The 57,671-nt window shown below is 68.0% G+C and carries 51 protein-coding genes, 2 pseudogenes and 1 riboswitch (1 of these 54 running past the window's edge); of the genes and pseudogenes, 23 read left to right on the top strand and 30 right to left on the bottom strand.

Annotated elements, in window-relative coordinates:
• On the bottom strand, positions 1-46 hold the start of the coding sequence (locus NQ706_RS11405) for a helix-turn-helix transcriptional regulator (RefSeq protein ID WP_200874208.1). 275 nt of this gene lie to the left of the window's left edge; the window shows 46 of its 321 coding nt (coding positions 1-46); it begins with the start codon at positions 44-46; its stop codon lies off the left edge, out of view.
• A gap of 140 nt (positions 47-186) precedes the next feature.
• On the opposite strand from NQ706_RS11405, the gene arsB reads away from it, so the two are divergent.
• Positions 187-1,269, top strand: a complete 1,083-nt coding sequence (gene arsB, locus NQ706_RS11400) for an ACR3 family arsenite efflux transporter (protein WP_038568069.1) — start codon at positions 187-189, stop codon at positions 1,267-1,269.
• Positions 1,256-1,732, top strand: coding sequence for a low molecular weight phosphatase family protein (locus NQ706_RS11395; RefSeq protein ID WP_038568067.1), 477 nt, complete (start codon positions 1,256-1,258; stop codon positions 1,730-1,732). The genes arsB and NQ706_RS11395 overlap by 14 nt, the downstream gene beginning before the upstream one ends.
• A gap of 195 nt (positions 1,733-1,927) precedes the next feature.
• On the opposite strand, the gene NQ706_RS11390 is transcribed toward NQ706_RS11395, so the two are convergent.
• Positions 1,928-2,992: an alcohol dehydrogenase catalytic domain-containing protein gene (locus NQ706_RS11390; protein ID WP_038570859.1), complete on the bottom strand. Its 1,065-nt coding sequence runs from the start codon at positions 2,990-2,992 to the stop codon at positions 1,928-1,930.
• 70 nt (positions 2,993-3,062) lie between these two features.
• Positions 3,063-3,632, bottom strand: coding sequence for a DUF421 domain-containing protein (locus NQ706_RS11385; RefSeq protein WP_051805859.1), 570 nt, complete (start codon positions 3,630-3,632; stop codon positions 3,063-3,065).
• A 376-nt stretch (positions 3,633-4,008) separates the two neighbouring features.
• Here NQ706_RS11385 and NQ706_RS11380 point away from each other — a divergent pair, with 376 nt between their 5' ends.
• Complete coding sequence (locus NQ706_RS11380; RefSeq protein ID WP_051805857.1) at positions 4,009-5,241, top strand: S1C family serine protease; 1,233 nt, start codon at positions 4,009-4,011, stop codon at positions 5,239-5,241.
• Positions 5,242-5,369: 128 nt separating this feature from the next.
• Here the strand turns inward: NQ706_RS11380 and NQ706_RS11375 are convergent, their stop codons facing one another.
• Together NQ706_RS11375 and NQ706_RS11370 are read right to left on the bottom strand one after the other, a co-directional pair.
• Positions 5,370-6,734 (bottom strand): FAD-dependent oxidoreductase, encoded by a 1,365-nt coding sequence (locus tag NQ706_RS11375; RefSeq protein WP_038568064.1) that lies wholly within the window; start codon positions 6,732-6,734, stop codon positions 5,370-5,372.
• A 243-nt stretch (positions 6,735-6,977) separates the two neighbouring features.
• Positions 6,978-8,516, bottom strand: a complete 1,539-nt coding sequence (locus NQ706_RS11370; RefSeq protein WP_038568061.1) for a sugar porter family MFS transporter — start codon at positions 8,514-8,516, stop codon at positions 6,978-6,980.
• 180 nt (positions 8,517-8,696) lie between these two features.
• On the opposite strand from NQ706_RS11370, the gene NQ706_RS11365 reads away from it, so the two are divergent.
• The 3 genes from NQ706_RS11365 (at position 8,697) to NQ706_RS11355 (ending at position 11,719) form a co-directional block, all read left to right on the top strand.
• Positions 8,697-8,984, top strand: coding sequence for an acylphosphatase (locus NQ706_RS11365; protein WP_038568058.1), 288 nt, complete (start codon positions 8,697-8,699; stop codon positions 8,982-8,984).
• Between the two features lie 4 nt (positions 8,985-8,988).
• Positions 8,989-10,122 carry a methyltransferase domain-containing protein gene (locus tag NQ706_RS11360; RefSeq protein WP_038568055.1) on the top strand — a complete coding sequence of 378 codons (1,134 nt, stop codon included), beginning with the start codon at positions 8,989-8,991 and terminating at the stop codon, positions 10,120-10,122.
• 172 nt (positions 10,123-10,294) lie between these two features.
• Complete coding sequence (locus NQ706_RS11355; protein ID WP_038568052.1) at positions 10,295-11,719, top strand: cation:dicarboxylate symporter family transporter; 1,425 nt, start codon at positions 10,295-10,297, stop codon at positions 11,717-11,719.
• Between the two features lie 152 nt (positions 11,720-11,871).
• Here NQ706_RS11355 and NQ706_RS11350 read toward each other — a convergent pair whose 3' ends face one another.
• Positions 11,872-12,291, bottom strand: coding sequence for an organic hydroperoxide resistance protein (locus NQ706_RS11350; RefSeq protein ID WP_038568051.1), 420 nt, complete (start codon positions 12,289-12,291; stop codon positions 11,872-11,874).
• A 211-nt stretch (positions 12,292-12,502) separates the two neighbouring features.
• Here NQ706_RS11350 and NQ706_RS11345 point away from each other — a divergent pair, with 211 nt between their 5' ends.
• The 3 genes from NQ706_RS11345 (at position 12,503) to NQ706_RS11335 (ending at position 15,728) form a co-directional block, all read left to right on the top strand.
• Complete coding sequence (locus tag NQ706_RS11345; RefSeq protein ID WP_038568048.1) at positions 12,503-13,966, top strand: amino acid permease; 1,464 nt, start codon at positions 12,503-12,505, stop codon at positions 13,964-13,966.
• Between the two features lie 168 nt (positions 13,967-14,134).
• Positions 14,135-14,542, top strand: a complete 408-nt coding sequence (locus NQ706_RS11340) for a hypothetical protein (protein ID WP_038568045.1) — start codon at positions 14,135-14,137, stop codon at positions 14,540-14,542.
• 76 nt (positions 14,543-14,618) lie between these two features.
• Positions 14,619-15,728 carry a malate/lactate/ureidoglycolate dehydrogenase gene (locus tag NQ706_RS11335; RefSeq protein ID WP_038568042.1) on the top strand — a complete coding sequence of 370 codons (1,110 nt, stop codon included), beginning with the start codon at positions 14,619-14,621 and terminating at the stop codon, positions 15,726-15,728.
• A gap of 23 nt (positions 15,729-15,751) precedes the next feature.
• On the opposite strand, the gene NQ706_RS11330 is transcribed toward NQ706_RS11335, so the two are convergent.
• A complete protein-coding gene (locus NQ706_RS11330; RefSeq protein ID WP_239302945.1) occupies positions 15,752-17,071 on the bottom strand; it encodes a serine protease in 1,320 nt (439 codons plus the stop codon).
• Positions 17,072-17,226: 155 nt separating this feature from the next.
• Between NQ706_RS11330 and NQ706_RS11325 the strand changes: the two genes are divergently transcribed.
• From NQ706_RS11325 to NQ706_RS11315, 3 genes are all read left to right on the top strand, one after another.
• Positions 17,227-18,618, top strand: a complete 1,392-nt coding sequence (locus NQ706_RS11325) for a cystathionine beta-synthase (protein WP_038568027.1) — start codon at positions 17,227-17,229, stop codon at positions 18,616-18,618.
• Between the two features lie 134 nt (positions 18,619-18,752).
• Positions 18,753-18,884 carry a hypothetical protein gene (locus NQ706_RS11320; RefSeq protein ID WP_268746205.1) on the top strand — a complete coding sequence of 44 codons (132 nt, stop codon included), beginning with the start codon at positions 18,753-18,755 and terminating at the stop codon, positions 18,882-18,884.
• Between the two features lie 166 nt (positions 18,885-19,050).
• Positions 19,051-19,545 carry a DMT family transporter gene (locus NQ706_RS11315; protein WP_235181914.1) on the top strand — a complete coding sequence of 165 codons (495 nt, stop codon included), beginning with the start codon at positions 19,051-19,053 and terminating at the stop codon, positions 19,543-19,545.
• Between the two features lie 36 nt (positions 19,546-19,581).
• Here NQ706_RS11315 and fdhD read toward each other — a convergent pair whose 3' ends face one another.
• Positions 19,582-20,355, bottom strand: coding sequence for a formate dehydrogenase accessory sulfurtransferase FdhD (fdhD, locus tag NQ706_RS11310; RefSeq protein ID WP_006944387.1), 774 nt, complete (start codon positions 20,353-20,355; stop codon positions 19,582-19,584).
• A gap of 31 nt (positions 20,356-20,386) precedes the next feature.
• On the opposite strand from fdhD, the gene NQ706_RS11305 reads away from it, so the two are divergent.
• On the top strand, positions 20,387-21,199 hold the full coding sequence (locus NQ706_RS11305; RefSeq protein WP_038570850.1) for a fructosamine kinase family protein: 813 nt from the start codon (positions 20,387-20,389) through the stop codon (positions 21,197-21,199).
• Between the two features lie 179 nt (positions 21,200-21,378).
• Here NQ706_RS11305 and NQ706_RS11300 read toward each other — a convergent pair whose 3' ends face one another.
• From NQ706_RS11300 to NQ706_RS11280, 5 genes are all read right to left on the bottom strand, one after another.
• The gene (locus NQ706_RS11300) at positions 21,379-21,939 is read right to left on the bottom strand and encodes a nucleosidase (protein ID WP_038568024.1); all 561 of its coding nucleotides are present in this window, start codon (positions 21,937-21,939) and stop codon (positions 21,379-21,381) included.
• Positions 21,939-22,409 carry a YbjQ family protein gene (locus NQ706_RS11295; protein WP_006944389.1) on the bottom strand — a complete coding sequence of 157 codons (471 nt, stop codon included), beginning with the start codon at positions 22,407-22,409 and terminating at the stop codon, positions 21,939-21,941. The genes NQ706_RS11300 and NQ706_RS11295 overlap by 1 nt, the downstream gene beginning before the upstream one ends.
• Before the next feature lie 95 nt (positions 22,410-22,504).
• Positions 22,505-23,128, bottom strand: a complete 624-nt coding sequence (locus NQ706_RS11290) for an L-threonylcarbamoyladenylate synthase (protein WP_006944340.1) — start codon at positions 23,126-23,128, stop codon at positions 22,505-22,507.
• A 3-nt stretch (positions 23,129-23,131) separates the two neighbouring features.
• Complete coding sequence (locus NQ706_RS11285) at positions 23,132-23,599, bottom strand: SRPBCC domain-containing protein (RefSeq protein ID WP_006944369.1); 468 nt, start codon at positions 23,597-23,599, stop codon at positions 23,132-23,134.
• A 178-nt stretch (positions 23,600-23,777) separates the two neighbouring features.
• A complete protein-coding gene (locus tag NQ706_RS11280; protein ID WP_006944390.1) occupies positions 23,778-24,206 on the bottom strand; it encodes an OsmC family protein in 429 nt (142 codons plus the stop codon).
• Between the two features lie 29 nt (positions 24,207-24,235).
• Here NQ706_RS11280 and NQ706_RS11275 point away from each other — a divergent pair, with 29 nt between their 5' ends.
• The 4 genes from NQ706_RS11275 to NQ706_RS11260 all read left to right on the top strand — a co-directional run bounded on the left by NQ706_RS11275 (position 24,236) and on the right by NQ706_RS11260 (position 31,048).
• The gene (locus tag NQ706_RS11275) at positions 24,236-24,871 is read left to right on the top strand and encodes a histidine phosphatase family protein (protein ID WP_115296254.1); all 636 of its coding nucleotides are present in this window, start codon (positions 24,236-24,238) and stop codon (positions 24,869-24,871) included.
• A gap of 110 nt (positions 24,872-24,981) precedes the next feature.
• Entirely contained in the window at positions 24,982-26,175 is a 1,194-nt protein-coding gene (locus tag NQ706_RS11270) for an exonuclease SbcCD subunit D (RefSeq protein WP_006944349.1), read from the top strand.
• Positions 26,172-29,768, top strand: coding sequence for an AAA family ATPase (locus NQ706_RS11265; RefSeq protein WP_081873647.1), 3,597 nt, complete (start codon positions 26,172-26,174; stop codon positions 29,766-29,768). The genes NQ706_RS11270 and NQ706_RS11265 overlap by 4 nt, the downstream gene beginning before the upstream one ends.
• 26 nt (positions 29,769-29,794) lie before the next feature.
• Positions 29,795-31,048: a pyridoxal phosphate-dependent aminotransferase gene (locus NQ706_RS11260; RefSeq protein WP_038570839.1), complete on the top strand. Its 1,254-nt coding sequence runs from the start codon at positions 29,795-29,797 to the stop codon at positions 31,046-31,048.
• An 86-nt stretch (positions 31,049-31,134) separates the two neighbouring features.
• Here NQ706_RS11260 and gcvP read toward each other — a convergent pair whose 3' ends face one another.
• The 10 genes from gcvP to NQ706_RS11210 form a co-directional block, all read right to left on the bottom strand.
• A complete protein-coding gene (gene gcvP, locus NQ706_RS11255) occupies positions 31,135-34,002 on the bottom strand; it encodes an aminomethyl-transferring glycine dehydrogenase (RefSeq protein WP_038568018.1) in 2,868 nt (955 codons plus the stop codon).
• A gap of 86 nt (positions 34,003-34,088) precedes the next feature.
• Positions 34,089-34,185: riboswitch (glycine riboswitch) on the bottom strand.
• Positions 34,186-34,252: 67 nt separating this feature from the next.
• Positions 34,253-34,771, bottom strand: coding sequence for a MerR family transcriptional regulator (locus NQ706_RS11250; RefSeq protein ID WP_276525040.1), 519 nt, complete (start codon positions 34,769-34,771; stop codon positions 34,253-34,255).
• Positions 34,772-35,057: 286 nt separating this feature from the next.
• A complete protein-coding gene (locus NQ706_RS11245; RefSeq protein WP_051805855.1) occupies positions 35,058-35,561 on the bottom strand; it encodes a bifunctional nuclease family protein in 504 nt (167 codons plus the stop codon).
• 41 nt (positions 35,562-35,602) lie between these two features.
• Entirely contained in the window at positions 35,603-36,280 is a 678-nt protein-coding gene (locus tag NQ706_RS11240) for a MerR family transcriptional regulator (protein WP_038568016.1), read from the bottom strand.
• 11 nt (positions 36,281-36,291) lie between these two features.
• Complete coding sequence (locus NQ706_RS11235) at positions 36,292-36,738, bottom strand: FHA domain-containing protein (RefSeq protein WP_038568013.1); 447 nt, start codon at positions 36,736-36,738, stop codon at positions 36,292-36,294.
• Positions 36,739-36,880: 142 nt separating this feature from the next.
• Complete coding sequence (gene gcvH / locus NQ706_RS11230) at positions 36,881-37,270, bottom strand: glycine cleavage system protein GcvH (RefSeq protein WP_006943367.1); 390 nt, start codon at positions 37,268-37,270, stop codon at positions 36,881-36,883.
• A gap of 46 nt (positions 37,271-37,316) precedes the next feature.
• Complete coding sequence (locus tag NQ706_RS11225) at positions 37,317-38,153, bottom strand: DUF881 domain-containing protein (protein ID WP_051805853.1); 837 nt, start codon at positions 38,151-38,153, stop codon at positions 37,317-37,319.
• Positions 38,150-38,482 carry a small basic family protein gene (locus NQ706_RS11220; protein WP_006943348.1) on the bottom strand — a complete coding sequence of 111 codons (333 nt, stop codon included), beginning with the start codon at positions 38,480-38,482 and terminating at the stop codon, positions 38,150-38,152. The genes NQ706_RS11225 and NQ706_RS11220 overlap by 4 nt, the downstream gene beginning before the upstream one ends.
• Before the next feature lie 24 nt (positions 38,483-38,506).
• Complete coding sequence (locus NQ706_RS11215; protein ID WP_038568011.1) at positions 38,507-39,400, bottom strand: DUF881 domain-containing protein; 894 nt, start codon at positions 39,398-39,400, stop codon at positions 38,507-38,509.
• Entirely contained in the window at positions 39,397-39,990 is a 594-nt protein-coding gene (locus NQ706_RS11210) for a CDP-alcohol phosphatidyltransferase family protein (RefSeq protein WP_038568009.1), read from the bottom strand. Before NQ706_RS11210 ends, NQ706_RS11215 begins: the two co-directional genes overlap by 4 nt.
• A gap of 168 nt (positions 39,991-40,158) precedes the next feature.
• Here NQ706_RS11210 and NQ706_RS11205 point away from each other — a divergent pair, with 168 nt between their 5' ends.
• Entirely contained in the window at positions 40,159-41,193 is a 1,035-nt protein-coding gene (locus NQ706_RS11205; RefSeq protein WP_038568007.1) for a hypothetical protein, read from the top strand.
• 26 nt (positions 41,194-41,219) lie between these two features.
• Here the strand turns inward: NQ706_RS11205 and NQ706_RS11200 are convergent, their stop codons facing one another.
• Entirely contained in the window at positions 41,220-42,674 is a 1,455-nt protein-coding gene (locus tag NQ706_RS11200) for a sialate:H+ symport family MFS transporter (protein WP_038568003.1), read from the bottom strand.
• 117 nt (positions 42,675-42,791) lie between these two features.
• Here NQ706_RS11200 and NQ706_RS11195 point away from each other — a divergent pair, with 117 nt between their 5' ends.
• The gene (locus NQ706_RS11195; protein WP_038568001.1) at positions 42,792-43,301 is read left to right on the top strand and encodes a DinB family protein; all 510 of its coding nucleotides are present in this window, start codon (positions 42,792-42,794) and stop codon (positions 43,299-43,301) included.
• Positions 43,302-43,680: 379 nt separating this feature from the next.
• The gene (locus NQ706_RS11190) at positions 43,681-44,175 is read left to right on the top strand and encodes a very short patch repair endonuclease (RefSeq protein ID WP_081873646.1); all 495 of its coding nucleotides are present in this window, start codon (positions 43,681-43,683) and stop codon (positions 44,173-44,175) included.
• A gap of 116 nt (positions 44,176-44,291) precedes the next feature.
• Here the strand turns inward: NQ706_RS11190 and NQ706_RS11185 are convergent, their stop codons facing one another.
• The 6 genes and pseudogenes from NQ706_RS11185 to NQ706_RS11160 all read right to left on the bottom strand — a co-directional run bounded on the left by NQ706_RS11185 (position 44,292) and on the right by NQ706_RS11160 (position 55,905).
• Positions 44,292-45,302, bottom strand: coding sequence for an IS481 family transposase (locus tag NQ706_RS11185; RefSeq protein ID WP_038567998.1), 1,011 nt, complete (start codon positions 45,300-45,302; stop codon positions 44,292-44,294).
• Between the two features lie 182 nt (positions 45,303-45,484).
• Positions 45,485-46,383 (bottom strand): annotated as a pseudogene (locus NQ706_RS11180) (bacteriophage abortive infection AbiH family protein).
• 156 nt (positions 46,384-46,539) lie between these two features.
• The gene (locus NQ706_RS11175) at positions 46,540-47,511 is read right to left on the bottom strand and encodes a PD-(D/E)XK nuclease family protein (protein ID WP_081873645.1); all 972 of its coding nucleotides are present in this window, start codon (positions 47,509-47,511) and stop codon (positions 46,540-46,542) included.
• Positions 47,511-52,940, bottom strand: coding sequence for a DEAD/DEAH box helicase (locus NQ706_RS11170; protein ID WP_038567990.1), 5,430 nt, complete (start codon positions 52,938-52,940; stop codon positions 47,511-47,513). The genes NQ706_RS11175 and NQ706_RS11170 overlap by 1 nt, the downstream gene beginning before the upstream one ends.
• The gene (locus tag NQ706_RS11165; protein WP_038567987.1) at positions 52,937-53,887 is read right to left on the bottom strand and encodes a hypothetical protein; all 951 of its coding nucleotides are present in this window, start codon (positions 53,885-53,887) and stop codon (positions 52,937-52,939) included. The genes NQ706_RS11170 and NQ706_RS11165 overlap by 4 nt, the downstream gene beginning before the upstream one ends.
• A complete protein-coding gene (locus NQ706_RS11160; RefSeq protein WP_150112746.1) occupies positions 53,884-55,905 on the bottom strand; it encodes a hypothetical protein in 2,022 nt (673 codons plus the stop codon). The genes NQ706_RS11165 and NQ706_RS11160 overlap by 4 nt, the downstream gene beginning before the upstream one ends.
• Positions 55,906-56,131: 226 nt before the next feature.
• Here NQ706_RS11160 and NQ706_RS11155 point away from each other — a divergent pair.
• The 3 genes and pseudogenes from NQ706_RS11155 (at position 56,132) to NQ706_RS11145 (ending at position 57,606) form a co-directional block, all read left to right on the top strand.
• Positions 56,132-57,051, top strand: a pseudogene (locus tag NQ706_RS11155) (NaeI family type II restriction endonuclease).
• Entirely contained in the window at positions 56,988-57,419 is a 432-nt protein-coding gene (locus NQ706_RS11150) for a hypothetical protein (protein ID WP_167539807.1), read from the top strand. Before NQ706_RS11155 ends, NQ706_RS11150 begins: the two are co-directional and overlap by 64 nt.
• 7 nt (positions 57,420-57,426) lie before the next feature.
• The gene (locus tag NQ706_RS11145) at positions 57,427-57,606 is read left to right on the top strand and encodes an HNH endonuclease (protein ID WP_167539838.1); all 180 of its coding nucleotides are present in this window, start codon (positions 57,427-57,429) and stop codon (positions 57,604-57,606) included.
• Positions 57,607-57,671 lie beyond the last annotated feature (65 nt).

The raw sequence follows: 57,671 nt of genomic DNA, 5'->3' as shown, positions 1-57,671 counted from the left end.
CCTTGAACACGGCAGCAGCGCGCGCAACATCTTTGTCGTTCGCCACGACTCGAGGCGCACCATCCCGCGACGTCGCCTCACCTCGCCGCTCACACCCGTCGATCGTCACTCAACTATTTTGACACATGTCGAATCACGCCTCACGATGGCACCGTATTCACCGATGACGAAACAAGGCGGCCGACCGTGAACTCCCCTGCATCGCCCCGCGCAAGACTGTCGACGCTCGACCGCTTCCTGCCCGTGTGGATCATCGCCGCCATGGTGACAGGCCTCCTGTTGGGACGCCTCGTGCCCGGCCTCGACGACGCCTTGTCAGCCGTCGAGATCCAGGGGGTCTCGCTGCCCATCGCCATCGGGTTGCTCATCATGATGTACCCGGTGCTCGCCAAGGTGCGTTACGACAAGCTCGACGCCGTCACGTCCGACCGGCGGCTACTCGGCGCCTCGCTCGCACTCAACTGGATCGTCGGGCCGTTGCTCATGTTCGCCCTCGCGTGGATCTTCCTGCCGGATCTGCCGACCTACCGCACCGGCCTCATCATCGTCGGCCTCGCGCGCTGCATCGCCATGGTCATCATCTGGAACGACCTCGCCTGCGGCGACCGCGACGCGGCTGCGGTGCTCGTCGCGCTCAACGCGCTGTTCCAGATCGTCGCGTTCGCCGCGCTCGGCTGGTTCTACCTCAGCGTCCTGCCCGGCTGGCTCGGCCTCGACCAATCACATCTCGACGTCTCCCCCTGGCACATCGCCGCGTCGGTTCTCGTCTTCCTCGGCCTCCCGCTGCTCGCGGGTTACCTCAGTCGCCGCATCGGCGAGAGGCGTTGGGGCCGTAAGGCGTACGAGTCGCGTTTTCTGCCCCGCATCGGGCCGTGGGCGCTCTACGGCCTGCTGTTCACCATCGTCGTCCTGTTTGCGTTGCAGGGCGCACAGATCACGTCGCACCCCCTCGACGTCGCCCGCATCGCGCTGCCCCTGCTCGCCTACTTCGCGCTCATGTGGGGCGGCGGCTACCTGCTCGGCCGGGCCCTGGGCATGGGCTACGAACGGACGACGACTCTCGCCTTCACCGCTGCCGGCAACAACTTCGAGCTCGCCATCGCCGTCGCCATCGCGACGTTCGGCGTCACCTCCGGCCAGGCACTCGCCGGGGTCGTCGGCCCGCTCATCGAGGTCCCCGTTCTCGTCGCTCTGGTCTACGTCAGCCTGGCTCTGCGCGATCGCTTCCCCCAACCCATGCTCGAGGCCGGCCACGATGCCCCGCGCTGACCGTCCCACCTCCTCGCCCGACGGCGCAGCTGGCGCGGATCGTCGACCGCGTGTCCTCTTCGTCTGCGTCAAGAACGCTGGCAAGTCGCAGATGGCGGCCGCGCTCACGCGCCATTTCGCTCGCGAGCGCCTCGATGTCCACTCCGCCGGCACTCAGCCCGGCAGGGCCGTGAACGCGGAGTCGGCGACCGCCGTCGCCACCCTCGGCGCAACCTTCGACGGCGAACATCCCAAGGCCATCGACCCCGCCGTGCTGCGCACTGCCGACCGCGTCATCATCGTCGGCTCTGCTGCACGGCTCGAACCGATCGACGGCATGCTCGCAACGATCGAGACGTGGCACACCGATGAGCCGTCGACGCGTGGCATCGAGGGCAGCGAGCGCATGCAGCTCATCCGCGACGACATCGCCGAGCGCTGTCGCACGCTCGTCGGCGAGATGCTCCACCGAACTCAGGGGTGAACAGAACTACCTCCCTCAGGCGCAAGATGGCCTTGTCGACGCCCCGCCCGTTGATGCGTCGCACCTCGCGCCCTCGGGCCCGCCATGACGCTGGGCGACGACGCACAGGACGGACGCTTCTTTGTCAGTGTTGTCGTCGTCTGGAGTGGTTACTGCCGGCAGCACGCGTACCGCGCTCGCCGCGAGCTGGGTGCGTCAGCGACGCGGGTCGATCATCGTCACGCCGGAGAGCGGCGAGGCGTCGAACGTCGGCAGCATCGCCGCGCCGTCGTCGAGGCTGACGGTGCGGGCGATGAGTCGCCCGGGATCTAGTCGGCCGTCGGCGACGAGCGCCAGCATCGCAGGATAGTCGGCGGCGGCCATGCCATGGCTGCCGAACACGTCGAGCTCCCAACCGATGACGCGGGCCATCGGCACGCGCGGATGCCCGTCCACCGGCGGCAACAACCCCACCTGCACGTGCTGCCCACGACGCCGCAACGCATGAATCGCGTCAGAACACGTCGATTCGCTGCCCACCGCGTCGACGGCGACGTGCGCTCCGCCACCCGTGATCTCGTGGACGCGGGCCGCCACGTCGACAGGCTCGTTGGTCTGAGCGACCCCGGCGCCCCTGGCCAGGACGACGGCGTCCGCGCCCTCGCGCGTCGCGAGCGCCAGCGCGTCGGCGTTGCGGTCCACGGCGACGACACGCGCCCCGAGCGACTTCGCGATCAGGACGGCGCTGAGTCCGACTCCCCCGGCGCCGACGACGCACACCCAGTCACCCGGCTGCACATCAGCACGAGCCGTCAGAGCTCGAAAGGCCGTCGCGAACCGGCACCCGAGGCTCGCGGCGGCCGCGAAGCTCACAGCGTCGGGGATGGCGACGAGGTTCGTGTCCGCGCGTCGCGCGACGACGTACTGCGCGAACGATCCCCAGTGCGTGAACCCCGGCTGATCCTGGGTCGGACAGACCTGCGCGTCACCGGTGCGACACCACTCGCAGGCGCCGCAGCCCTCGACGAACGGCATCGTCACCCGCTGCCCGACCCGCCAGTTCACGACGTCCGAACCGACCTCAGTGATAACCCCGGCGAACTCGTGACCGGGCACGTGCGGCAGCTCGACGTCATCAGGACCGGCCCACGCGTGCCAGTCGCTGCGGCACAACCCCGTCGCGCGCACCTCGACGAGGACGGCGTCGTCAGGCAGGGTGGGCACCTCGACCTCCTCGACGCCGACGGCCCCCGCGATCTCTTGCATTACCGCTGCGCGCATCGTCATCCCGCCACTGTGGCAGATCGCGAGAACACGTGCTCTACGGAAGCCACCCGATCTCGAGGGGTGTTCAGCGGCCGCCGGTCGTATCGACGTCACCGAACCCCGGCGGCAACCCGGCGATCCCGACCAGCAACTTCGGGTCGATGCTCTCGCCGCGCCGGACGACCGTCAGCGTGCCGCGCGGTTCTAGGACGGCGAGGGCGACGTCGTCGAGGTGCCGCACTCCCCCGGCTCGCAACCGTTCGTGCAACCGCTCGGCGGTGAGGCCGACGTGGCGCAGGGCGTCCGGGCGTGCCCGCCCGTCGATCATGACGGCCCACGCCCGGGCGCGACCCACGGCGCGGTGGCTGCGCATCGACATCACCGCGTGCAGCCGTCCGAAACCGAACTCCAGGACGAACAGGGTGGCCATCGCGACGAGCGCACCGCACAACGTCGGCGAGTTGCCCAGCATCGCGCGGGCGCACAGCGCCCCGAGGACGGTGAACACGGCGACGGACATCGTCGAACCGGCCGCCAGGTACCGCACACCCCAAAAATGTAGGATCGCGACGAAGACGGCGTACAGCACCACTGTCGCGACCACGACGCCGACGATGCCACTGGCGCTGATGCCGATGTGCGGCCAGATGTTCACACCGCCCCCTTTCGCTCCTGTCCCCCGGCGACCAGTGTCTCCTACCCCCTCACACCGTTCCGAGCCGGCCCCGGCGCGCGCATGTGCACGAGTTCTGAGCATCTGCACGAGGAATGTCGCGCACATTCCTCGTACAGATGCTCGAAAGTCGTGCAACGTCGCGGCCGTGCGCTGCGCGCCCCCCACCACCTGCCGCGCGGACGTCAGCCGACACAGCGACTCCACAGGTCGGCGACAGCGGACCCCACGGTGCGTCACCTTCACTGGGTCTCAACACGTCGACGCACCGCCGTCGCCGTCGCCCTCGCGCCAACACATCGCGACGCCAGGGACGCACACCATCGCAAGCCCGAGCACTCGCCCCAAGGAGCATCCCATGCGCAGCCCCGCCCTCGTCGCCCTCACCGCAGCATGCTCGGCCGCCATCGCCGCCCCCTTGGCGATCGGCGTGCACGACGGTTCCCTCAGCGCGTTCGACGCCGGCTCCGTCACCCGTCAGCTGCGCAGTCAGCTCGACGCCGCCAGCGGTCGCAGCACCACCGATTCGGGTAGCTCATCCACTGACACGGATCAGGGCGGCGCCTCGATGCCGCAAACCGCACCGGACGGCTCGAGCACGTCGCCGTCGAACGGCGGCGCGCAAGCCAGTGGCGCGTCATCCAGCGGAACGACGACGCGCGCCACCGCCGCTCAGAGCAAGGGCGTCGTCATGATCGACGTGGCCACCCCGAGCGGTGAGGCTGCGGGCTCCGGCATGGTGCTCACGGCCGATGGCACCGTCCTGACGAACTACCACGTCGTCTCCGGCTCGACGCAGATCCGCGTCACCGTCCCGAACGGCGGGTCATACACGGCAAGCGTCGTCGGGCACGACGAATCCCACGACGTCGCCCTGCTCAAGCTCAGCGGTGCGAAGAACCTCGATACCGTCACTCTGGACACCGACGGAGTCAGGACGGCCGAAGAGGTTCTCGCCGTCGGCCAAGGCGGCGGCGAGGGCGTGCTCTACGCCGCCTCCGGCATCGTGACGGCGACGGGGCGCTCGATCACCGCCTCCGAGCAGGGGTCATTGTCGTCCGGTGAGAACCTGACGAACCTCGTGCAGACGAACGCGCCCATCGTCGGCGGCTACTCCGGCGGGCCTCTGTTCGACGCCGCGGGCAAGGTCGTCGGAATCGATACCGCCGCATCCGCGACGAACTCGCTCACCGGCTATCAGCGCAGCAACGCCGAGGGGTACGCCATCCCGATCACGCAGGCCAAGTCGATCGCCGACGACATCCTCGCCGGCCGCAAGACGACGACGAATCACATCGGCGCGAAGGCCGCCCTCGGCGTGGCCGTCGTCCCGAGCTCGTCGTTGCGGGGCGCGAGCGACACCGGCGTCGTCGTGCAGCAGGTGCTGAGCGGCTCGGCTGTCGCAAGCACGGGGATGACGGCGGGTGACACGATCACCGCCCTCGACGGCAAGGCCGTCACCTCGAGCGACTCCCTCAGCTCGCTCATGGGCACCCGCTACCCCGGCTCGACGATGAAGGTGACGTGGAGCGACACCTCCGGCGCGTCGCACACGGCGTCCGTCACGCTGCAGAAGTCGACCGCGAACTGACGTGTCGCGGGTCTCGAGGTGGCCTTGCGCCATCTCGAGACCCGCGTGCCCCGCATCGGGACGCACGAGAGCAACTCGCCCCCTTGCATCCCGATCCAGCCGGGCCGGGCGCCATCGTCAGCAGCTCGTCAGGACGCAAGATCCTCGGCGTATGCCCGACCGGCGGCGATCATGTCCTCACGGGACACGACCTTGACGCGCTCGCGGCCGGCGCTCTCACCGAGGGCGATCTCGTGGGCGTCGAGACGCTCCCAGTGATCCCAGAGCGTGATCTCGACACCCGAATCAAGCAGGTGACGCAGCAGCGCGTCCGGGTCGCCGCCACTGGGCGTGGGCAGCGAGTCGAGGTCCTCGAGCAGGCACGCGATGGTCTCCGACGCATCCGACTTCGTGTGCCCGATGAGCCCGACGGGGCCGCGCTTGATCCACCCCGTCACGTACGTCGCTGGCATCGCCTCGCCGCTGACGTCCGTCACGCGACCCGCCTCGTTGGGCACGACGCCCGCGGCGTCGTCGAAGGGCAGGTCGCGCAGCGGAGAACTGTAGTACCCGACGGCGCGGTACACGGCCTGCACGTCCCAGTCGCGGAACTCGCCCGTGCCATGCGTCGTCGCGTCGCCGTTGAACTCCTGGTGCTCGGTGCGCAGGCCGACGACGCGGCCGTCCTCGCCGAGGATCTCGACAGGCGCCTCGCACAGGTGCAGGTGGATCTGGTGCGGCGCGCCGCTCGGCTCGTTCTCGAGGTACTTGAGCAGCGTGTTGACGACGAGCTTCGTCGACTTGCTCGCGTTGATGGCGGCCTGGCCGGCCTCGTCGATCTCGAAGCCCTCCTCGTGCACGATGACGTCGATGCTCGGGCTGTGCGACAGCTCGCGGAACTCCATCGGTGAGAACTTCAACTGCGCCGGGCCGCGGCGCGCGAAGACGTGCACCTCCGTCGCCTGGTTCGCCTTCAACCCGTCGTAGACGTTCTGCGGGATCTCGGTCGTCAGCTGCTCGTCGGCGGGCTTGGCGAGCATGCGCGCGACGTCGAGGGCGACGTTGCCGGCGCCGAGGACGGCGACCTTGCGCGCCGTCAGCGGCCATTCGCGCGGCACGTCGGGGTGGCCGTCGTACCAGGAGACGAAGTCTGCGGCGCCGAAGCTACCGTCGAGGTCGATGCCGGGGATGTTCAGCGGTCGGTCGCTCGAGGCGCCCGTGGAGAAGATGACGGCGTCGTAGTGCTCCTGCAGCTGCTCGAGGTCGAGGTCGGTGCCGTAGTCGACGTTGCCGATGAAGCGGATGCGATCGCCCGACAGCACGCGACGCAGCGCCTTGATGATCTCCTTGATGCGCGGGTGGTCGGGCGCCACGCCATAGCGCACGAGGCCGTACGGTGCGGGCAGCCGGTCGAACAGGTCGACGCGCGCGCCCTCGTGCTGCTTCGTCAGGATGTCCGAGGCGTAGATGCCGGCCGGGCCGGCTCCGATGACGGCGACGCGAAGGTCTCGCATGCAATCCCCTTCTACAGGTGGCACGGCGTTGGCCGCGCGGTGGTGGCGTCGTCGGGCAGGGTGATGTCCGGCAGGCGTCATGAACGAGTTGTTAGCGTAAACATAACCAGGCGTTACTTGTCGAACGGCTCGTCAATGCTTCTCATGGCATTTTAGGTTTGCCTAACGTTCAGCACCAATCCCCCACGACGCGACCGGCGCTCGCCTCTCGCGCGATGAACGCCGGTCTGCGGCGGGATGCCGTCAGGCGTCGGCGGGCGAGCGCTTGTGCCCACGATGTGGCAGGAACGTGCCGTCCTGCAAGCTCGACTCGATCTCTTCGAGGCTGCGACCCTTCGTCTCAGGAACGAAGAAGTACACCGTCACCCAGGCGATGACGTTGATGACGGCGTAGAAGATCATCGCGCCCGGTAGCGACAGCCAGTCGATGAGCGTGAGGGCGGTCAGCGTGATGAGCAGGTTCGAACCCCACAGCGCGGCCGCGTGCAGCGCCGTCGCCGCCGAACGCACCTTGAGCGGGTACAGCTCCGAACCCATGAGCCACCCGACGACCTGGATGCCGCCGGCCTGGAAGAACATGAAGGACAGGATGAGCGCGAGCGCGAGGCCCGCAGGCGGGTCGTCGTTCGTCACCCAGAACGCGATGCCGAACGCGGCGATCGACACCGCCGCGCCCGGCAGCATGACGAGCATGAGACGGCGACGCCCGATGCGGTCGACGACGAACTTACCGAGCGTCGTCATGACGAGATAGACGACGCCGACGCCGACGTTGCCCGCCTGCGCCATGTGGTCGGAGAAGCCGACGTTGTTCTTCAGGATGGTCGGCGTGTAGTAGATCATCATCTCCAAGCCGGTGATCTGCGTGAAGATCGCGACCATGATGCCGGCGAACAGTGCCGGGCGAATCCACTTCTCGCTGAACAGGGTTCGCCACTCCCCCTCACCGGAGGCCTGCTGCTCTTCGCGGTAGGTGCGCTTGATCTCGGCGATCTCCGCGTCGACCGCGCGCGTGCTCGGACGCACCCAGCGCAGCACCCGACGAGCAGGGTTGACGAACCCCTGCTGCACCAGCCAGCGTGGGCTCTCCGGCAGCGGCTTCATCCCGATGAGCAGCACGAGCGCCGGAACGACAGCGGCGGCGATCCGGACCCGCCAGCTGATCGCGGAGTCGCCGAAGTAGTTGACGAGGCTCGCGGTGAGGATGCCGACGCCGATCGCGACGTTGAAGAACGTCACGTAGCTGCCGCGCTTCGCGGGCGGTGCGAGCTCGGAGATGTACGTCGGGATCGCCATCGTCGAGCCACCCACGGCGAGGCCGAGGAAGACGCGCGCGAGCGACAGCGTCCACCAGTCGTTCGCGGCGCCGCTGAGTAGCACGCCGATCGCGAACATGGCCGCGATGCCGATGATCGCCTTGCGCCGCCCGACCTTCTTGACGATGACGCTCGTGCCCAGCGCACCGAGCACCGCGCCGAGCAGGATCGATGAGGTGATGATCTCCGTGATGTTGTGCGCCGCCGAGCCGAAGCGCTCCTCGTTGATGTGGAACTCTTCGGTGACGTGCAGCATCGCACCCGAGATCACGCCGGTGTCGTAGCCGTAGAGCAGCCCGCCGAACGCGGCGATGAACGACACGTGCAGCACATGTCGACGCGCCAGACGCTCCGCGTCAGCGGGGCTGACGTCGTCGTCGCGGGCTGCGTCGGGGATGCCGCCGAGGCGACGCTCGGCGTCGGTCCACTCGTTCGGGGCGCTCTCGGCACCCGGTGCGTCGGACATGCGCCATCCATTCTCGAGGCCTGCCCAGCGACGCGGCAGGAGGAACCAAGGGTCGAGAGTGAACCTATCCAACGCGCGATCGGGCTGCGAAACCGGCGGGGGTCGACCCGAGAAACCGGCCACGGCCCCGCCCGTTCGGGGCTGGTGCAGCGCAGCGGGCCGCTGACGTACCGTAGGCGCATGTCAGTCTCGAACCAGTCCCGCGCGGTCGATCTGCGCGTCACCGGCACGGTCCAGGGCGTCAGCTACCGCGCCGCGTGCGCCGAGCAGGCGCGCACGCTGGGCCTCGTCGGATACGTCGAGAACCTCGATGACGGCGCGGTGCACGTCGTCGCCGAGGGTACGCCCGACGCCGTCGAATCGCTCGTCGACTGGTGTCACGACGGCCCCGACGCGGCGTCCGTCGACGACGTCGAGGTGCGAGACGTCGCCCCCGAGGGCCACGACGACTTCACCGTCCGCCGCTGAGCGCGTGCACTGCCACTATTTCGACGTCGGTGCGTGCCGCTCGTGCACGAACCTGGCTGTGCCGTACGACGAGCAACTCATGCGCAAACAGACGTCCGTCGAGCACACCCTCGCCGCACGAGTGGCGCCCGAGGCGTGGCTCTCCCCCACCGCATCGCGCCCGGCCGCGTTTCGCAACAAGGTGAAGTTCGCCGTCGGCGGCCACGTCGACGCTCCGACGCTCGGTCTCGCACTGCCCGGGCGCCCGGCCGTCGACCTGCGCGAGTGCCCCATCCAGGAACGGCCGATCTGGGACGTCGTGCCCGACCTCGCCGGGTTCATCACCTACGCACGTCTCATGCCCTATGACGTCGACGCGCGCACGGGCGAGCTCAAGTTCGTCATCGTCACCACCAACACTGACGGCGAGTTGCTCGTCCGCTTCGTCGTGCGCACCAATGACGGAGTCGACCGACTCAGCGCCGCCCTGCCCGCCCTGACGGACCGCCTGCCGCAGATCGTCGCCGTCTCGGCGAACATCCATCCGCAGCACAAGGCCGTCGTCGAGGGGGACGTCGAGATCGCCCTGACGCCCACGCAGACGCTGCGTGCGGCCGTCGGCGACGTGACGCTGCACCTGCAGCACCGCAGCTTCTTCCAGACGAACACCGACGTCGCCGCGGCGTTGTACCGCCAGGCGCGCGCGTGGGCCGACGACGTCGACGCGCGTCAGGTGCTCGACCTGTACTGCGGTGTCGGCGGCTTCGCCCTCCATCTTGCGGACGGCACCCGGCGCGTCCACGGCGTCGAGATCGAACCGAGCGCCATCGACAGCGCCCGCCGCAGCGCTGCGGACGCCGGCCTCGAGGCGAGCGTGACGTTCGACGTCGGCGACGCGAGCACCCTCGTCATGCCCGAGCACGACGTTCCGGATCTGGTCGTCGTCAACCCGCCGCGACGCGGCATCGAAGCGCTGGCCGACGCGCTCGAGCGCAGCTGCGTCGCGCACGTCATCTACTCGAGCTGCAACCCGACGAGCCTTGCCGCCGATCTCGCCGCGATGCCGAGCTTCGACGTGCGGGCCGCGCGACTGTTCGACATGTTTCCGCACACCAACCACGCCGAGGTCGCGGCGCTCCTGTCACGCCGGCCCGCGTGAGTTGAGTCACGGCCCGAACTCGTAGTTGACCGGAGCCCGCGAGTGCCCCCGCCCGCAGCCAGCATCGATTTCGTCACAAAATCCGGTGTGAGGCACCCCACCTCGTGGTTCGTCTGATCTTCATCCTAGGGTGAACGGCGTCACAGTTCAGCCGCAAGATCGGGAGCCATCCGTGCCGGATCAGTACGACCACGACGTATCGTCGTCGCCCACGCCACCACCGCGCAGTTCCGCTGAGGGCGCGCCGCCGGAGGTCTCCACGGCCGCGACATCCCCCAAGAAGGATCGCAGCCACTACCTCTACATCGGCGTCATCGTCGCCGTCATCGCCGGCATCGTCTTCGGTCTCGTCGCGCCGGACGCGGCGAAGGCCTGGAAGCCGCTCGGTGAGATGTTCGTCAGCCTCATCAAGATGATGATCACGCCGGTCATCTTCTGCACGATCGTGCTGGGCATCGGCTCCGTCCGCAAGGCCGCGACGGTCGGGCGCGCAGGAGGCCTGGCGCTCGCCTACTTCCTCACCATGTCGACGTTCGCGCTTGCGATCGGTCTCGTCGTCGGCAACATCATCCAGCCGGGCCACGGGCTGACGGTCAAGCACGGATCGGCCGACAAGTACGTCAAGACGGCCGAGAAGTCGGGCGGGTTCATCGACTTCCTCAAGAGCATCATCCCCGACACGTTCTTCTCCGCGTTCACCTCCGGCAGCGTCCTGCAGGTGCTGTTCATCGCACTGCTCGTCGGCTTCGCCATCCAGCGCATCGGCGACTCCGCCGAACCCGCGCTGCGTGCGATCGCCACGATGCAGAAGATCGTGTTCCGCGTGCTGTCGATGGTGCTGTGGCTCGCCCCGATCGGCGCGTTCGGTGCGATGGCGGCCGTCGTCGGCGAATCCGGCGCCAAGGCCGTCGGTGAGATGGCGAAACTGATGGCGGGCTTCTACGTCACGTGCGCGCTGTTCATCTTCGTCATTCTCGGCGCGCTGCTGTGGGTCGTCGCGCGCGTCAACATCTGGAGGCTGTTCAAGTACCTCGGCCGCGAGTTCCTCCTCATCCTTGCGACATCGTCGTCGGAGTCGGCGCTGCCGAACCTCATGGCGAAGATGGAGCACGCCGGCATCAACCGCTCCACCGTCGGCATCGTCGTGCCGACGGGATACTCGTTCAACCTCGACGGCACCGCGATCTACCTGACGATGAGTTCGCTCTTCATCGCCGACGCGATGAACATGCCGATGTCGATCGGGGAACAGATCGGCCTGCTCGTCTTCATGATCGTCGCCTCCAAGGGTGCGGCCGGCGTCACCGGCGCCGGTCTCGCCACCCTCGCCGGCGGCCTCAGCAGCCACAAGCCCGAGCTCGTCGACGGCGTCGGCCTCATCGTCGGCATCGACCGCTTCATGTCAGAGGCCCGCGCACTGACGAACTTCGCGGGCAACTCGGTCGCGACCGTTCTCATCGGCACGTGGACCAAGACGATCGACCGCGAGCGCCTCGGTGACGTGCTCGGCGGGCGCGACCCGTTCGACTACTCCTCGATGGAGGACGATCCGCACTCCTCCGGCGTGCGCGGCGCGTCGCCCGTCGCGCAGCACTGACGGTTTCGAGCGTCACGACGCATGACGAGCGGGCCCCCACCTCGAGGTGGGGACCCGCTCGTCATGTCAGTCACGCTGCCGCGGCGACGGGCCGTCGCGCGGCCGGTTCAGCCGACGCGGCGCCCGCGCGAACCGCTCTCGGTCGCGGCGCCTCAGTCCTCGCTGACGGTGATGGTGACGTCGATGTTGCCGCGCGTCGCGTTGGAGTAGGGGCACACCTGGTGCGCCTTGTCGGCGAGCGCCTGCGCCTCGTCATGCGGCAGGTCGGGGATGACGACCTCGAGTTCGACGGCGAGGCCGAAGCCCTCACCGGCCTTGCCGATGGAGACGCGCGCGCCGACGCTCGACTCCCCCAGGTCGGCGCCCGCGCCGCGGGCCACCATCTGCAGTGCCGAGTGGAAGCACGCGGCGTATCCGGCGGCGAAGAGCTGCTCGGGGTTCGCGCCGTCACCCGACCCACCCATGCTCTGTGGGACGGCGAGGTCGAGGTCGACGCGACCGTCGCTGGAGTGGACGTGGCCGTTGCGGCCGGCGCCGGTGGCGAGTGCTTCTGCGGTGTAGATCGGTTCCATGCTCGGTGCAACCACGCGAGCCCGCCGGCCATTCCATGACGACGCCACCGTCGGTGCTGCCATCAGCGCCACCGTCATGGATCGACGACGGCATCCACCCCAACTAAGCGTTATGCAACCTTGATGCGAAAGGCGTGTGTCACGTCATACCGATGAAACATCTTGCTCATAGGCTCCCCTCGGCGCGTGACCACGATCAGGAAGGCAGCGCATGTCGACACCCGCAGCGCCGGTTCATGACGAACCGGCCGGCGAGCACCTCTCCCGGGGGCTCTCCAACCGCCACCTCCAGCTCATCGCCATCGGCGGAACGATCGGCACGGGCCTGTTCATGGGCTCGGGCAAGACGATCAGCGTCGCCGGCCCGTCCGTCATCCTCGTGTACGCGATCATCGGGTTCTTCCTGTACTTCGTGCTGCGCGCCATGGGTGAGTTGCTGCTGAGCAACCTCAACTACAAGTCGTTCGCCGACTTCGCGGGCGACATCCTCGGCCCGTGGGCCTCGTACTTCGTCGGCTGGACCTACTGGTTCTGCTGGATCGCGACGGCGATCGCCGACACGACCGCCATCGCCAAGTACATTCAGTACTGGTGGCCCGACACCCCGTCGTGGATCCCCGCCGTCGGCCTCGTCGCGCTGCTGTTCCTGCTCAACCTGCCGAGCGTCAAGGCGTTCGGCGAACTCGAGTTCTGGTTCGCGCTCATCAAGGTCATCGCGATCATCACGCTCATCGTCGTCGGCCTCTACATGATCTTCACGGGCAGCTCGCACGGCGGGCAAAAGTCGTCGTTCTCGCACCTGTGGTCGCACGGCGGCATCTTCCCCATGGGGTTCATGGGCTTCGCCGCGGGCTTCCAGATCGCCGTGTTCGCGTTCGTCGGCGTCGAGCTCGTCGGCACCGCCGCTGCTGAGACGAAGGACCCGGAGAAGAACCTGCCGCGCGCCGTCAACTCGGTGCCGATCCGCATGCTGCTGTTCTACGTCGGCGCGCTCGTCATCCTCATGTCGGTGCGTCCGTGGACGGAGTTCAAGGCCGGCGAGTCGCCGTTCGTCAAGATGTTCGCCCTTGCCGGGCTCGCCGCGGCAGCCGGTGTCGTCAACTTCGTGGTCATGACGTCGGCCGCCTCGTCCGCGAACTCGGGCATCTACTCGACCTCACGCATGGTCTACGGCCTCGCCGAGGAGAACGACGCGCCGCGTGTGTTCTCGCGCCTGTCACGCAACCGCGTGCCGGTGGCTTCCCTCGCCTTGTCGTGCGGGTTGCTGCTGCTCATCGGCCTGCCGCTGCTCGGCGCGAGCGGCAGCGTCGCCGACGCGTTCGACAAGATCACGACGGTCTCCGCGATCTGCTTCATGTTCGTGTGGACGATCATCCTCATCAGCTACGTCGTCTACCGCCGTCGGCGCCCGCACCTGCACGAGGCAAGCACCTTCAAGATGCCCGGTGGCGTCGTCATGTGCTACGCGACGATGGCGTTCTTCGTCTTCGTGCTGTGGACGCTGTGGATCAAGGACGACACCCGTCAGGCGTTGCTGTGGACGCCGCTGTGGTTCGTCATCCTGCTCGCCGCGTACTTCCTCATCGTGCGTCGTCGCCCGGCGCACGAGCAGCTGCGTGCCGAGCACGCCGCGAAGGTGGAGCGGGAGAACGCCGAGGTCACGCGTCGTAGCTGACCCGGCTCGCCCACGACGACGGGGTGTCGTCCGCTCAGGCGGACGTCACCCCGTCGTCATGTCGACACGCGGCTGTGAGTCTCGTGCAGTCGCAATCGGCTCATCCCCAGGTGTGACGGCTGTGGATGACGAACGCGGCGCCGCGAAGCCAGGCGTCAGGGTGGAGCCATGACTGCTGCGCACGAACCCATCACCGACCTCACCGAGCTCGTCGCGACGTGGACGACGCTGCTCGAGACCGCCCCGCTGCGCGGGCGCAACCTGTGGCTGATGTTCCTCGACCCGAGCGCCCGCCCGCTGCCGGCCCTCACGCAGATCGAGGGCCTCAGCCTCACCCCGGATGCCCGCTCGATCGACAGCCTCGGCGAGCTCGTGCGTCACCTCGTCGACGATGATCGCGTCCCCAGCGGCGCGGCACTGTGCCTCGAACGATCGGGCACGACCGGCGCGTCACCGTTCGAGGAGGGCTGGGCCGACGCCCTGACCCGTGAGCTCGGCGAGCACCTCGCGTGGCCCGTGCTCGTGCGCACACCCGGCGGCATCACACCCGTGCGGTTGTGGTCGAGCGCGGCCTGAGACGTGCGTCGTTCGTCGGCACCGGATCGGCGCGGGCGCCGCCCGGGCCCGATTCGCGGACGCCTACGCTGGAGACATGACGTCCAATCCTGCCGCCGTGACCACACGCATCGTCCCGCCCGCCGTGGCGCACGACCTCGTCCGCACCGTCTGTGACGCGCTCGGCAGCGACGAACGCGAGGCGCGCCTCGTCGCCGACCACCTCGTCGCCGCCAACCTCGCGGGGCACGACTCGCACGGTGTCGGCATGATCCCGACGTACGTCGGCTCGGCCGCCGCGGGTGGGCTCGTCGTCAACGCCGAACTGGAGACGGTGACGGACGCGGGCGCCGTCCTCGTCGTCGACGGCGTGCACGGCTTCGGTCAGGCGATGGCGTTCGACGCGATGGCGGTCGGCATCGAACGGGCCCGCGAGTACGGTCTCGCGCTCGTGGGCCTGCGCAACTCCCACCACGTCGGCCGCATCGGTCACTGGGCCGAGCAGTGCGCGGCGGCGGGGCTCATCAGCATCCACTTCGTCAACGTCGGCGGCAGCCTCATGGTCGCGCCGTTCGGCGGCAGCGACGCCCGTTTCAGCACGAACCCGTTCTGCGTCGCCTTCCCGCGTGTCGGTGAACCGACCATCCTGCTCGACTTCGCGACGAGCGCCATCGCGTACGGCAAGGCGCGTGTCGCGCACAACAAGGGCGTCGAGGCACCCGAGGGCAGCCTCATCGACCACGAGGGGCGCCCGACGGACGACCCGTCGGTGCTGTTCGACGAACCGCACGGCGCGCTGCGTGCCATGGGTCTGCACAAGGGCGGGGGCCTGGCCATCATGTGCGAACTGCTCGGCGGCGCCCTCACAGGCGGGCTGACGACGCGTGAGGAGACGGCGCACGATGCGACGTCGATCTACAACTCGATGACGAGCATCCTCATCGACCCGAACGCACTCGGCTCACTCGACTCCGGCGCGGCCGATGCTTTCCTCGAATGGGTCAAGGCCTCCCCCGCGCCCGCCGGCGCCGAGCATGGGCCGCTGCTGCCCGGCGAGGTCGAACGCGCCACGCGCGCCACCCGCACCCGCGACGGTCTGCCTGTCGACGAGACGACGTGGCGCGGCATCGCGGACGCGGCGCGCGCCGCAGGCGTCCCCGACGACGACACCACCCTCGCCGCCTGGAACGCCTGCGCCGCCGCCTGAATGCGTCAGAGCTCCTGAGCGCGTCAGCCCGCCGTCACGCTGACGTCGTCGACGAGGAAGCTCGTCGCGAGGTCGGCGTCCTCGCTCTCACTGAAACGCAGCGTGACGCTGCGGCCCTTGTACGCCGACAGATCGACGGTGTGACGCACGTAGTCGCTGCTCGCATCGAGGTTCGAGGCTGACGCCACACGCTTCGTCGAGGTGCCGTCGACGACGTCAAGACTGAACGTGTCGTAGGCGCGCGAGCCGGTCTCGGCCGTCACGACACGGCTCCAGTACGTCAGCGTCGGGGTCTTCGCGTTCGCGGGGATCGTGACGCTCTGGCTGAGCGATTCGCTGACGCGTCGGCCGTTGCCGCCCAGCCACGCCTTCGCCGCGCCGCCGTGCGCGGCGTACGTCACATCGGTCGTGATGGCGCCCGTCGTGCCGCCCCAGCCGCGGGTGCCGGATTCGAAGTCACCGTTGACGAGAAGGTTCGTGTCCGGTGTAGGAGTCGGCGTCGGGTCGGTCGGCGGCTGCGCGGGCGTCGCGCCGAACAGGGTGCAGCCCTTGAGCCCGAGGTCGATGCGCCCGGCGGTGAAGCACGCGGTGAGCGGGTACGTCTGCTGACCGTAGCTCTGGCCCTGGTGGACGCTGACGTTGCCCGCCGCGTCGACCTCGCACGGATTGTCGAGTGTGCAGCGCTTGCCGTCGTCGTTGCCGGTGTTGTTGATGCCGATGACGGTGCCGCTCGTCGCATCGACGATCGGCGAGCCGGAGCTGCCGTGCGGCGTCTGGCACGTCGAGTAGCGGATCGAGTCGTTCATCGTGTAGCCGCCCTCCTTCAACCGGTACACGAAACCGTTGATCGCGCAGCCGTAGTGCTGCTTCCAGTAGCCCGACGGAATGTCGATGCTTGCCTCGTCGCTCGGGTGCGTGGCCGCGAGCGGGCGAGCGGTGACGTTCTTCGTCGCGAGCTGCGCGTACGTCGACGTGCTGCGGTACACGGCGACATCGGTGCCCGTCATCGTCGCGTACTGGAGGCGATCGAGTGTCAGCTTCGTCACGGTGTGCGCGTCGCTGCCGCCGAGCACGGTCGCCGAACGTGTCTCGGCCTTGTCGTAGACGAACGTCGACGGCTCCGGCATCGTGCCGATGCAGTGCCCGTTCGTCAGGACGAGGGCCTTGTCGGTGTCGGCAGCGCCGGGGAAGCGCACGAGCGAACCCGAGCAGTTGTCGAGCGCGACGATCGCGTCGTACGTGGCGAACCGCGTCGCGGCGCTCGATGCGGGAGCCGAGGCGAGGGTGGCTGCGCCGACGACGGCGCTGAGCGCGACCAACGGGATGCGGGTGCGAACGGCCATGGGGATCTCCTGGTGATGAGGCGGGCGCACCCGCGTCTACACGGCGTTGTCACACCGCAAGTCACACAGTAGAACGACAGGTCATGTCCAGGTGGCGTTGAGCTTCGGCGAATTCTCGCCACGCCCCTACCGGCACGGCATGAAATGATCCAGCCATGAACTATGCGGAGAGCGTCGTCGATCTGGTCGGAAACACCCCTCTGGTCAAGCTGGGCACCGTCGCGCGTGAGGCGGGCGTGCGCGCGACCGTCCTCGCGAAGGTCGAGTACTTCAACCCCGGCGGCTCGGTCAAGGACCGCATCGCCCTCAAGATGATCGAGGCGGCCGAGGCCTCCGGCGAGCTGAAGCCCGGCGGCACCATCGTCGAGCCGACCTCGGGCAACACCGGCGTCGGTCTCGCGCTCGTCGCGCAGCGCAAGGGTTACCGCTGCATCTTCGTCTGCCCCGACAAGGTCGCCAAGGACAAGATGGACGTGCTGCGCGCCTACGGCGCCCAGGTCGTCGTCACGCCGACGTCCGTCGCGCCCGACCACCCCGACTCGTACTACTCGGTCTCCGACCGCATCACGCAGGAGACGCCCGGGGCGTGGAAGCCGAACCAGTTCTTCAACCAGCACGGCCCGCAGTCGCACTACGAGACGACCGGCCCGGAGATCTGGCGCGACACCGACGGGCGCGTCACGCACTTCGTCGCGGGCGCCGGCACGGGCGGCACCATCTCGGGCACCGGCCGCTACCTCAAGGAGGTCAGCGCCGAGCGCCGCGAGGCCGACGGTGGGCCCGTGCGCATCATCGGCGCCGACCCGGAGGGCTCGATCTACTCGGGCGGCACCGGGCGTCCCTACCTCGTCGAGGGCGTCGGTGAGGACATGTGGCCCGGCGCCTACGACCCGTCGGTGCCGGACGACGTCATCGCCGTCAACGACGCCGAGGCGTTCGCCATGACGCGTCAGCTCGCCGAGAAGGAGGGCCTGCTCGTCGGCGGTTCGAGCGGCATGGCCGTCGTCGCCGCGCTACGCGTGGCGAAGGACCTGCCCGAGGACGCCGTCGTCGTCGTTCTGCTGCCCGACTCCGGGCGCGGCTACATGTCGAAGATCTTCGACGACGCGTGGATGAACTCCTACGGCTTCATCACCGGCGAGGGCGAGCGCACCGTCGGCGACGTGCTGCAGGCCAAGTCCGGCGACCTGCCCGACCTCGTCCACACCCACCCGCAGGAGACGATCCGCGACGCGATCGACATCATGCGCGAGTACGGCGTCAGCCAGCTCCCCGTCGTCGCCGCCGAGCCGCCCGTTATGCTCGGCGAGGTGCGCGGCGCCGTCAGCGAGCGCACGCTCATGGACCTGTTGTTCGCCGGGGACGCGCAGCTCAGCGACGCCATCGCCGACCACCTCGGCGAGGGCCTGCCGCTCATCGGCCGCGGCGAACCGGTGTCGGCGGCGCGCGAGGCGCTGCATGACGAGGGCGCCGTCCTCGTCGTCGACGGCGGCCGCCCCATCGGCGTCCTCACCCGCTTCGACCTGCTCGAAGCGCTCGCGAACTGACGCCGGACCTGGCGTCAGGACGCAGGAGTCCCGCCGTGAATCGCATGCCGGTCGGCGCGCAGTCCGTGTTGCTGGCGCTCATGTGGGTTCGAGCTTCCTGTTCATGAAGGTCGGCCTCGAGGTGGCTGTCCGTTGTGCAGGTCGTGCTCGCCCGCATGGCGAGCGGCGCGCTCGCGCTGCTCGCGATCTGTGCGGTGCGGCGCCAACCGCTCCCGCGGGATCGTGCGGTGCGGGGCCACCTGCTCGTCGTCACGATGCTGTTGTGAGTCGTGCCGTTTCTACTCTTCGCGTGGGCCGAGCAGCACGCCTCCTCCAGCTTGGCGAGCATCTAAGACGTGACGGCGCCGCTCATGACGATGATCGTCGCCGTCGCGGCGCTGCCGGAGGAACGGCTGACCGCGTGATCGCGCCATCGTCCTCGGCTTCGTCGGCGTGCTCACCATCCTGTCGCCGTGGCACTCACTCGGCGGTTCGAGCGCGACGGGTCAGCTCGCGTGCCTCGCCGCGACCGCGTGCCACGGCCTCGGCTTCACCTACCTGAGCAAGCAGATCGCTCCGCGTGGGCTGCCGGCGCTCGCCGTCGCGTGCGCCCAGGTCTCGCTCGGCGCGCTCGTCATGCTCGTGCTCACGCCGTTCGTGGGCCGCGGCGAGGTGCCCCTCAGCTGGCGCGTCGTGCTGAGCATGCTCGCGTTGGGCGCACCTGGCACGGGCATGGCGTACGTGTGGAACACGAATGTCGTGAGTGCCTGGGGCCCGACGAACGCGTCGAGCGTCACCTACCTCACGCCCGTCGTCGGCGTCGTCCTCGGTTGTCATCTTCCTCGGGGAGCACATGACGTGAAACGAACCGATCGGCGCCGCGCTCGTCGTACTCGGCATCGTCGTGAGCCAAAGACGATTGAAGCGGCTGACGTCCCGCTGAGCTGATCGAGAGAGGACGCGGCGCCGTCGAGGGCTCGTCCGTCAGGCGCTGACGCGGTCGGCGCTGGCGTAGATGTTGAAGTGGTCGCGGCGCATCATGCCGACGAGCACGAGTCCGTATTCCTCGCACAGATCGACGGCCATCGAGCTCGGCGCCGATACCGCGACGATGCCGCTGACGCCCGCCGCGACGGCCTTCTGGACGATCTCAAAAGACACCCGGCCGGACACGACGAGCAGCCGATCCGTCGCGGGCAGCTCGCCCTCCATGAGCGCGCGACCCAGCACCTTGTCGACGGCGTTGTGACGCCCGACGTCCTCCCGCACCGGCCCCAGCACCCCGTCGTACGTCGCGAGCGCTGCCGCGTGCAGCCCGCCGGTGCGTTCGAAGGCACGCTGGCCGCGGCGCAGAGCGTCGGGCAGTTCGCGAGCGACGTCGGCGCTCAACACCTTTTCGCACGTCGCGATGGCGGGTCCGAGCGTCAGCTGGTCGGCGCTGCACACGCCGCATGCTGCGCCGGTGACGAACGAGCGCGGACGCGGTGGTTCGACGCCGGCGGCGAGGGTGATCTCGATGGCGTCGGTCTCGTTCTTCCAGCATCCGCGCAGCTGACGGATGTGCTCCGGCGCGCTCGTTCCCGACTCGACGAGCAGCCACCCGGCGGCGAGTTCGGTGTCGTGCCCGGGCGTGCGCATGAGGACAGCCAGGGTCGTGTCGTCGAGGTGCAGTTCGAGGGGCGCCTCGACGACGAGGTCGTCGGGGCGACGGCTCATGCCCCCGGCGTTGATGCGGTGGACGGGGCGGCGCGTGGTCATCTGCGGCACCTCGCGAGCGTACTCTCATCGCATGAACGGACGCGAGAACACGTACGTGAAGCAGCGAGCCGGCGCGCCGTCCGGCTTCTTCGCCACGGAGGCTGCGGGGTTGCGGTGGCTCGCCGCAGCGAGCGCCGATGGGGGCGTCGACGTCGTCGAGGTGCTCGACCAGGACGCCACGTCGGTGACGTTGGAGCGCCTAGACGAGGCTCGCCCGAGCGACGGCGTCGACGCGGCCGCGGCCCGGTTCGGTGCTGCTCTGGCGGCGACGCATGCGGCGGGTGCCCCCACGTTCGGTGCGCTGCCGCCCGGCGCGTCGACGTACTTCTTCGGTCCGCTCGATCAGCCGCTCACGCTCCCCCATGTCGAATCGGCGACGTTCGGGGCGTTCTACACGCAGGCCCGGCTGCGACCGGTGCTGGAACGCACGCGGCTGGCGGGACGCGACGCTGACCTCGCGCAGCGCGTCTGCGGCGCCGTCGAATCGGGGGCCGTCGACACCTGGGGCGCCTCGGGTGAGTTCGTGCGGCCCGCCCGCGTACACGGCGACCTGTGGAGCGGCAACGTCCTGTGGACGCGCGGCGGCGCCGTCGTCATCGACCCCGCGGCGTGCGGGCACCACCCGCTCGCGGACCTCGCGATGCTGACGATGTTCGGCGCCCCCGGGCTCGAGGCGATTCTCGATTCCTACGCCGAGGCCGCCCACCTGCCCGACGACTGGCGCGAGCAGCTGCCGTTGCATCAGCTGTTCGGCTGGCTCGTCCACCTGCATCTGTTCGGCGCGGGCTACGCCGAGCCCGTCTCGCGGGCCCTCGGCGCGTCGGCCCGGCTGTTGAGCGTGTGAAGCCTTGGAGGCGTGCGCTCAGTCGCGGATCTCACGGTCCATGGCACAGCGTCTGACCGTGGCGTTGCCCCGCTCCTGACGGCTTGCGACGCGACGGCCGACCGTATGCTGATGCCGCTCGCGAGCCGCGGAGCTAGCGCTGCCACATCCCGCGGCGCGTGCGTTCGCCCAGCGGCGCGTCAGGTGGACGAGACGTTGGCGGTGAACCAGGCCGCGAGGTCGCGCGCCGAGGTGTCGACGAGCGTCGCCCAGTCGAACGCGGAGGCGTCGGCGTCGTCCGAGACGTGCTTGACGACGCGCACGGGCACGTCGAACGCCTGGCAGGCCGCGACGACGGCGTAGCCCTCCATGTCGACGAGCGACGCGCGCTCGGCAAGAGCATCCCGCACCTGTGCGTCGCTGACGAACAGGTCACCCGTGGCCAGGACGAGCTCTGGGTCGCCTGCCCCGACGCCGAGGCGCTCGCGCACGTCGTGGCCGAGGGCGCGGATCGCGTCGGCACTGATGTCGTGGTTGAGCACGACGCCCGGCTCGAAGACGCCCCGCATGCCGGGGCGCAGGGCTCCACATGAGCCGAGGTTGACGACCTGCAGCCCCGCCCGTTCCTGCGGGGTGCGCTCCGCGAGTGCCCGCGTCGTTGCGATTGCCGCCGCGGTCTTGCCCAGGCCGGTCAGGACCACGTCGACGTCAGCGGGAAGATAGCGCGTCTCGCTGGCCGCCGCGGCGACGACGAGCGTCATCACCGCTGTGCGTCAGCGTTGCCCTGCCACTGCTGCGAGGGCTCGCCCGAGCCGCCCGCGAACTGCTGGCCCATGCTCTGCGACGCCGGCGCATTCCACTGCTGCGCCCCGCCCTGCTGACCCTGGTGCGCCTGCTGCCCGCCCTGCTGGCCGTCAGGTGCGATATAGACGGCCGTGCCGTAGGCGCACACCTCGATGCCGGTCTGTGCGAACTCGTTCGTCTCGAAGCGGAATGCCACGACGGCGTTCGCGCCGCGCGCCTGCGCCTCGGCGGCCAGGCGGGACAACGCTTCACGGCGGCACTCGACGAGCAGTTCGGTGATGCCCTTGAGCTCACCACCGGCCATGGCCTTGAGCCCGGCGCCTATGTTGGAGCCGATGTGGCGCGAGCGCACCGTCAGGCCGAAGCACTCACCCATCGTCGCCTCGATGCGGTGGCCGGTCACGTCGTTCGTCGTCACGATGATCATGACGTCGAGTCTAGGCGGCACGCACCGTCCGCGGGGGTGGATCGCCGCGCTTCTCCGGCCCTTGTTCCAGGCCCCGTTCGCGCGGCGACTCGGCGTCAGCCCTCGAAGCGCGCGACGTCGCCGGCACCGACGCGCAACACGGTCGGCGCCGCGTCCGTGTAGTCGATGACGCTCGTCGGGCGAGGCTCGACCTCGTCGGCATCGATGACGATGTCGACCTCATGGTCGAGCGCGTCCTTGACGGCCCAGCCGTAGGTGAACGGCTCGTCCTGGTCGGGCAGAATGAGCGACGTCGACAGCAGCGGCTCGCCCAACTCCGCGACGATGGCGCGCGCGATCGGATGGTCGTCGAGACGCACCCCGACCGTCTTCTTCTTCGGGTGCACGAGCTTGCGCGGCACCTCCGCCGTCGCCGGCAGGATGAACGTGTACGGCCCCGGCGTCGAGGCCTTGATCGCCCGAAACGCGGCGTTGTTGAGCTGTACGAGCTGACCGAGTTGTGCGAAGTCCTCGCACACGAGCGTGAAGTCGTGCTTGGCGTCGAGGTGCCGGATGCGCACCATGCGCTCCTTGCCCTCGGCGTTGCCGAGCGCGCAACCGAGAGCGAAACCTGACGACGTCGGGTAGGCGATGAGCGCGCCGTCACGCAGAGCGTCGACGACCTGACGAACGGTGCGCGGCTGCGGGTTCTGGGGGTGGATGTCGAGGAAGAGCGCCATGCCTCAGGCTACGCCGCGCGGATCACGCGCCGCCACCCTGATCCCCCGCGCGTGACGGCGGGTGTGGGCGACGAACTCGGCGAGGATGAGCGGCCAGTCGCCGTACCGGGCGCGCGCGCCTGCGTTGTCGTCGTCCCAACCGTCGTGCTCGAAGGTGACGCGGGTGCCCCATTCGCTGTCGCTGAACCGGACGCTGACGCGGCTCGGATGACGATGCTCGCCGCGGCGCCAGCAGTCGAAGACGATCGACGAGCGCAGGTCGACGCTGACGACCTCGCCCCACGCGCGATCCTCGCCGCCGATTCGGAAGCTGACGGTCCCGCCCGGACGGGCCTCGATGACGACGCCCGCATGACGCGCGGGGTCAGGAGTCTGCAGCGGCGGCCACCACTTGCCGATCTCGCCGACGAACAGGTAGAACGCGGCCGCCGGCGGCACCGGGACGTCATGGGTGAGCGTGATCTTGTCCACCGACGCATCTCCCTGGCTCTCGACAGCAGCCCGCACACTATGGCACGGGCGACGAGGTCGGATGGGGATTCGCACCCACCCGATCCGCAGGGTCCGATTCGTGGGACGACGCGCGGCAAGAACGCGTCCGGGCAGCGGGTCCGGGGACAGCGTCAGGGCGCCGCCGCCACCGCGGCCGTCATTCGGCGACGTGCATCCTCACCTCGGTGGGCAGCACGACCGTGCGGCTGACGGTGCACAGCTTCTCGTGGGACAACTCGACCGTCTCCGGGTAGACCTTGCGCGCGGCGTCGCCGGCGTCGCCCTCGGGAAAACGGACGGTGAACGTCACGTCGATCGGGCCCATGTGGTTGCCCTGCTCGTCGCGCACCTTGTCGCCCTCGGCGACGACGTCGAACTGCGTCGGCTCGCTGCGGCGCGTGGTGAAGATGTCGACGTCGATGGCACTGCACCCGGCGATCGCGGTGAGCAACAGCTCGACGGGCGTGAAGTCGGTGTCGTCACCCGAGCCGAACTCGAGGGTGCCGCCGCGCGCGTTCGTCGCGACGAAGCGTCCAGCGCTCGTGCGGGAGATGCTGACGCTGCGGTGGGGGTCGTTGGCGCTCATACGCCCATCGTGCCACTAGGCTGCCAGGCGTGCCCGACGCAGCCAGCCCCAACGCCCCCCGCCCCGACTCCGGACGCCTCGTGCTCGTGCGCCACGGCGAGACGCAGTGGTCACGTGACGGGCGCCACACCGGCACCACGGATCTGCCGTTGCTGCCCGCCGGGGAGGCCGTCGCGCGGGCGGCCGGGCAGGCGCTCGCCGGACACCACTTCGTCGCGGAGTTCGTCTCCCCGCTGCTGCGCGCGCGGCGCACGGCCGAACTCATCGGGCTGCAGAACCTCGAGATCGACGACGACCTGCGCGAGTGGGACTACGGCGGCTACGAGGGCAAGTCGACGCCGCAGATCCGTGAGGAGGTCGGGTACGACTGGGAGATCTTCGCCGACGGCGTCATCCCTGGCGAGACCCCGGGTGAGACGGTCGAGGACGTCGCCGCGCGCGCCTCGCACGTGCTCGCACGGGTGCATCCGCTGCTGGAGCAGGGCGACGTCATCCTCGTCGCCCACGGGCACCTGCTGCGCATCCTCGCCGCCGCGTACCTGCGTCAGCAGCCGCGCTTCGCGGCGTCGCTGCAGCTCGACGCCGGCGCCGTGTGCGCCCTCGACACGCACCACGGAATCCCGACGATCGCCTCGTGGAACACGACGCACCTGCCGTCGGTCTGAGGTCGTACCTGCGTCCTGTGCCCTGGTCGCACGAGCTGTGTGACGTCGATTCAGGCTGCTTCTTCCGCGGGATTCCGCGATTGTCGGCGCTCACCTCTAGCGTGTGAGACATGCGCATCCTGCACACGTCCGACTGGCACCTGGGCCGCTCGTTCCACGGCGAGGGCCTCGGTGAGGCTCACTCCGCCTACTTCGACCATCTCGTCGACCTCGCGCGCGACGAGCAGGTCGACGCCGTCCTCGTCGCCGGAGACGTGTACGACCGGGCGCTGCCCAACCCGCGCACCGTCGAACTGCTCGACGACGCCCTGTGGCGGTTGCTCGACACCGGCGCTCGCGTCGTCGTCACCTCCGGCAACCACGACTCGGCGTCCCGGCTCAACTTCGGCTCGCGCATCATGGAGCATGCGGGTCTGCACATCCGCGCCGCCTATGAGGGCATCACCCGGCCGGTGGCGGTGCCGCGGCGCGGCAGCGACGAGATCGCCGGTCACGTCGTCGCGCTGCCCTACCTCGAACCGTCGGTAGCTGCGGGCGTGTTCGGCCTCGATGAGGGAACGCATCGGGCGGTGCTGAGCGAGGCGGTCGCGCGCTCGCGAGCCCAGGTGCCTGACAACGGCGCGCCCGTCGTCGCGATGGCGCACGCGTACTTCGCCGGGGCGACGACGAGCGACTCAGAGCGCGACATCAGCGTCGGTGGCCTCGGCCAGGTACCCACGTCCGTCGTGTCAGGCTTCGACTACGCCGCGCTCGGGCACCTGCACGGCCCGCAGACGCTCGAAGAGCACGTGCGCTACAGCGGCAGCCCCGTCGCGATGTCGTTCAGCGAGGCAGGCCACACGAAGGGCACGTGGCTCATCGACGTCACACGTGGTGCCGCGCGTGGGGAATTCATCGAGGCGCCCGTGCACCGCCCGCTCGCGACGCTCGTCGGCGAACTCGACGACCTGCTCGCCGAGCCCGCACTCGCCCATGCCGAGGCGGCTTGGTGCCAGGTGACGCTGACCGACGAGATTCGGCCGGCCGCGGCGATGGATCGGCTGCGAGCCCGCTTCCCGCACACCCTGCGGCTCTCCTTCGAATCGGCCCGCAAGGATGATGCGCCGCTCACGTACGCCGAGCGCCTCGCCGGGCGCGACGACGTCGAGCTGTGCTGCGACTTCCTCGCCCACGTGCGCGGGGGACGCGGTCCCAACGCGACCGAACGCACCGCCCTCGGCCACGCCGTCGCCGCGGCGAACCGCCACGACGCCGAGACCATGCGCGACGACGGCTCGATGTTCGACCTGGAGGCCCTGCGATGAGATTGCACTCGCTCACCCTCGAGGCGTTCGGGCCCTTCCCCGGGCGCGAGCACATCGACTTCGACGCCCTCGATCAGGGCATCCTGCTCATCAACGGTCCCACCGGCTCCGGCAAGAGCTCGCTGCTGGACGCCATCGCGTTCGCGCTGTTCGGCGATGTGCCCGGTGCCCGCAAGTCGCTGCGTCAGAGCCTGCGCAGCCATCACGCCGAACCGTTCGCCGAGCCGCGCGTCGAGCTCGAGTTCAGCGTCGGACGCACCCGCTGGCGGGTGCAGCGCACCCCCCAGTGGGAGGCGCCCAAACGCCGCGGCACGGGCACGACGACGCGTCAGGCCACGGTGCTGCTCAGCCAGTGGCGCGACAGCGCATGGCATCTCGTCTCGCAGCGCATCGACGAGGCCGCGGACATGATGAGCGACACCCTGGGCATGCGACTCGAGCAGTTCGCGCAGGTGGTGCTGCTGCCACAGGGCGAGTTCGCTCAATTCCTGCGCGCCAAGCCGGAAGATCGCCGCATCCTGCTCGAGCGCCTCTTCGACGTCAGCCGGTTCGACGCCGTCGAGACGTGGTTCACGGAGGCGAAGAATCAGCGCGCCCGCGAGCGCGACGCGTCACTCGAGCGCATCCGCAGCCACCTGACCATCGTCGACGACGCGCTTGCCCGCCTCGACGAGCCCCTCGAGGCGCCGTTCGACGTCAGCGTCGATGCGCCGAGCGCCGACGCCATCAGCGCGGACGTAGCCGAGCTACCCGAGCGTCTGCGCGCCGTCGTCCGTGAGGTCACCGAACGCCGCGACGCTCTCGAGCACGCGGCGCGCGCCAGTGAGGTGCGCGCGCGACGTGCGAGCCGTGCCGCCGACGACGAGGCCGCCCGCACCCTGCTGCGCGCACGCGCCCAGCAGGCGGCGGACGTCATCGCCGAATGGCCCGCCGACCGGCTGGCTTCGGTGCGCCGCATCCTCGACGACGCGGCGTCTGTGGCCGGGGCGCTGAGGCTGCACGCGCGCGCCGGCGCCGCGGCTGCGGATGCCGAACGCGCGGTGGAGGCCGTCACGCGGGCCGAGACGGCGCTGCGCGAACGGGGCGTGCACGTGCCCGAGAGTGGCTGGCCCTCCCCCGAGCTCACCGACGGCTGGTTCGAGGCGGTGAGTGACGCGCTGCGTCACGCCGAGTCGAGCGCACGCGATGTGGCATCGGCGCAGACGCGCGAGGTTCGTGCAGTGGCGCAGCTGCAGGACGCCGAGGCGCGGCTCGCCGAGGCCCAGGCGGCGACCACGCGGGCCGAAGGGGCCGTGACGCGCGCCGGCGAGCAGCACGACCAGGTCGCGACGCTCGTGGCGACGCTGCCTGACCCGTCAGATGCGCGGGCTGCCCTGGCGCGACTGCGCCGTGAGGCGGCGCGTCGCCCTGAGCTGGCCCACGCCCTCGCGAAGGCCGAGCAGCGCGAGACCGAAGCCGTACGCGCCCACGCGGCGGCGGAGCGCGAAGTGCTGCGGCTGCGCGAGGCGCGTCTGACCGGCATCGCGGGCGAACTGGGTGCAGCTCTCGCACCTGACGAACCGTGCCCCGTGTGCGGTTCAGCCACGCACCCGAGCCCGGCGAGCCCCGCCGATGACGCTCCCGGCGCGGAGCAGATCGAGCAGGCCGAGCAGCGGGCCGGCGAGGCCGACGCGGCCCGGCTGCGCGCCGGCGCCTCCGCGAGCGCGGCCCGTGAACGCCTGAGGCACCTCGACGAGGCCGTGACCGTGCATCACGACGAACTGCGCGTCGCGGTCGAGGCGCTCGCCGACGATCTGTCGACGGCACGCGCGCACGATGACCCGGCGCAGCTACGTCACCTCGACCACGTCGAGACCACCGCGCGCCGCCTGGGCCACGCCGACGCGCTGAGGACATGGCTCAGAACCGACGATGATGACGACGCACGAAAGGACGTCGTCCTGGCGGCCGACGTTCCGGGCGACAACGGCACGCCGGCCGGCGACGTACAGAACCACGATGCTTCGCTTGACGGTGGCGCCCAAGCCGACGATGAGCGGAACGACGATGCACCGGCCGAAGACGCGCGGGCCTGCGAGGCTTTGGCCGACGCCGTCACGCGCGCGCTCACCGACCTCACGACGACGGCCGCTGCACTGTCTGCTGAAGCAACCCAAGCACGCGCGGCGCTCTCGAGCGCAGAAGCCGCCCACACGAAGGAACTTTCCGCGCTGAGCGCGGCCGAGGAGCGTTCCGTGGGAGCGCAGAGCGCCGTTGGTGAGGCTCGAACGGCCACGGAGCACGCGCTCGACGTCCTCACCACTGCGCTGCAGGCGGTCCCGTCGGCCACCCTGGCCGCTCTCGGCGTCGAGTGGGCGCCGCGCAGCGCGGCCTCCGGGACGGGTTCGTACCAGTCGCAGCAGCCGTCGAGCCCGGCGGCGGTCTCGACGCCGCCGGGGTCGCTGATGTCGGCGCAACGTATGGAGGCAGTCGCCGACGGGCTCGGCGCGCGCGCCGAGGAGGCGAAAGACCAGCCCGGCTCTCCCGCACCGCTCGAGCCGTCGTTCGTCGCGGCGGCGCTCGCGGCCGTCACCGAGCGTCGACGCCTCATCGATGACGTCGAGCGCGCCCAGCGCGACGCTCAGCACGCGGAGCAGACCGCCAGAAGTGCCGCCCAGGCCGTGGCGGACGAACTCGCCGTCGCCGGGCACGACACGATCGAACAGGCGCGCGCACTGGCCCTGCCCGAGGACGAGCGCGCCCGCCTCGACGCCACCTGGAACGACGCCGTCCGCCGGGTCGCCGCCGCACAGACGAGCCTCGAGGACGAGCAGGTGCGCATCGCCGCCTTCACCCCGGCCGCCGATCCGGCGCGGCTCGCCCAGCGTGCCGAGGTGCTGACCCGCCGGGCCCAGGAGGCCACGACGGTCGCCGTCAAGTGGCAGCAGACTCAGGCCGTGCTCGACTCGGTGCGCCACCAGGTGGCCGACGCCGTCCGCACCTATCTGCCGATGGCCGAGCGCGCCGCGGAGACGGCCGAACTCGCTGCGAGCTTCACCGGCACCGGCGAGAACACCCGGCGCATGCGGCTGACGAGCTACGTGCTCGCCGCGCACCTCGAGACGGTCACGCAGATGGCCAACGAACGTCTTGCGACGATGACGGACGGGCGCTACCAGCTGCGTTACACCGACGAACGAGCCAGGGGCAACCAGCGCAGCGGCCTCGGGCTGCTCGTCGTCGACGCGTGGACGGGGCGCTCACGCGACACCGCCACGCTCTCAGGCGGCGAGGCGTTCATGGCCTCCCTCGCCCTCGCCCTCGGCCTCGGCGACGCCGTGCGCGCCGACTCAGGCGGCCTGGAACTTCACACGCTGTTCGTCGACGAGGGGTTCGGCAGCCTCGATCAGGACACGCTCGAGCAGGTCATGGAAGTGCTTGACTCGCTGCGCGAGGGCGGACGGCTCGTCGGCGTCGTCAGCCACGTCACCGAACTGCGCGCCCGCATCCCCACGCACGTCGAGGTCGTCAAGACCTCCGAGGGCTCGAGCGTGCGGACGACGTCCGCGCCGGGGCACGCCGCCGTCCCGAATGCCGTGTCTACCACGCCCTGAGCGACGCGGTGTGAAAACCTGTGCTCATGCGTGCGATCCGACAGTCGAACAAGCTCCAGAACGTCCGCTACGACGTGCGTGGCCCGATCCTGGAGGAGGCGCAGCGGCTCGAGGCCGAGGGTCACAAGATCCTGAAGCTCAACATCGGCAACACGGCGCCGTTCGGATTCGAGGCGCCGGAGGCGATCCTCGCGGACATGAAGCACCACCTGCACCACGCGCAGGGCTACAGCGACAGCCGCGGCATCTATTCGGCGCGCACGGCCGTCGCGCAGTACTACCAGAGCCGCGGCCTCAAGGACACGCAGGTCGAGGACGTCTACATCGGCAACGGCGTCTCCGAGCTCATCACGATGGTGCTGCAGGCGTTCGTCGACGACGGCAACGAGATCCTCGTGCCCGCCCCCGACTATCCGCTGTGGACCGGTGCGGTCTCCCTCACCGGCGGTACGCCCGTGCACTACCTGTGCGACGAGGAGAACGGCTGGAACCCGGATCTGGCGGACATCGAGTCGAAGATCACCGAGAACACCCACGCCATCGTCATCATCAATCCGAACAACCCCACGGGCGCCGTCTACTCCGAGGATGTCGTGCGCGGCCTCGTCGACATCGCGCGCCGCCACGACCTCGTCGTCATGGCCGATGAGATCTACGAGAAGATCCTGTTCGAGGACGCTGTGCATCACCACGCCGCGACGTTCGCGGGCGACGACGTCCTGTGCCTCACCTTCAGCGGCCTGTCCAAGGCCTACCGCGTGTGCGGTTACCGCGCCGGTTGGGTCATGATCTCCGGGCCGAAGCACCTCGCCGAGGACTTCCTCGAGGGTCTGACGCTGCTCGCCAACATGCGCATGTGCGCCAACGTGCCCGCGCAGCACGCCATCCAGACCGCGCTCGGCGGCTACCAGTCGATCAGCGAGCTCATCGGACCTGACGGCCGCTTCTACGAACAGTCGATGCTGGCCTGGCGAATGCTCAACGAGATCCCCGGCGTCAGCTGCGTCAAGCCGATGGGCTCGCTCTACACCTTCCCGCGCCTCGACCCCGAGATCTACCCGATCGACAACGACCAGGACTTCGTCATCGACCTCCTGCGGGCCAAGAAGATCCTCGTCACGCACGGCACGGGCTTCAACTGGGTCGCCCCCGACCACTTCCGACTCGTCACGCTGCCCGACGTCGACGTGCTCGAAGAGGCCATCGGACGTATCGCTGACTTCCTCGAGGACTACCGCCACCGCGCCGGCACCGGCGACCTCGTGCCCGAACGCGCCTGACGGCAGCAGACGACGAACGGCCGCTCACCCCGAGGGTGAGCGGCCGTTCGTCGCGGCGTTGTCAGGGGCTGCGCCTCAGCGCGGCATCAGTCCTCGTACGCCTCGGGCGCCGGGCAGGAGCAGATGAGGTTGCGGTCGCCGTACGCACCGTCGATGCGGCGAACGGGCGCCCAGTACTTGCTGCGCGGGTCGGTCGAGCCCGGGTAGACGGCGTCGCGACGCTCGTACGGGTGCTCCCAGTCGCTCGTCAACGACTCCGCGGTGTGCGGCGCGTGACGCAGGGCCGACTCGTCGGCGGCGACCTTGCCGTCGATGACGTCCTGGATCTCGGCGCGGATGGCGAGCATCGCGTCGACGAAGCGGTCGAGCTCCTCGAGCGACTCGGACTCCGTCGGCTCGACCATGAGCGTGCCCGCGACGGGGAAGCTCATCGTCGGGGCGTGGAAGCCGTAGTCGATGAGGCGCTTGGCGACGTCGTCGACGGTGATGCCCGACTCCTTCGTCAGCGGACGCAGGTCGAGGATGCACTCGTGCGCGACGAGACCGTCGGAACCCGCGTAGAGCACCGGGTAGGCCTCGCGCAGACGCTTCGCGACGTAGTTGGCGTTGACGACGGCCATCTGCGTCGCCTTCGTCAGCCCCTCGCCGCCCATGAGACGCACGTACGCCCACGAGATCGGCAGGATGCTCGCCGAGCCGAACGGCGCCGCCGAGATCGGGCCGACGCCCGTGGCGGGACCGGCCTCCGCGAACAGCGGGTGGTTCGGCAGGTGCGGCGCGAGGTGCTCACGCACCGCGACCGGGCCGACGCCGGGGCCACCGCCGCCGTGCGGGATGCAGAACGTCTTGTGCAGGTTGAGGTGCGACACGTCGCCGCCGAACTTGCCCGGCTGAGCGAGCCCCACCATCGCGTTGAGGTTGGCGCCGTCGACGTACACCTGGCCACCGGCCTCGTGGACGAGGCTGCAGATCTCGGTGATCGTGTCCTCGAACACACCGTGCGTCGAGGGGTAGGTGATCATGATGGCCGCGAGGTTCTCGCCGTGCTCCTTGAGCTTGGCCTTGAAGTCGTCGAGGTCGACCTCACCCGAGGCGGCCGTCTTGACGACGACGACCTTGAGGCCCGCCATGACGGCCGACGCCGCGTTCGTGCCGTGCGCCGAGGCGGGGATGAGGCAGATGTTGCGGTGCCCCTCACCGTTCGCCTCGTGGTAGGCGTGGATCGCGAGCAAGCCGGCGAACTCACCCTGCGAGCCGGCGTTCGGCTGCAACGAGATGTCGTCGTAGCCGGTGATCTCGCACAGCCAGCCCTCGAGGTCGGCGATGAGCTCGCGGATGCCCTCGTTCTGGTTGGCGGGCGCGAACGGGTGCAGGTGAGCGAACTCGGGCCACGTCACCGCTTCCATCTCGGTCGTGGCGTTGAGCTTCATCGTGCACGAACCGAGTGGGATCATGCCGCGATCGAGCGCGTAGTCGCGGTCGGCGAGGCGACGCAGGTAGCGCAGCATCGCGGTCTCGCTGTGGTGGCTGTTGAACACCGGGTGCGTGAGGTATTCCTCCGTGCGCTCGATCTCCTTCGGCCACGCTGTGTTCTCCGCCGCCTCACGGGCGCGGAAGCCCCATGCGGCGCCGAGCGCGTCGAGCTCGTCCTCGCTCGTCGTCTCGTCGACGCTGACGTAGACGGTGTCGTCATCGGCCTTCCACACGTTGACGCCGTGCTCGAGGGCCGAGTCGACGAGCGACTGGGCGCGACCCTCGGCGCGCACCGCGAGGGTGTCGAAGAACGTGTCGTGCTCGACCTCGAGGCCGGCCTTCGGCAGCGCCGTCGCGAGGCGGCGAGCGGTCTCGTGGACACGCTCGGCGATCGCCTTCAGCCCCTGAGGGCCGTGGTAAACGGCGTACATCGACGCCATGACGGCGAGCAACACCTGGGCGGTGCAGATGTTCGACGTCGCCTTTTCGCGGCGGATGTGCTGCTCACGCGTCTGCAGCGCGAGGCGGTACGCCTGGTTGCCGTCCGCGTCCACCGAGACGCCGACGAGGCGACCCGGCATGTTGCGCTCCAGCCCGGAGCGGACGGCCATGAATCCGGCGTGCGGGCCACCGAAACCCATCGGGACTCCGAAGCGCTGCGAGCTGCCGACGGCGACGTCGGCTCCCCACGAACCGGGCGAGGCGAGCAGCGTCAGCGCGAGCAGGTCCGTCGCGGCGGTGATGAGGGCGCCGTGCTCGTGCGCGGCGTCGGCGAGCTTCTTCCACGCGACGATCTGACCGTCCGCCGCCGGGTACTGGACGACGACGCCGAACACGCTGCGACCACCGGCCGCCTCGACGAGGGCCTCGGGCGAGTCGACACCGCGCAGGTCGGCGACGATGACGTCGAGCCCGAGCGGCGTCGCACGGGTCTGCGTCACGGCGATGCTCTGCGGCATGACCTTCGCGTCGACCAGGAGCACCGCATCCTTGGGCGCCTTGCTGACGCGGCGCATCAGCGTCATCGCCTCGGCGACGGCGGTCGCCTCGTCGAGCAGCGACGAACCGGCCGTCGCGAGCCCTGTGAGGTCGGTGACGACGGTCTGGAAGTTGAGCAGCGCCTCGAGGCGGCCCTGGCTGATCTCCGGCTGGTACGGCGTGTAAGCGGTGTACCAGGCCGGGTTCTCGAGGATGTTGCGCTTGATGACGCCCGGGGTGTGCGTGCCGTAGTAGCCGAGGCCGATCATCGAGGTGAGCACTGCGTTGCGCGACGCCTTCTCCCGCAACTCGGCGAGGACGGCGGCCTCCGACGGCGCGGCGTCGAGGGCGAGGGGGCGCTGCTGCGCGATCGTCTGCGGCACCGCACGCGCGATGAGATCGTCGAGCGAGCTCGCACCGATCGTTTCGAGCATGTGGTCGAGATCGTCGTCGCCGGGGCCGATGTGGCGGGCGACGAAGGGGGCGAGCGATTCGCTGGTCATGGAGGACTCCCGTGACACGTCGTGGGTGACGGCCAGCCGTTTGGCTGGCTACTCCCCCTCTGTCACACGCACGCGCTCCAGAGTTGCTTCACCTGGACGGTCCACTTCGCCTGAGAGGTTGCGGGGAGGCTTGCCCCTTCGGCGCCCGTGCTCGCGGCAACAGGTCTCTCCCGCCAGGTTCGACAGCGAACACCACAGTACCCGACACCCCTCGCGGGTATCGGGTACTCGAACGGACGAAAAGAGGCGGTCAGCCGGCCTTCTTCGCGACGCGACGGCGGCGCAGCTCGTCGCCGGGGTGCTCGGCCATCTCGGTGGCGTCAGGGCGCTCGCTCGGCAGTTCGGCGAGGGTGCCCTCGACCTCACGCCAGACCGAGCCGAGCGCGATGCCGAACACGCCCTGGCCGCCGCGCAGCAGGTCGATGACCTGGTCGTCGCTCGTGCACTCGTACACGGACGCGCCATCGGACATCAGCGTGATGCCCGCCAGCTCGCGCACGCCGTGGTCGCGCAGCGCCGCGACGGCGACCCGGATCTGCTGCAAGGAGACACCCGCGTCGAGCAGGCGCTTGATGACCTTGAGGACGAGGACGTCGCGGAACGAGTACAGACGCTGGTGGCCGGAGCCGCTGACGTTGCGCACCGACGGCTCGAGCAGACCCGTGCGGGCCCAGTAGTCGAGCTGACGGTAGGTGACGCCCGCCGCGCGGCAGGCGGCGGGGCCGCGGTAGCCGAGCGTCGCGTCGTCGAGCGCTGCGGTACGGCTGATATCCGCATCGAGCGGCGCATGAACCTGCTTCTGCGATTCGTGCGCCTTGCCGGTGCTGACCACGGCGACCTCCTGGAAGAACAAAGACGTGAGCACGTGCAGCACGCCCTCTTGACTCCCTCAACGGTACGGGCGCGGGTCGCGCCGGGCAACGATTCGACACGCGACACGCCGGAAAGATTTCCCGCCATGACGCGGCATCACGGTCTGACCACGAACATTAACGTTCGAGTCGACGGTGAGTTCCGCCCCTGCGCTATATCTCAACGTTAAGTTGAGGGTTAACTCATTCGCCTGGTTCCTCGAAGTCGTTGGCGCTCACCTGGTCGAGGAATTCGCGGAATTTCTCGACCTCTTCCTCCTGCTCGTCGGCCACCTCGAGCCCAGCGGCGGTGACGACGGCGTCGTCGACGAGGATCGGCGTCTGGGCGCGCACGGCGAGGGCCACGGCATCACTCGCGCGCGCATCGACGCGGCCGCCGTCGTCGAAGACGAGGCTCGCCTCGAAGACGTCGTCGACGAGACGCGAGATCTCGACGTGGTCGAGGGCGCGACCGGAGGCGGCGGCGACGTCGAGGAGCAGATCGTGCGTCAGCGGGCGGGGCGCTTCGACGCCCTCGGCGTACAGGGCGATGATGGAGGCCTCGGACGAACCGATCCACAATGGGACGTGGATGGGGCCCGATTCGATCCGCAGCAGCAGCACGGGGCTTGCGGTGGGGACGTCCATGCGGATTCCGGCGATCTCAGCGCGTTTCACGACGACCACGCTACTCCGTCGACGCCGCATCGGCGCGTGCCGGTCGCTCGCGCTCGGGGCGTGGCGAGCCGTCAGTGACGCAGGCCGGCCTTGACGAGCGCGATGTGCAGCGCGAGAGCGCGCTGAGCGATCGTCACGCGTTGCGTCGTGTCACGCAGCGGCACCTGCTCCACGAGACCGACCTCACGGTCGGCGGCGAGGCGGAACGGACGCAGGTGACGGGCCTGCACACCGAACTCAGCGAGCCCGGCAGCAGCTGTCGCGACGGCGAGTGCGTCGGCGTCGAAGTGACCACCGGAATCAGCGCGGATGAGGCCGAAGGTCACGAGGTCGTCGATGAGCGAGGTGCTCGCCTGAGCCCCACGGGCCAGTTCGTCGCGCGTCAGCGACAGGTTCTCGCGGGGCGCGGCCGTGAGCTGTTCCTCGCTCGGGACGTCTTCGTCGACGTGTTGAGCGGGGACGGCGGGCACGGCACTCGCCATGACGTCCCCGTCCGGGGTGAGACCGCGATCGTAGGCGTCGAGGGCGTCACGGATGACCTTGAGCGGCCAGAAGCGGTCACGCTGCGCGCGCAGCACGAAGCGGAGGCGGTCGATGTCCTCGTGCGAGTAGCGGCGGTAGCCCGAATCGGAGCGCTTCGGCGAAACGAGCCCCTGCGCGTCGAGGAAACGGACCTTGGAGACGGTGAGGTCGGGAAACTCCTCGCGCAGTTCGTCGAGAACACCGCTGATCGTGAGACCGTGCGCCATGCGTGAAGCCCTCAGGCCTTCGTCAGGGCCGCGTAGTAGGTGAGACGGTACTTGCCGATCATGACCTCGTCACCGGTGCGCAGCTTCGCCTGGTCGACGAGCTGACGCGCGACGTACGTGCCGTTGAGCGAGCCGATGTCCTGCACGCTGTAGCCATCCTCGTCACGCACGAAGATCGCGTGACGTCGCGAGACGGTGATGTCGTCGAGGAAGATGTCGCTCTTCGGGTGACGCCCGGCGCTGACCTCGGCGGCGTCGAGCAGGAAGCGCGCCCCGGCGTTGGGCCCGCTGAGGGCGATGAGCAGGGCGGTGTTCGGGCGCAACGCCTCGACCATGGCCTGGTCGGCGGGCGACAGGCTGCGCGGCGCCTCCGTCGACAAGGTCGCAGCGGCCTCGTGCGAGCCGGGGACGCCGATCGTCGTGGCGTCACCGACGTAGGTGTTCTGCTCGTCAACCATGGTGTGCACCCCCGCGCCGCGACGACGCCGTTCGTGGATCTCGCCTCAGCCGCGAAGGGCTGGAGGGCTCGGAATTGTTGGTCAGAATACCGTCACCCGGCGATCGTCGTGCAATCGCCGGGTGATCTGGTCCTCGAGGAGCTCAGTCGAGCGAGGCGCGGTAGGCCTCGACGTCCATGAGGGCCTCGACGGCGGAGGCGTCGGAGACGCGGATCTCGAACATCCAACCCGACTCGTACGGGTCGGTGTTGACCGTGCCCGGCTCGGCGTCCAGCGTGTCGTTGACGGCGACGATCTCGCCGTCGAGCGGGGAGTACAGGTCGCTGACCGACTTCGTCGACTCGACCTCGCCGCACGACTCACCGGCGGTGACGGTGTCGCCGACGGCCGGCAGGCTGACGTAGACGACGTCACCGAGAGCGTCCTGGGCGTACGACGTGATGCCGACGCGCACTGTGCCCTCGCCCTTGTCGGCCACCCACTCGTGGTCCTCGGTGTAGCGCAGGTCGGCGGGGTACTGAAGATCGCTCATGACTCTCCTTGGTTGGTCGTCGTGGTGTCGGCGAACACGGTGGGGTTCACTTCGCCCCGGCGATCGAGGTGATCTTGTTCGTGGCGCCCTCGGTGACCTTAACCCGGGCGCCTGCTTGTGTCAGCGTATCCGTCACACCACCCGGAATGGCCATTGCGGTGCTCATCGTGTGCGGATCGCCGATGGCCGTGATCGTGAACGTCGAGGGCAGCTTGTCGCCCTGCACGCCGGCCGATCCGTCGACGTCCGAGAACCACGTCGAGGCGATGACGCGGTGACCGCCGACGTCGATCGACTCGGCGCCCGCGTCCCGCAGTTCCTGCACGGCGTCGAGCACGTTCGCGGACGTCACCTTCTCACCGCCCTCGACGCTGATCGTGATGCCGGGGCCGCTGACGGCGACGCTGCCGTTGAGGATGCGCATCTGGTCGAGTCGCTTCTGTGCGTCCTCGACGGCGGCGCGGTCACCGCCGGAGGCCAGCTTCGACTTGCTCTCGCGCAGGTCGCCCAGCTCCGTCTCGAGGCGCGCCGACTGATCCTGCACGGTCGACAGCAGCGCCACGAGGTCGGACTGCGACAGGTTGTCCAGGCCGGACTTCTCGTGCTGACGCACCTGCGTCATGACGGCGAAGCCCAGCCCGAGCGCGAGCACGGACGCCGCGAGGGTCCCGACGCCGGTGCCGGGGCCGCCGAACGCGAACCGCTTCCACGGACGGTGGTGCGCCTGGGGCGGCGAGCCCGCGTCTGAGGAGTTCTCGCCCCAGGGGTTCTCGGCCCGAGGCTCGGACCCGTGCGGGGCCTGAGCGTCGAGCTGCCCCTCGGGCGTCGTCTCACGCGGGGTCGCGGGCTCGTCAGCAGGTGTGCGCATGCCGGGGGCACTCATGCCTTGAAGATGTGACGACGGATGGAGGCGACGTTCGTGAAGATGCGCAAGCCGAGAACGACGACGACACCCGTCGACAGCTGACTGCCGACGCCGAGCTGGTCGCCGAGGAAGACGATGAACGCTGCGACGACGACGTTCGACAGGAACGACACGACGAAGACCTTGTCGTCGAAGATGCCGTCGAGCGCCGCGCGCAGACCACCGAACAGCGCATCGAGCGCGGCGATGACGGCGATCGGCAGGTACGGCTGCATCCACACGGGGACGTCGGGGTGCAGCCACAGCCCGAGGGCGAGGCCGACTGCGAGTCCGATGGCAGGTAACAACGTGTTCTCCTCGGGGGTGGTGCGTCAGGGAACGATGCGGGCGTGCGTGACGTGCACGCTGTCGAGGGCGGGCAGGTCGACGTCGTTCGAGGCGTTGCTCGTCACGCCGAAACCGGACTTGCGCAGACTCGCGGCGTACTGGTCGGCGAACGAGCCGGTGAAGGTCTTCTGCATGTCGTCTGGTCCCATGACGCTGATCTCGTACGGCGGCGCGAGCGGACGGAAGTTGACGAGGACGGCCGAGCCCGCGAACCGGATCGCCGTCATCGACGTGACGCGCTGGCCGTTGATGGCGATACCGGTGGCGCCGGCCCGCCACCACCCGTTGACGAGCTGCTGCAGGTCGGTCGAGGTGACCGCGTCCGCGGCGTTCCCGGTGCGTGGATCGCTGTCAGCCGAGTCGGCGCCCTTGGTGTCGGGGTTCGACACCGTCATGACGACGCCCGGGCCGCGAACCTCGGCGAGGCCCGCCGTCCGCGTCGCGTCGTCGAGCGTCTTCTTCAGCCCCGCCTGCGACTGACGATCGAGAGCGCCCTTCTGCGCCGACGCGACGTCGTCGCGCAGCCGCGTGAGCTCGGCGGAGGCGTCGTCGTTGTCGCTCTGCTTCGTCTCGATCTGGTCGACGAGCTGTGCGTGCCGATCCTGCGCGACGGCGCGGGGCACGCGCAGCGCGTGCGCGGCGGCGCCGACCATGAGGCCGATGAGCAGCAGGGAGATGATGAGCAGCGGTGAGCGTCGCCAGCTGCGCGCAGGCGCGCCCTGGGCCTCGCGGCGCGCCGCCGAGTCGGCGTACGAGGGGTCGATGGGGTGACGCATCGCATCGAAGATGAGCGCCATGCTCGCCGCGGGGTCACGCACCTCGACCTCGCGCGGCGCGGCGCCCGGACGTTCGTGGCGGCGCCAGTGAAGGCGCGTCACCGTGCGGCCTGCGGGGCTCGAACGGCGTTGACCATCTCCCTCACCTGCACGGCGTAGAGCAGCCCGGCGAGCCAGTACAGCGTCACGCCCCAGATGACGAACGCCCACGCGATCGGAGCGGCGACATCCCCGACGGTGCCGTCGAACTGTGCGACGACGAGCAGCGGGAAGGCGTAGAGGAGGTTGAACGTCGCGGCCTTGCCGATGAAGTGCACGGGCGGCAACGGCAGCCGGTGACGGCGCACCGTCGGCGCGAGAGCGAGGATGAACAGCTCGCGCGCCACGAGGGCGAGCACGACCCACAGCGGCAGGATGCCGCGGATCGCGAGGCAGACGATCGTCGCGGCGATGTAGAGCCGGTCGGCCGCAGGGTCGAGCAGCGCGCCGAGACGCGATTCCATGTGGAACCTGCGGGCGATCTTGCCGTCGGCGTAGTCGGTGAACCCGGCGATCATGAGGACGACGAGACCCACACCGTCGTGATGGGCGAGCAGCAGCCACACGAACAGGGGCACCCCGAGCAGCCGCAGCATCGACAGCGCGTTCGGCACCGTCCACACGCGACTCGTCGGATCCCGGGTCTCGCTCACGGTGCCACCCTAGGTCCGATGACGTCCGGAGGCGAACACGACGCGCCACCCGTGAACAGGGGGCCGTCGCCATCCGCGCCTCGGGCCTCGGCGCGCCGCCGGTGGCGCCCGGTGCCTGCGTGGATAGGTTGGAGGGGACCAGCCGTCCATCCGAAGGAGTGACAGGTCTTGTCCATTTGCCACCGCACGCTCGCCTCCGCGAGCGTCGTCGCAGCCATCGCCGCGCTGAGCGCGCCGTCCGCCATGGCGGGTGCTTCGCACCCCGCCCAGCCCGCCGCGAGTGCCACGTCGAAGAACGCTGCGACGAAGAAGGCGACGCCGAAGAGCGCCGGCGCGAAGAACATGACCGCGACGCCCTCGTCAGCGCGCCACGTCTCCACCGCGACGAAGGGTTCGACGAAGCCGGCGACGGTGCGTGGGGCCAAGAGCACGCCCACGACGACGGCGCGAGCTGCGCACGCCGCGCCCAAGCAGGCGACGCCCGACAGCAGCGTCATGGTCCGCCCGAAGGCGACGGTGCGCCCGGCGCCCGTCAAGCCCGCCGCGTACGCGAACTGGGCGGGATACCAGGCGAGTATCGCCGGCCCTGAGAGCATCCACGGCACCTGGATCGTGCCCAAGGCATCGTGGCCGGGGCGCGACGGGTACTCGGCCATGTGGGTCGGGCTCGGCGGAGGCACCGCGAAGCAGGGCGAGCTCGTGCAGGCAGGAACGGAGTCCGATGTCGTCTGCACCGCCGTCACGCGCGGGCACTGCACGAAGTGGAAGACGAGCTATTACCCTTGGATCGAAACCTACCCGAGCCGCGCGCAGGAACGCGTCACGAACCTGGCGGTCGCGCCGGGCGACGCGGTCGAGGTGACGGTGCGCTACGCGGCGAAGGAAGGCCGTTCGTACTTCACGCTGTGCAACTGGCGCACGAACGACTGCGTCGGCACAGACCGCAAGAGTACGGCACCTCGCGGCGTGGCCGAAGCGGTGCTCGAACGCACGAGCGGAGCCGACGGCCGGGCCCGCGCGCTCGCGAACGTCGGTTCCCCCACCTTCTCCAGCGTCTACGCCAAGGGCAAGGACGGCACGCGCAACCTCGCCGGTTGGCCGTCGACACGCATCACGATGAGCACCGGCGCCGCACTCGCCGTCCCCAGCGGGATCAGCCGCACGGGTGACACGTTCTCCGTGAGCTACCGCCGCCCGGCTTGAGGCGGGTCTCCGAGGCGCGTGATGCCTCAGACCGCCTGTGACGTCGCGCGAGTGACGATGTCGCTGCCGTCCTCGGGGCGCACGGCGCTCAGGCGGATGAGTCGCTGCAGGCGCAGCGGGAACTTGAGCGCGACGAGCAGGATGACGACGCCGGTGAACGTCGCCGACAGCGTCATGAGCGCCGAGCCGAGTGGCATGCGTCCGGCGAGCTGCGCTCCGACGACGGGCGACACGGCTCCACCGAGCGCGCCGACGTTGTAGGTGAAGCCGAGCGCGGCGGCGCGCTTCTCGATGGAGAACCAACTCACCATACACTTGGGCACGAGGCCGCCGACGCCGGCGCCGAAGCACTGCTGGACGAACAGCAGGAGCCCAATGAGGAGCGCGTGGTCCGAGGTCAGCGTGAAGATCGGCCACAGCAAGGGTAGGGAAATGAGCAGGCTGCCCCAGTAGGCACGGGTGGTGCCGAAACGGTCTCCGGTGAAGCCGGCCAGGATCGCGCCGAAGGCCGTACCGAATCCGCTCCAGAAGAGGATGTCGCTGACTTCTCCGGGCCAGAGACCGAGGTCGGTCTTGAGGTAGGTCGGCAGAAGGGCCGTGACGGGCCAGGCGAAGAAGAACACGGTGAAGACCACGACCGTCACGGCAACGGCCGTGGGCCAGCGCTGAGGCTCGAACTGTACGAGGAACCAGACGAACACTGCCGTGATGAAGATGGACATCGGGGTGATGATCGCTGCGCCGTGGACGTAACCGCCGAAGATGGCGAGGAGAATCGCGAACGTCGCCAGGGTGAGGAGGACGTTGAGAATGCGGTGCGGGCCGCGGTACAGCGTCGTGAACATGTCGGACGTTGCGTCCACCCGACCGGAGTCCTTCGCCCGACGGAAGTCCTCCGGTTCGGGCAGACCACGGCGCAGCCAGAGGGCGAGCACGATCGGCACGAGACCGATGGCGAACAGCGCTCGCCAGCCCCACGCGGGCACGACGAAGCGGTAGACCTGAGCGACCAGCACTCCACCGATGGAGAAGCCGCTGATGAGGAAGGCACTGGCCTTGTTACGCAGGTGCTGCGTCCACGACTCGATGACGTAGGTGGCGCTCGCGGAATACTCCCCCGCCATGCCGAAGCCGATGAGAAGGCGTGCGGCGAACATCATGACGTAGCCGGTGGAGACTGCACACAACAGTGAACCGAGGGAGAACGTGACGATGGCGAGCACCATGGCGTCACGGCGTCCGAGGGTGTCGGCGATGGCGCCGAGCACGAGACCTCCGAACCAGCGGGAGACGAACGCCGCGCTGATGAGGGTGGCGGCCTGGACGCCGTTGAGGTCGAACTCGTCGGCCACCTCGGTGAGGACGAGCGTGATGATGACGAAGTCGAAACCGTCGAGCAGGTACCCGAGCCACGCGGCCCAGAAGGACTTCCACTGCGTCGGGCTGACCTCGCGATACCAGGGCACGATGGCCGCGTTCATGTGTGCCTCCTCACCCGGTTCTGCTGCTCAACCTTCTCCGGCACCTTATAGAGATTCGATGCGCCGCAGGCTGAATTCGCTCTGGGCACGGTGCCGGCCGAGCGTTAGGGTCGAAGCATGAACGGCATCGAGGTACTCAAGGATCTGGCGGGACGAGCCGCGGAGGTGGCGGGTTCCCTGCGGGACGTTCCGGCCGAGCGACTCAACGCTCACCCGGGGCACGACAACTCGATCGCGTGGCTGTTGTGGCATGCAGCTCGAGAGATCGACGTGCAGGTCGCGCAGCTCTCGGGCGAACAACAGGAGTGGACGCGAGGGGGCTGGGCGGAGAAGCTCGGCGTGGACCGCGGTGCGGACGCGATGGGGTACGGCGACTCCCCCGACCAGACGCGAGCCCTCGTGGTGAACGACGCGAACGCCCTCGTCGATCACCTCGAGGCCGTGACGGCTGCGCACGTGGCCTACCTCGACACCCTGACGGACGCGGACCTCGACGATGTCGTCGACGAGAACTGGGATCCGCCGGTGACCCGCGGCGCCCGCCTGGTGAGCGTCAGCGAGGATGCGCTGCAGCACGTCGGCCAGGCGAGCTACCTTGCAGGCATGAAGGATTCCGCCTTCGAGTGAGTCGCGTTCCGACGCGACGCCCGGTCGTCAGCGCACGTATCGTCGAAACATGACCATCAGCAGCCAGGACATCGACGACTTCTTCGGTCGCTATGCGGCGGCGCTCACGAATTTCGACGCCGGGGCCTCGGCGGACCTGTGGGCGACACCCGGCACGATCGTGGACGACCGGGTTCTCCGGCGTCCTCGACTCACGGGATGCGATGGTGTCAGGGCTCGAGCAGTCCTAGCCGGTCTACAAGCAGCTCGGTCTCGCATCGGTGGGGTACGAGATCGTCGACGAGCGCCCTTTCAGTGACCGCCTCGTCCTCGTCGCTGTCCGCTGGACGTTCCTCGACGCGAACGGGACACCCTCACGGACAGCAACCCCTCCTACCTCATGCGTTGCGAGGATTCCGGTCTGCGGGCGACCGTGCGGCGCAGGAACATGCAGGCGAACCGTCGTCGGGACACGAAACCCGAGCTCGCGCTGCGGTCCGCTCTTCATCGAGCAGGGTTCCGCTACCGCGTGGACTACCGCATCGACCTCCCCGGCGGACGGGTGCGCCCAGACATCGTGTTCACCCGCAAGCGGATCGCCGTGTTCGTCGACGGGTGCTTCTGGCACTGTTGCCCTGAACACGGATCACGACCGTCGATCAACCAGTCGTACTGGTCACTGAAGCTCGCGCGGAACGTGGAACGCGATGCCCAGAACACGAAACTCCTGAGGGAAGCCGACTGGACTGTCATGAGAATCTGGGAGCACGAGAGCGTCCCCTCGGCGCTGACCCGCGTGACCGAAGCCTTGATGACATGTGCTGAGGGGAAGCGCGCAACGCGGAAGCCAAGAATGGCATCCCTCTTCGCGTCATGCAGCCCTTCGTCGGGCTGATCGATCCCACAGGCGTCAGCCTGCGTTACGTGTATTGCGTGGCGTCGGCTGACGGGCTCTAGCCGGAGTTCCTGCGCTGGACACAAACAGCCCCGTACCAGCAAGCAGAGGTGTCTCTAGCTGTGATGACCAGCCAGGTTGTCCAACCGGGTGATGGGCGCGACTCTGCCGATGGCTGAGTGGGGCCGGTGGTGGTTGTACTGGTGGATCCATGGTGCCAGCGCCGCGAGCCGGGCGTCTTCGCTGTCGTAGAACTTCGCGAAGGCCCACCCGTCGGCCAGGGTGCGGTGGAAGCGTTCGATCTTGCCGTTCGTCTGTGGACGGTACGGGCGGGTGCGCTTGTGCACGATGCCAAGTTCGGCGCAGGTGTCACGCCAGTGGTGGCTCTTGTACGCTGAGCCGTTGTCACTCAGCACGCGTTGGACGCTGACGCCGCGCGCAGCGAACCATGCGACGGCGTTGCGCAGCACGGCCGCTGCGGTTTCTTTCTTCTCATCGTCGTGGGCTTCGACGTACGCGACGCGGGAGTGGTCGTCGATGACGGTGTGCAGGTAGCACGTTCCCAGGCGGGGTGCGTGGGTGCTGTTACGGGTGGCGTGGCCGGCTTTGACTGTGGCGATGCGGTTCTGCTCGCCTTGGGCGCGTCCGACGTAGCGGTGGCCGCCGCCGTCGGGCACGCGCCCGAGTTTCTTCACGTCGACGTGGATGAGATCGCCGGGGCGCCCGTGTTCGTAGCGGCGTACTCGTTCGCCGGTGGCGCGGTCGATGTGGGTGAGCCTATTGAGGTGGCAGCGTGTCAGGACGGCGTGCACGGTTGAGGCGGGCAGGCCCAGTTTCGCGCCGATTTCGATGGGTCCGAGGCGATGACGCAGCCGGGTCTCGACGATCTTGCGGACCACGTGTGGTGGCGTCTTGTTCGGTTGGTGGTGGGGGCGGCTGGAACGATCCAGGAGACCGTCGGCGCCTTCAGCTTCGTAGCGGCGGGCCCATTTCGCGGCGGTCTTCCAGGACACGTCGTAGCGTTCTGCTGCGCGGGCGATGGGCCATTCGTCGTCGATGATGAGGCGGGCCAGGCGTAGGCGGGCGCGGACTGTGAGCGCGGCGTTCGAGTGGGTAGCGTGGGCCATGAAGACCTCCCGGTGCGTGGTGTGGGACCTAGACAGCTCCACTGCACAGCGAGAGGTCTTCGCTTGTCACCCGTTCAGATCAACGAGTCGCAATGACTCGACCAACGTGCCTGGTCATCACATCTAGCCAGTCGGCTTGGCTGGCAGGCATACCCTGACGATGCGACGTCTACTGCGAGCGATCAGCCGGTCGTCGCAGATGGTCGCGAGGTGAGCTGAGACGACTTCTCTTCCAGGACTTGCTTTCGGTACCTGATGCCGCATCCATACTCATCAAGATGAGAGCATGCATCTTCCAGAGCAGTCCTGTTGTACGCATAGACCATCCAAGGCACATCTTCCAGCAGCTCTGCTAGTCGATCAAAATACGGTTTGTCGACTAAGCCGAACGAGAAGCCGTAGACAACAACGCGATCAAAATGGCAAGGAATCCGAGCGAGGAACTGGGTCATTCTCTCCACCCGGTAAGTCTTTTCAAATTCCTTTAGGCGCTTCTCGAACGCCCCGTGCGCGGTGGATCGATAGTAGTCAAAACTTTCCTCGTCATCCCATTCGTGCAGTTCCGGCAGATCTCGAAGCGCCCCAGGCGCGCATCCGAGGATGAGTCGCTCACCGCCAACTTCGCCATGCACGTGTAGAACGCGATAAGGATCAACCCGTAAAGACGTTCCAGAGTGTGGGTGTAGTTGAAGTTGAGGAAGTAGTCGCGTGGTCCGAATATCTTCTGAAAGATGCCCAACGGATTCCGCGTTTCAAGCGCCTCATCGGCGCGTCTCGCAAACTCCTCAAGGGGAAAGTCGAGGAGCTGCTCAGCTTCGTGGATAATGCCGTCTCTGTCGCCTTCGCGTTCCGATAGAAGATCCGGCGCGTAGCTCTCAAGATGCTGGAGAAGCATGTCCATGTCGGGATGTGCGAGATCCGCTTCCACGTCTGACCAGAGATCTTCCGCATCGCTGTAACACTCCCACTCCCCGTGGAAACGTTCGGCCTCAACAGCGATCTTCTTCAGGTGCGGGGTGTATGCCGTGGGGAGGTCGTGTTGCAGATCAAACCCGTTTCCCAGGACGTGCAGAGCGACCATGTGACAGCGTCTCCATTCCGTTGGCTTACTAGCTTCTTCTTCGACTTCACTAGGCTAGACCGGTCCACTCACGCCGTTGGACCGGGCATAACCAACGAAGATTCGCACCGGTATGATTCACCTGCGGATCACTAGGCGCTCATTCGTCCGCGCGAATCACGATTCGGGCAGGATGCGGAGGCGGCTGCGGCTGCTCGCCGACCAGTCACCGGATACGCTGCCACTACGTCGGCGGACGCGAACAGCGCGCGCGAACTGGCCAGGTGCAAGGTTGCTGGGAAGGATGGTCGCTGATATTCCCGTCAGCCACTGGCCCCCGATCTGCACTGCGGCTGTCCCGGAGCTGGAGTGTTCGATGGCGGCGATCTCGCCCTCGATGGCGTCAGCATCGTCCCAGGCGGAGATGGCGTCCCAATGCGGCTCGCATATTACGCGTTTCGGGCAGTACCGGCACACGTCGGCCTGCGGATAGGCAGTGACTCGCTCTGAAGTTTGCGCGGCGTGAATCTTGCTCAAGAATGGGGCGATGTCAGAGCTGGTCACTGGAATCTCTAGGAGGCCGCGCTGCAAGCTGAAGACAAGCACACGTTCCGGAAATGCCCCAAAGTTCGCCTGGAACAGATGCGCATAGAACGTCATCTGGTGGTCGATCTCGGTTGATATGGCTGCGGAGGCCTTGCGTCCTCCGGTCTTGAGGTCGATGATGAGCCCGCCAGCTTCGGGAGCCACGATGTCGAGGATGCCGAAGAGGCCCCGATCGTCGTCACGCAAGAGCACCTCGCTTTGCGGCCGCGAACCGGCACTGGCGAGAATCTCTGAGAGTGCCTGCCCGCGGGTTTGGAGCCGTGCCCGGGTGACGATTCCCTGGAGCATGCTTGCCGGTTCGGCCTCATGAGCCTTCGCGACTTCGTCGAAACGCTCCTGGAGTCGCTTACCTGGGTGTGCGGATGACCACTCTCCTGCCTCGATCCAGCGCTGCAGCGCAAGGTGTGCGATGGCTCCGGGGTTATCTGCAGTTTGACTTATCGGTCTCGACGGTGCCGAGGCGGGTGCCGCGGATGCGGGGCAGCGCAGCAGACGCCAGGTGGCTGTTGCTGACCACCATTGCGGTTCCGGTGATTCTGGGATTACGCACCTGCCAGTTCGGAGTCGGAGATGAGTTTGAGAACGCGGCGCGGATCGCGGTCGAGGGTGAAGGAGTCGACGAAAACCACGCCGTCCAGGTCTTCTTCGGAGGCTTCGATCTCGGCCATTGCTTCGGCAAGACGAGGGGCGATGAGCGTGTCCTCGGAGGCTTCGAAAGGGTGGCGGGCGATTACCGCGAATGAGCCGACGCTAGGGCTATCGTATCGTGCGGCTGGGACCTCGCTGCTAATTGGTGCAGCGTTGTAGGCGTGTGCCCAGCGGTCGATGGCGGCGGTTTCTGCCGCGTCGTCGATGGTTAGCGGCAGCCCCTGTAGGAGCCGGAACAGGTCCCTGGCAAGCCGCCAATCGAGCAGGGCGTGATAGGCCATGTTTCCGTAGTCCCGAAGGCAGCGGTAGCACGATGAGCTGCAGACCTTGGTATGCGACGGGTCTTCCAGCTCGGCTAGGTAGCTGACGACCGCATCGAGGAATTCAGGGAGGAACCGGCGTGAGCCAAGCTGGGTGCTGAACCCTGCGCCGTTCTCTAGGGTGTCGGCTAGGAACGCGTACGTGGCGGGTTCGCTTCCGGTAACGCCGGAGTAGATGCCCGCGGCAAGTTCGAGAGGCTGGATATCGAGCGCCGCAGAGGCAACAGTGCGCAGGAGGAATGCGAGCGAGTACCACGCGGCGCGTCGACTGTCAGTAACTTCCTGCGCGCCGTAGGGCTGGCGGATTCCGGAGACGAGGTTGAGGCGGAGCCCGGTGTCGAGATTCGTTGGTGCACCAGCCCCTGCGAAGAGGAAGTCGGTGTGCTGGATGGCGCCGAGGGCGACGCTGATCGGATCTCCAGTGGCAAACGACGGATGGAGCAGCCCCGCATCGATGGCACGGGTTGAGACGTAGCCGCCCCATTCAGGACCGCCGGGAGCCGCACGGCGGAGAGTAAAGAGCTGCCCGCCGTTGTCGTTGATGACGTACCGGGAGCCAGGTCCGGAGAGTATCAGGGAGTTTCCAGGGGCTTGGCGGGCGAGGGCATCCATATCTGTCATTGCCCGCGCGGCCATCGCGCGGGGGCTCCACGAGAAGTTGCCGTCGAAGTCTGTGCCGGTTCCGCTGCGGAACCCGAGCGGTTCCCGTAGAGGCACGGTCGTATAGAAGGTAGGGCCGGCACCGCATCTTGGGCAGGTACCTAGGTCTTGTTGCTCGCCGAGGTAGGAGCAAGCGCGACAGATGGAGAGAGGCGACTCGATACCAAGCGGTTCGGGTTCCGGCTGGGGTCGTGGTCCAGATGGCTTGAATGCGGTGACGCCGACGACCGGATAGACGGTCCCGTCGCGGACGACTTCACTCATGGGGGCGAACTGGCTGACTGCCATGCTGAGGTCGCGGTCAATGACTCCTGCTGGAGGCCACGGGTAGGAGCGCTGAGGACGCTTTAGGTAGAGGTACCTGACCGAGGTGGGGAATCCGAACATGGGGAGGAGTCCGTCTTCAGCCAGCTGCTGGCTGAGGTCATCGTGGCGTTGGGCGAGGACCGAGTGATCGATGTCGTCGAGGAGTGCGCTTATGCACCGTTCCGCCTCCTCGTCCGCAGTGCCTTGGAATGCTGTGCTGCGGGCGAGCGAGCGAGCGGTTTCCCGCACGACGCCTGGGTGGTCCGCCAACCACCCCTCGAGCCTGGGCCGGAGGAAAGTGTGCCAGTCGCTGGTCTTGCCGAATGCGCCGTGCACGTTGCTGCTGGCGTCTTCGCCGTCGGTCGCGGAGATGAGCTCCGAGAATGCTTGGCGAAGGACCTCGCTCCGAAGTGATCGCGTGAAGATCTCCGGTCGGTTCAGAGCGAGGTAGGGCTTCGGCGTGGGCTCATTCGTGATGCGGTCTGGGCGTTCGAAGTAGTACTCGTCATGACTGCGGCCGCGGCATACGGTTAGCGCGACCGCGACCGGTGAGTTACGTCGCCCTGCACGTCCGACACGCTGCTGATAGTTGAATCGGGTCGGAGGCATGTTGCCGAGAACCACTGCGGAGAGCGCACCTATGTCTACTCCGGCCTCCATCGTTGTCGTAACCGAAAGGACGTCGATAGCGTCGGTGAGCTCGTTTTCTCCTGAGCCCAGGAAAACATCCTGGAAGCGTGATTGGCGGGACTGCGCGTCGATGCGGTCGGTCTGGCCGGTTAGCTCTGCGGTATTGAGACGGAATCTGCCATCGTCGCGGGTTGCTTTCCACGCGTAGTAGTCCTGGTCGAGATCAACGGGGACAGTATCAGCAGGTAGCGGTTTCGCGCACTTGGTGCAGTAACCATTGCCAGTAGTCAGATGCTGACGGCTGCATCTCGTGCAGGTCCAGGCGCGCCCCTCCCCCATTCGCAAGACCACGGCCGAGGGGTCGATCAAGTATTCGACGACTGCACTCCCGGCTCTGTTCAGGGCATCGTCTCGTAGGCTATCTGCCGTTGAGCGCTCCGCGCTGGCCACGTCTGCCCAGAACTTCCGGAGTTTGGGGGTCGGGTCGTCCCGTGCACCTCGGAGACCGAAGAACCGGCGCTGGTCAGCCAAGATACGCAGCGCTGCTCTCGCTTGTCCGGTGGCCGGGTCAGCCGGCGCATCGGCGGGTGCGGTGTCGGAGGCTAGTGCGAGCCAGCCGAGGCCGAGGGATTCGAAGTCGCGTCCTCCGCCGGAGAACAGTCCTTCAAGGAGCTCTTCCTCGAGGGAGCGGCCGATGTCGTTGAGGAGTGACCTCTGCGGGTCCGTGAGGCCTGGCTTCGGCGCTGGCGGCGTGAGACGCCAATCGTAGAGCTCGCTCCATGTCACTGCATGGTCTTCAGAGGTTTCGCGGAGGCGCGCATGAGGTCCTCCGGGGTTCATTCCGAGGCCCAGAAGATCGGCGGATACTTCGGCGGCAAGTTCCCGAAGAGAAGGCGGCGCGGAAAGCGCTGCTTTCAAGCGTTCGGCGTCGCCCGGACCGGTCTCGGGCTTGCCGTCCCAGATGTCCCGGAGTTCATCGAGAAGCGGGGCGTTGCGCTGCCTGAGGCGGGCAAGAGCTGCGAAAGACTCGACGGTCTTCTCGTTGCGGACCACGTGGCCCTCGGCAAGAACAAGATCTAGCACGGCGCTGCCAGAACCGGCGAGGCGCGCGTAGAGCAGCTGGCGCAGCAGGTCCTGATAATGACGCAGGCCGAGTCCGGCGGAAAGCTTTGCGGCGTCCTGCCTGCTGTCGGTGAAGACGATTAGCTTACGGTCGGCGTCTCGAAGGTCATTGGCGAGCTCCGTGGTGAGCACCTGGTTGATCTTTTCGAAACCGGTGCGCATCTGTCGGATGGGCGAGCGCTGCGTAGCGGGATCGGTGGCCGGAAGCCTCCCGTTGCGGCCGTACTGGATCTCCCAGTCATCGCCGCAATTCGGGCATTGCGTCGGGAATGGGCTGACTGTCTCGGGAGCGCGGCGCAACTCTCCGGTGGCGTTGTTGCGGGCGATGCGGGCGTGGAAACTCCATCCGGTGAATCCTTCGGCAATGTTGCTGATTTCACCGGAGGCAGGGTTGAGCTTGCTTGGGCGGAAGGCGTAGGAGACTGCGCTATTGTCGCGATTCCAGGTGGCTGAATCGAGGTTCGTCAGCGTGGTTTTAGGGCGGGGCCAGTAGACGAGGTAGTTATCTGGAGTGCGCTGCAAAGTGACCTGGTCGGGCAGCTTGGCGAGCTCGGGTACGTCAGCCAGCAGCATCGTCTTAACAGCTTGCTTCTGCAGTTCCCCTTCCGGGGCGAAGCCGCCGAGGAGGACATCGCCGCAGTTCTGGCAGTACAGCAGCTCGAGTACCCGTGCTCCGCATTCGCAGCGGGTAGCTGGCTCGGCGTATAGCTTTCCGACGGTACGCGCGGCCTGCGGGTCGGTGACGGCGCTGCATGAGGGGTCGCAGCATGCCCACATGCCGACGACGTTTCGGAAGAATAGGTGGGCACGGAGCTTCGGGTCGCCCGTCTGAGGGTCTTGGGCAAGCCCGGCGAGGACGTTGGCAATTGCCTGCTCAGAGAGTTCGTCTGGCGTGGCGGGGAAGACTTCCTGGGCGATCTGGGTGAGTGTTTTCGCCCCGCCGGTTCCGTTGCCGTGAAGTGCGCCCCGAAGGGCATTCACCACGCCGCCGGCTCGTCCGTCCGCCGCAGCGGTTACTGCGTCGGCGGTCGCGAGGTCGGCGGGATCGGCAGCGGGAGGGACCTGGTACTCGGCCGGCGTGATGCTGGAGCCAGTGATGAAGGAGAACGTTCCCTGGTCGACGTCGAAGAACTGGTGCAGGTAGTCGCTGTCGCGTTCAGAGTCGAGTGATGCGGATGCCGCGAGGACGCGGAACTGCTCTGGTCGCGCGTCGAGGCCGAGGCGGCGCTTGAGCGTGCGCAAGAGGTAGGCCACTTCAGTGCCTGCGGTTCCGCGGTATGTGTGCAGCTCGTCAACGACGAGGGTGAAGACGTTGGCGGGGTTGTCGAGCCATCGCCTTGTGGAGTCGAAGAAGTGGCCGTCGCGTTCGCGTAGCAGCATCACGTTGAGCATGGAGTAGTTCGTGATGAGGATGTCGGGCGGGTAGTCGAGCATGTCCCAGCGTGAGCGCATCTCGGCGCCGTCGAGTCGCGGCACGAAGTACCGGAGATCCTCATCGGCCTTCTGCGTGGCGATCTGCCGTGCGCGGGTGCCGCGCTGGTCCGTCTGTCGCAGGTAGCGGCGTAGTTCGCCGAGAGCGAGGTTGTTGCTGCGAATGCCAGTAACGGGGGTGGCACCGGTGTACCGGCCGAAGTAGAACCGGTGCCCGTTGCGGTTGGCGTCCAGCCATGCGCGGATGTCATCGTTGTCGAGGGCGCGGCGCAGGCGGATGAGCTGATCGTCGACGAGGGCGTTCATCGGGTAGAGGACGATGGTGCGCACAGCGGCTTCGCGGCCGGTTTCCCCGTCGCGCTGAGGGTGGTATGGATTGCCTTCCGAAGTCCACCAGTCGTCTGGTGACGCCCCGTGTCCGGTCCAGGTCCGGGATTCGCTCAGCAGTGAGGACAGGACCGGCATGAGGAATGACTCGGTCTTACCGGAGCCGGTTCCGGCGGTGATGACCATGTGCTGACCTGGCTGGACTCCCGCGGTGAGGGCTTCTTCCTGGTGCCGGTATAGCGAGGGGACTCCCGGTAGCAGGCCTGTGCTGATGAAGTCCGCCAGATCTGGGTCTGCGCCCGCTGCGGCGGCGGATTCGGCGAGGCTGCGGCCGGAGCTTTCGTACTCGGGCCTCAGCTCGAGAAGGGGTTTGCGGTAGGCGCCGCCGTCGCGGTCCAGGAGCGCGCGACGCTCGGCTTGAAGGCGCTCGTCGGCGAGACCGAAGGGCGTGTCGTAGTAGCGGAAGTAGGCGTCACGGAGATGCTCGAACGTCTGGATGGCGTCAAGATGCCTGCTGCTGTCGGTCATGTGAATGCCGTGCCTTCCTGCTCAGATGCTGATTCCATAGTTTGCCCGAGCGAGTCGGCGACTTGGGTGGCAATCTCGCGGGGAACGTTGTCGTAAAGGACGGTCTCGGCGTTGACGCCAAACCGGGGGACGAAGCCGCTGCACAAAACGAGCGCACGCGAGTGAAGTGGCGGGAGCGGTGCTCCCCAGTCGACGATGACCGTGCCGGTGCTAGTGCGACGGTCACTGTCTGACCGCCAGCGGACGACGGTTTCGCCGCGCCGGGCGAGTTCGGCAAAGAGTCCATGCGAGAAATCGGTGGCATACCAGTTGCCGTCGCGGCGCAGCGTATGCCGCCACCGGCCGTTGATCTGCTCGCGGAAGAGTCCATCGGGCAGACGGGGATCGCGGGATGATGCCTGCACCCACGTGTGCGGGCCGAAGCTGACGAGCTGTTCGAATGGCGAGTCGTAGGCGGGAGGCGCGCTCGGGCTAAGAGGGGGCGGAGTCCTGAGCAGGGCCGCGATGCCGGCTGCGGCACAACCGGTATAGGTCGCACCGAGTATGGCGGCTGCTTCCTCGAGGTCGCTCGCTCGCTCGTAGGGGATGAAGATCGTGTGCGGTGCGGGTATGTCGCGCTCCGAACCGGGGCGCGTCGCATGCTCGGTGTAGATTCCCCCTTCTTCGAGGGCACGGACTAGTCGCGGTCGTCGGGCGCCGACGAGGATCGCGAGGCCATCGGCAAATGGGAGCCGGGTGATGACAGGCGGGGCGACTGACCATTTCCCGGTTTTCCAGTCGACTTCGCAATGGCCGAGGGAGGCGACGTCACGCAGCCAGCGTCCTGTGGCGCTTTCGTGCAGGTCGACGTTCTCGGTGCGCGCGAGCCATGCGGCACGGGCGCGGAAGTTGGCGATCGTGCCGCTGCCGTTTTCGCTGATCCAGGTCAGCAGGAGGTCGCCGATCATGTTGCGCCCCCGGCCATGCTCAGTTGTGCTTTCCAGAGTTGCGCACCGTTGGTGTCCCTGCATGCCCGTTTCCAGGCGTCGAGGACATCAATGTCGAGGTCGTACTCGTTCCGCTTTGATGAACCGATCTCTGTGAGCCGCCATCGTGTTCCGCGCCGTTGGGCGAGCCACCGGGCGGTTGAGGCAGCACTGATCTCGAAGCACGGTAAGTGGAGCTCGATGTCGATGCTCAATAGGAACGCGGGCGTTTCGGTTTCCGCCAGGAGCTCGGTGCGTCCGTCAGCGTGCAGGAGCCAGGATTCGTCCCGGCCGCGACGTACGAGGATGGGGTACGAATCAGACGGGCCGCTCACGCAGGCGCCAGTTACGGCGAACAGGTGGCCTTGTGCACTCATTTGAGCGTCCTGAGTCCAGCCAAGTGAGGCTGTGCCGGACGGCTGGGAAGGGTCCGGCCCTTCCTCCAGCGTGGTGAAGGAGAGTTCTTGCCCATCTGCGTCCACGATGTGACGGCCCGTGTCGCTGATGAAGCGGCGCAGCTCGAGCGGAAACCCGTTTGCCTGGAGCTGTTCGCGCCGACCGTCGAGTGTCACGGTCGCGGTGCGCGAGTCGGGCCCGGTGGGTAGTAGCAGGTCCGGTTCGCCGCCGATGAGATAGTGCGTGCCTGAGATCGATGTGGCGAGAGGAAGGCCACGGACGAGCCGGGCACGAGGGATGGCAGCGGGCGTGACGCCGAGGCGGCGAAGGCCCGGAAGCCCCGCGAGGGCTTCCTCGAGCATCTCTCCGTTAGTGAAGCGAACGCCCTGAAACAGGGCATATCCGGAGAGAAGGACAGATCCACGCTGAGAGAGGAGGCGCCAGCCGTCAACGGCGGCCTGGCTGAGCACCTGCCGGAACTCCGTGACGTGAGGGGCGCTGATCGCGACCAGATGCTCCTCGAAGGGAAGCATTCCAGGTGCGGACGTCCAGGCACCCGTTTGCGCATCCGGGCTCAGGAAAAGCACGGGTGATGGAGGAGATTCTGCCGTGAACTCATTACCTCGTAGCCGGAACCCGGAAGACAGCAACTCCGGCGTCACTGCCGGGCTTCCTTGGACGGAGTAATAGTCAAGCCCAGCCAAGGTCGTGAGGCTTACTTCCCGGTCGCTGCCGGGCGCGAGCACAGCAAGGGTGTCGGGACCGCCCGGAGGAATGGGGAAAAGCCAACGAGCTTTCCAGGCGTCAAGGTCGATGCTCAGCCGGATTTCGATCCGCTGTTTCCCCTCGCTGGCCAGCACCCGGCCGTCCCATGCTTGCGCGTGGGCCTCGACGACGATGGCGAGGAGCGGGCGGAGGTCCGCGTCACCCAGAGCCCGCATGAATGCCTCGCTGAGCCGGTTCTGAGCGGCTGCTGTCCAGATATCGAGCGCGGACGCAATCACGCGAGAATCAGGGACGGCACCGGGACTGACGTCGAGAGCTTGGAAAAAGCGGGTGAGCGCCATGCGGTCGCTCTGGCGTACGAGTGCTTGCGACAGCGGGTAGCCGATCCGCTGGAGGTGGGGGTGGTCCCGGATGGTCGAGGCGCCTATGGCGCCGTCTTGCGCTTCTATCCAGCCGTGCAACCCGCGCCACATCTCCACGACGTCAAGAAAGGCACCGCCCTCTCTGAGATCGTTGCGGAGCGCCCCGATAGCCTCGACGTCGGCGCCTGGGCAGAGTGCTTGCGCGAGCCGGAGATAGTAGTTAGTAGAGCGCGCATCCGCGTCCGATCGCATCCTGGTCGCTGCGAGGACGGTAAGGGCGATCACTGGCAGCACCGGCGGTGGGTCAAGTCGCGAGCTGCGCTGCCACTGCCGGAAAGAAGCCATGATAGGCGCGAACATGGACCGACCATCGCCGAGCCTGAGCCTGCTGCGCACCGCCTCGGCGAGGTCGTCGCCCGCGTTCTCCGCCTCTGGGCGGAAGCGGGCAAGCGCGCCGTCATCGAGGAACAGCACAGTTGGGCCCTGGTGCGGGATGAGGAAGGCGGCAGAAAGCACCCTCTGCCAATCCTCGTACCCTCCCGCCATAGTGCCAGCTCCTTCGGTCACCGCCTAAGCGTCAGGATAGCAATGCCATCAGACACGGCAGGCGCGCGGACACTTCTCATTCATGCCGCTCCGGATATTGGGGGTGGGATTGCCGGGGAAGTCAGCGACCGCCGCATCATACAGCGACTTGACTCGGGGACCGGGAGTCAAGGGTTCTACCTTCTAGAGTGGTCGCATGGGCTTGTTCGAGCTGGAAGAGCCTCCGCACGACGACGCGGTGGCCGAAGTCGCTGCGGTGCTACGAGCCCTCGATCCGGACGGGCAGCGGATGGCGAAGGTGTTCCGTGCGACCTTCGACCAGCTGTACGACGGTCAGCACACGGGCCGGTACCGGCTCGATCAGCTGTTCAAGACCGAGAAAACCCACTTCGGTACCCGCGCTGAGATCAACCTCCAGCGTGAGCTGCGGCTCAATGACGGTCAGGTGCTCGACTTCTCGATCGCCAATCACGAAGTGGACTGCAAGTACTCCCATACCGGCGCCTGGATGCTCCCCATTGAGAGCTTCGAGCAGATCGCCCTGGTCACGCAGGCCGACGACGCGAAGTCCGTGTGGAGTGCGGGCTTGGTGCGGGTGAGCGAGCAGAACCGCCGCACCAGCGAGAACCGCGATCGCAAGACCGGCCTGAATGCGCACGGCCGCTCGCAGATCCTCTGGCTGCACAAGGACGCGCCGATGCAGCCCAACGCCCTGCTCCAGCTACCGCCGCACGTCGTCGACGAGATCATTAGCGGGCGAAGCGGGCAAGCGCGGCTCAATGAACTGTTCCGAAGGGCGACCAACCTGCGCCTGTCGCGCAACATCATCGCGACCGTCGCCCAGCAAGACGACTATATGAGCGCGTCCGTGACAACGGCGGTTCTCGCAGCGCCCTGCGCCCGGAGGGATATCTCATTCTCGGCGGTGACTACCACGTGCAGCGGGACCTCGCGACTGCGCTGGGTGCTGTGACCCCCGAGCCTGGCGAGCTGGACAGCGTCCGCGTCGTCCCCGCGTCGCCCGTCGATGGCGTCGAGATCGCGGATGGCTGGTGGCGGCTGGCATCGGACAGCGAGAGCGTGAGCGGTCCTGCTCCGGTGGTGCCGAGGAAATGACTTCTGCTGGTCTGCCGGAGCCCGATAGCGACGAGCTCAAGGCCCTGCTGCACGAGACGGACCAGCAAGTGATCTACCGCCTCTTGTATGAACGGCGCGACGATCCGCCGACGATGACCGAAATCGAGGCGTTCTACGCCGCGCAGGCTGGTGGAGCCCATGCTCAGACGGGGCGGCGGCTACGCGATATGTACGCGATCTTCGATATGAAGCCCGAGAGCCGGGACGGCGTGTGGGTGTATCCGCTTCGAGGACGGGCTACGTCGAAGCGGACCACGGCGAGAAGACGGAAGGGGATCTCGGCCCGCGTGCGCGGGGAGGTCCTCAGCAGTAAACGCTGCGCGCAATGCGGGAAGACCCCGGCTTAACGATCACGTGAAGCTGGAAGTCGATCACAAGATCCCTCACAGCTGGGGCGGAACAGACGACATCGAGAACCTCCAGCCCCTGTGTACCCAGTGCAATCACGATAAGCAGGCGTTCTACTCGTCGATTGAAGCGCCCTGGGTTTCGTTCCGCGCTTATGTGGTGACGAGGGTGCTCGTGTGGGATTGATCGTAAGCCGCTTCGACCTCGACTGGGGTGCGGTAGCCGAGGGCTTCGTGCAGGCGTTGACGGTT

Origin of the sequence: Dermacoccus sp. BD5, assembly GCF_044878485.1 — a bacterium.
Classification (GTDB): Bacteria; Actinomycetota; Actinomycetes; order Actinomycetales; family Dermatophilaceae; genus Dermacoccus; species Dermacoccus nishinomiyaensis.
The sequence above is the reverse complement of the archived record's forward strand: the minus strand, read 5'-3'. Positions and strand labels throughout refer to the sequence as shown.

Coding starts and splice junctions, on each gene's coding strand:
- NQ706_RS11395 (WP_038568067.1), top strand. CDS start 1,256: ATGCCCCGCGCTGACCGTCCCACCTCCTCGCCCGACGGCGCAGCTGGC.
- NQ706_RS11390 (WP_038570859.1), bottom strand. CDS start 2,992: ATGCGCGCAGCGGTAATGCAAGAGATCGCGGGGGCCGTCGGCGTCGAG.
- NQ706_RS11380 (WP_051805857.1), top strand. CDS start 4,009: ATGCGCAGCCCCGCCCTCGTCGCCCTCACCGCAGCATGCTCGGCCGCC.
- NQ706_RS11375 (WP_038568064.1), bottom strand. CDS start 6,734: ATGCGAGACCTTCGCGTCGCCGTCATCGGAGCCGGCCCGGCCGGCATC.
- NQ706_RS11370 (WP_038568061.1), bottom strand. CDS start 8,516: ATGTCCGACGCACCGGGTGCCGAGAGCGCCCCGAACGAGTGGACCGAC.
- NQ706_RS11365 (WP_038568058.1), top strand. CDS start 8,697: ATGTCAGTCTCGAACCAGTCCCGCGCGGTCGATCTGCGCGTCACCGGC.
- NQ706_RS11350 (WP_038568051.1), bottom strand. CDS start 12,291: ATGGAACCGATCTACACCGCAGAAGCACTCGCCACCGGCGCCGGCCGC.
- NQ706_RS11345 (WP_038568048.1), top strand. CDS start 12,503: ATGTCGACACCCGCAGCGCCGGTTCATGACGAACCGGCCGGCGAGCAC.
- NQ706_RS11340 (WP_038568045.1), top strand. CDS start 14,135: ATGACTGCTGCGCACGAACCCATCACCGACCTCACCGAGCTCGTCGCG.
- NQ706_RS11335 (WP_038568042.1), top strand. CDS start 14,619: ATGACGTCCAATCCTGCCGCCGTGACCACACGCATCGTCCCGCCCGCC.
- NQ706_RS11330 (WP_239302945.1), bottom strand. CDS start 17,071: ATGGCCGTTCGCACCCGCATCCCGTTGGTCGCGCTCAGCGCCGTCGTC.
- NQ706_RS11325 (WP_038568027.1), top strand. CDS start 17,227: ATGAACTATGCGGAGAGCGTCGTCGATCTGGTCGGAAACACCCCTCTG.
- fdhD (WP_006944387.1), bottom strand. CDS start 20,355: ATGACCACGCGCCGCCCCGTCCACCGCATCAACGCCGGGGGCATGAGC.
- NQ706_RS11305 (WP_038570850.1), top strand. CDS start 20,387: ATGAACGGACGCGAGAACACGTACGTGAAGCAGCGAGCCGGCGCGCCG.
- NQ706_RS11300 (WP_038568024.1), bottom strand. CDS start 21,939: ATGACGCTCGTCGTCGCCGCGGCGGCCAGCGAGACGCGCTATCTTCCC.
- NQ706_RS11295 (WP_006944389.1), bottom strand. CDS start 22,409: ATGATCATCGTGACGACGAACGACGTGACCGGCCACCGCATCGAGGCG.
- NQ706_RS11290 (WP_006944340.1), bottom strand. CDS start 23,128: ATGGCGCTCTTCCTCGACATCCACCCCCAGAACCCGCAGCCGCGCACC.
- NQ706_RS11280 (WP_006944390.1), bottom strand. CDS start 24,206: ATGAGCGCCAACGACCCCCACCGCAGCGTCAGCATCTCCCGCACGAGC.
- NQ706_RS11270 (WP_006944349.1), top strand. CDS start 24,982: ATGCGCATCCTGCACACGTCCGACTGGCACCTGGGCCGCTCGTTCCAC.
- NQ706_RS11265 (WP_081873647.1), top strand. CDS start 26,172: ATGAGATTGCACTCGCTCACCCTCGAGGCGTTCGGGCCCTTCCCCGGG.
- NQ706_RS11260 (WP_038570839.1), top strand. CDS start 29,795: ATGCGTGCGATCCGACAGTCGAACAAGCTCCAGAACGTCCGCTACGAC.
- gcvP (WP_038568018.1), bottom strand. CDS start 34,002: ATGACCAGCGAATCGCTCGCCCCCTTCGTCGCCCGCCACATCGGCCCC.
- NQ706_RS11245 (WP_051805855.1), bottom strand. CDS start 35,561: ATGCGGCGTCGACGGAGTAGCGTGGTCGTCGTGAAACGCGCTGAGATC.
- NQ706_RS11240 (WP_038568016.1), bottom strand. CDS start 36,280: ATGGCGCACGGTCTCACGATCAGCGGTGTTCTCGACGAACTGCGCGAG.
- NQ706_RS11235 (WP_038568013.1), bottom strand. CDS start 36,738: ATGGTTGACGAGCAGAACACCTACGTCGGTGACGCCACGACGATCGGC.
- gcvH (WP_006943367.1), bottom strand. CDS start 37,270: ATGAGCGATCTTCAGTACCCCGCCGACCTGCGCTACACCGAGGACCAC.
- NQ706_RS11225 (WP_051805853.1), bottom strand. CDS start 38,153: ATGAGTGCCCCCGGCATGCGCACACCTGCTGACGAGCCCGCGACCCCG.
- NQ706_RS11200 (WP_038568003.1), bottom strand. CDS start 42,674: ATGAACGCGGCCATCGTGCCCTGGTATCGCGAGGTCAGCCCGACGCAG.
- NQ706_RS11195 (WP_038568001.1), top strand. CDS start 42,792: ATGAACGGCATCGAGGTACTCAAGGATCTGGCGGGACGAGCCGCGGAG.
- NQ706_RS11190 (WP_081873646.1), top strand. CDS start 43,681: ATGCGTTGCGAGGATTCCGGTCTGCGGGCGACCGTGCGGCGCAGGAAC.
- NQ706_RS11185 (WP_038567998.1), bottom strand. CDS start 45,302: ATGGCCCACGCTACCCACTCGAACGCCGCGCTCACAGTCCGCGCCCGC.
- NQ706_RS11170 (WP_038567990.1), bottom strand. CDS start 52,940: ATGACCGACAGCAGCAGGCATCTTGACGCCATCCAGACGTTCGAGCAT.
- NQ706_RS11165 (WP_038567987.1), bottom strand. CDS start 53,887: ATGATCGGCGACCTCCTGCTGACCTGGATCAGCGAAAACGGCAGCGGC.